49 protein-coding genes (1 of these 49 running past the window's edge) are annotated in these 57,671 nt (G+C 51.6%); 16 read left to right on the forward strand and 33 right to left on the reverse strand.

Annotated elements, in window-relative coordinates; genetic code table 11:
• Positions 1 to 459 precede the first annotated feature (459 nt).
• Positions 460 to 1,260, forward strand: coding sequence for an alpha/beta hydrolase (locus tag SE18_RS10945; protein ID WP_054534500.1), 801 nt, complete (start codon positions 460 to 462; stop codon positions 1,258 to 1,260).
• Between the two features lie 138 nt (positions 1,261 to 1,398).
• On the forward strand, positions 1,399 to 2,181 hold the full coding sequence (locus tag SE18_RS10950; RefSeq protein ID WP_054534501.1) for a GNAT family N-acetyltransferase: 783 nt from the start codon (positions 1,399 to 1,401) through the stop codon (positions 2,179 to 2,181).
• Here the strand turns inward: SE18_RS10950 and SE18_RS10955 are convergent.
• The 7 genes from SE18_RS10955 to SE18_RS10985 form a co-directional block, all read right to left on the reverse strand.
• Complete coding sequence (locus SE18_RS10955) at positions 2,178 to 2,720, reverse strand: redoxin domain-containing protein (protein WP_054534502.1); 543 nt, start codon at positions 2,718 to 2,720, stop codon at positions 2,178 to 2,180. The genes SE18_RS10950 and SE18_RS10955 overlap by 4 nt on opposite strands.
• Positions 2,721 to 2,794: 74 nt before the next feature.
• Positions 2,795 to 3,349, reverse strand: a complete 555-nt coding sequence (locus SE18_RS10960) for an AhpC/TSA family protein (protein WP_054534503.1) — start codon at positions 3,347 to 3,349, stop codon at positions 2,795 to 2,797.
• A gap of 80 nt (positions 3,350 to 3,429) precedes the next feature.
• Positions 3,430 to 3,714, reverse strand: coding sequence for a hypothetical protein (locus SE18_RS10965; protein ID WP_054534504.1), 285 nt, complete (start codon positions 3,712 to 3,714; stop codon positions 3,430 to 3,432).
• Positions 3,715 to 3,728: 14 nt separating this feature from the next.
• A complete protein-coding gene (locus tag SE18_RS10970; protein WP_152976619.1) occupies positions 3,729 to 5,243 on the reverse strand; it encodes a hypothetical protein in 1,515 nt (504 codons plus the stop codon).
• A gap of 155 nt (positions 5,244 to 5,398) precedes the next feature.
• Positions 5,399 to 5,656 carry a hypothetical protein gene (locus SE18_RS10975; RefSeq protein WP_054534506.1) on the reverse strand — a complete coding sequence of 86 codons (258 nt, stop codon included), beginning with the start codon at positions 5,654 to 5,656 and terminating at the stop codon, positions 5,399 to 5,401.
• Positions 5,643 to 7,925, reverse strand: a complete 2,283-nt coding sequence (locus tag SE18_RS28140) for a pseudouridine synthase (RefSeq protein WP_170206274.1) — start codon at positions 7,923 to 7,925, stop codon at positions 5,643 to 5,645. Before SE18_RS28140 ends, SE18_RS10975 begins: the two co-directional genes overlap by 14 nt.
• Positions 7,926 to 8,191: 266 nt before the next feature.
• On the reverse strand, positions 8,192 to 10,129 hold the full coding sequence (locus tag SE18_RS10985) for an LVIVD repeat-containing protein (protein ID WP_054534507.1): 1,938 nt from the start codon (positions 10,127 to 10,129) through the stop codon (positions 8,192 to 8,194).
• A gap of 321 nt (positions 10,130 to 10,450) precedes the next feature.
• Here SE18_RS10985 and SE18_RS10990 point away from each other — a divergent pair, with 321 nt between their 5' ends.
• Together SE18_RS10990 and SE18_RS10995 are read left to right on the forward strand one after the other, a co-directional pair.
• Entirely contained in the window at positions 10,451 to 11,527 is a 1,077-nt protein-coding gene (locus SE18_RS10990) for a GNAT family N-acetyltransferase (protein WP_054534508.1), read from the forward strand.
• A gap of 12 nt (positions 11,528 to 11,539) precedes the next feature.
• Positions 11,540 to 12,562, forward strand: a complete 1,023-nt coding sequence (locus SE18_RS10995; protein ID WP_054534509.1) for a TolB family protein — start codon at positions 11,540 to 11,542, stop codon at positions 12,560 to 12,562.
• A 407-nt stretch (positions 12,563 to 12,969) separates the two neighbouring features.
• Here the strand turns inward: SE18_RS10995 and holB are convergent, their stop codons facing one another.
• Positions 12,970 to 14,040 (reverse strand): DNA polymerase III subunit delta', encoded by a 1,071-nt coding sequence (gene holB / locus SE18_RS11000; RefSeq protein ID WP_054534510.1) that lies wholly within the window; start codon positions 14,038 to 14,040, stop codon positions 12,970 to 12,972.
• Between the two features lie 51 nt (positions 14,041 to 14,091).
• Here holB and SE18_RS11005 point away from each other — a divergent pair, with 51 nt between their 5' ends.
• Positions 14,092 to 14,976 (forward strand): GNAT family N-acetyltransferase, encoded by an 885-nt coding sequence (locus SE18_RS11005; RefSeq protein ID WP_054534511.1) that lies wholly within the window; start codon positions 14,092 to 14,094, stop codon positions 14,974 to 14,976.
• Between the two features lie 261 nt (positions 14,977 to 15,237).
• Positions 15,238 to 15,768: a hypothetical protein gene (locus SE18_RS11010; protein WP_054534512.1), complete on the forward strand. Its 531-nt coding sequence runs from the start codon at positions 15,238 to 15,240 to the stop codon at positions 15,766 to 15,768.
• A 154-nt stretch (positions 15,769 to 15,922) separates the two neighbouring features.
• Here the strand turns inward: SE18_RS11010 and SE18_RS11015 are convergent, their stop codons facing one another.
• The 7 genes from SE18_RS11015 to SE18_RS11045 all read right to left on the reverse strand — a co-directional run bounded on the left by SE18_RS11015 (position 15,923) and on the right by SE18_RS11045 (position 22,096).
• Positions 15,923 to 16,579: a hypothetical protein gene (locus tag SE18_RS11015; RefSeq protein ID WP_054534513.1), complete on the reverse strand. Its 657-nt coding sequence runs from the start codon at positions 16,577 to 16,579 to the stop codon at positions 15,923 to 15,925.
• A 50-nt stretch (positions 16,580 to 16,629) separates the two neighbouring features.
• Entirely contained in the window at positions 16,630 to 17,271 is a 642-nt protein-coding gene (locus SE18_RS11020; RefSeq protein WP_054534514.1) for a GNAT family N-acetyltransferase, read from the reverse strand.
• A 2-nt stretch (positions 17,272 to 17,273) separates the two neighbouring features.
• Complete coding sequence (locus tag SE18_RS11025) at positions 17,274 to 18,533, reverse strand: DUF58 domain-containing protein (RefSeq protein WP_054534515.1); 1,260 nt, start codon at positions 18,531 to 18,533, stop codon at positions 17,274 to 17,276.
• A gap of 9 nt (positions 18,534 to 18,542) precedes the next feature.
• The gene (locus SE18_RS11030; protein WP_054534516.1) at positions 18,543 to 19,526 is read right to left on the reverse strand and encodes an AAA family ATPase; all 984 of its coding nucleotides are present in this window, start codon (positions 19,524 to 19,526) and stop codon (positions 18,543 to 18,545) included.
• A gap of 30 nt (positions 19,527 to 19,556) precedes the next feature.
• Entirely contained in the window at positions 19,557 to 20,441 is an 885-nt protein-coding gene (locus SE18_RS11035; RefSeq protein ID WP_054534517.1) for a GNAT family N-acetyltransferase, read from the reverse strand.
• A 3-nt stretch (positions 20,442 to 20,444) separates the two neighbouring features.
• Positions 20,445 to 21,290 (reverse strand): DegV family protein, encoded by an 846-nt coding sequence (locus SE18_RS11040; RefSeq protein WP_054534518.1) that lies wholly within the window; start codon positions 21,288 to 21,290, stop codon positions 20,445 to 20,447.
• A gap of 173 nt (positions 21,291 to 21,463) precedes the next feature.
• Positions 21,464 to 22,096 (reverse strand): guanylate kinase, encoded by a 633-nt coding sequence (locus SE18_RS11045; protein WP_054534519.1) that lies wholly within the window; start codon positions 22,094 to 22,096, stop codon positions 21,464 to 21,466.
• Between the two features lie 83 nt (positions 22,097 to 22,179).
• Here SE18_RS11045 and SE18_RS11050 point away from each other — a divergent pair, with 83 nt between their 5' ends.
• Positions 22,180 to 23,919, forward strand: a complete 1,740-nt coding sequence (locus SE18_RS11050; RefSeq protein WP_054534520.1) for an Rqc2 family fibronectin-binding protein — start codon at positions 22,180 to 22,182, stop codon at positions 23,917 to 23,919.
• A gap of 275 nt (positions 23,920 to 24,194) precedes the next feature.
• On the opposite strand, the gene cphA is transcribed toward SE18_RS11050, so the two are convergent.
• The 5 genes from cphA to SE18_RS11075 all read right to left on the reverse strand — a co-directional run bounded on the left by cphA (position 24,195) and on the right by SE18_RS11075 (position 30,636).
• Complete coding sequence (cphA, locus tag SE18_RS11055) at positions 24,195 to 26,879, reverse strand: cyanophycin synthetase (RefSeq protein WP_054534521.1); 2,685 nt, start codon at positions 26,877 to 26,879, stop codon at positions 24,195 to 24,197.
• 125 nt (positions 26,880 to 27,004) lie between these two features.
• On the reverse strand, positions 27,005 to 27,889 hold the full coding sequence (locus SE18_RS11060; RefSeq protein WP_054534522.1) for a cyanophycinase: 885 nt from the start codon (positions 27,887 to 27,889) through the stop codon (positions 27,005 to 27,007).
• Between the two features lie 325 nt (positions 27,890 to 28,214).
• A complete protein-coding gene (locus SE18_RS11065) occupies positions 28,215 to 28,931 on the reverse strand; it encodes a carbonic anhydrase (protein WP_054534523.1) in 717 nt (238 codons plus the stop codon).
• Positions 28,932 to 29,113: 182 nt separating this feature from the next.
• Positions 29,114 to 29,452, reverse strand: coding sequence for a VOC family protein (locus tag SE18_RS11070; RefSeq protein WP_054534524.1), 339 nt, complete (start codon positions 29,450 to 29,452; stop codon positions 29,114 to 29,116).
• A 14-nt stretch (positions 29,453 to 29,466) separates the two neighbouring features.
• Positions 29,467 to 30,636 (reverse strand): glycosyltransferase family 4 protein, encoded by a 1,170-nt coding sequence (locus tag SE18_RS11075; RefSeq protein WP_054534525.1) that lies wholly within the window; start codon positions 30,634 to 30,636, stop codon positions 29,467 to 29,469.
• 618 nt (positions 30,637 to 31,254) lie between these two features.
• Here SE18_RS11075 and SE18_RS11080 point away from each other — a divergent pair.
• Positions 31,255 to 31,965 (forward strand): YqjF family protein, encoded by a 711-nt coding sequence (locus SE18_RS11080; protein WP_054534526.1) that lies wholly within the window; start codon positions 31,255 to 31,257, stop codon positions 31,963 to 31,965.
• A 343-nt stretch (positions 31,966 to 32,308) separates the two neighbouring features.
• Here the strand turns inward: SE18_RS11080 and SE18_RS11085 are convergent, their stop codons facing one another.
• The 4 genes from SE18_RS11085 to SE18_RS11100 all read right to left on the reverse strand — a co-directional run bounded on the left by SE18_RS11085 (position 32,309) and on the right by SE18_RS11100 (position 35,265).
• On the reverse strand, positions 32,309 to 33,289 hold the full coding sequence (locus tag SE18_RS11085; RefSeq protein WP_054534527.1) for an NAD(P)H-quinone oxidoreductase: 981 nt from the start codon (positions 33,287 to 33,289) through the stop codon (positions 32,309 to 32,311).
• A gap of 66 nt (positions 33,290 to 33,355) precedes the next feature.
• The gene (locus SE18_RS11090; RefSeq protein ID WP_012190778.1) at positions 33,356 to 33,862 is read right to left on the reverse strand and encodes an acyl-CoA thioesterase; all 507 of its coding nucleotides are present in this window, start codon (positions 33,860 to 33,862) and stop codon (positions 33,356 to 33,358) included.
• A complete protein-coding gene (locus tag SE18_RS11095; RefSeq protein WP_054534528.1) occupies positions 33,859 to 34,323 on the reverse strand; it encodes an ABA4-like family protein in 465 nt (154 codons plus the stop codon). The genes SE18_RS11090 and SE18_RS11095 overlap by 4 nt, the downstream gene beginning before the upstream one ends.
• A gap of 9 nt (positions 34,324 to 34,332) precedes the next feature.
• Positions 34,333 to 35,265, reverse strand: a complete 933-nt coding sequence (locus SE18_RS11100; protein WP_054534529.1) for a decaprenyl-phosphate phosphoribosyltransferase — start codon at positions 35,263 to 35,265, stop codon at positions 34,333 to 34,335.
• Positions 35,266 to 35,797: 532 nt separating this feature from the next.
• Between SE18_RS11100 and SE18_RS27810 the strand changes: the two genes are divergently transcribed.
• The 4 genes from SE18_RS27810 (at position 35,798) to SE18_RS11120 (ending at position 39,886) form a co-directional block, all read left to right on the forward strand.
• The gene (locus SE18_RS27810) at positions 35,798 to 38,065 is read left to right on the forward strand and encodes an NYN domain-containing protein (RefSeq protein WP_054534530.1); all 2,268 of its coding nucleotides are present in this window, start codon (positions 35,798 to 35,800) and stop codon (positions 38,063 to 38,065) included.
• A gap of 2 nt (positions 38,066 to 38,067) precedes the next feature.
• On the forward strand, positions 38,068 to 38,739 hold the full coding sequence (locus SE18_RS11110) for a phosphoribosylanthranilate isomerase (protein WP_054534531.1): 672 nt from the start codon (positions 38,068 to 38,070) through the stop codon (positions 38,737 to 38,739).
• Positions 38,736 to 39,095, forward strand: coding sequence for a Trm112 family protein (locus tag SE18_RS11115; protein WP_054534532.1), 360 nt, complete (start codon positions 38,736 to 38,738; stop codon positions 39,093 to 39,095). The genes SE18_RS11110 and SE18_RS11115 overlap by 4 nt, the downstream gene beginning before the upstream one ends.
• Before the next feature lie 74 nt (positions 39,096 to 39,169).
• Positions 39,170 to 39,886 carry a Nif3-like dinuclear metal center hexameric protein gene (locus SE18_RS11120; protein ID WP_054534533.1) on the forward strand — a complete coding sequence of 239 codons (717 nt, stop codon included), beginning with the start codon at positions 39,170 to 39,172 and terminating at the stop codon, positions 39,884 to 39,886.
• A gap of 578 nt (positions 39,887 to 40,464) precedes the next feature.
• Here SE18_RS11120 and SE18_RS11125 read toward each other — a convergent pair.
• The 4 genes from SE18_RS11125 to SE18_RS11140 all read right to left on the reverse strand — a co-directional run bounded on the left by SE18_RS11125 (position 40,465) and on the right by SE18_RS11140 (position 46,387).
• Positions 40,465 to 41,076: a hypothetical protein gene (locus tag SE18_RS11125; RefSeq protein WP_054534534.1), complete on the reverse strand. Its 612-nt coding sequence runs from the start codon at positions 41,074 to 41,076 to the stop codon at positions 40,465 to 40,467.
• A gap of 10 nt (positions 41,077 to 41,086) precedes the next feature.
• Positions 41,087 to 43,960 (reverse strand): SUMF1/EgtB/PvdO family nonheme iron enzyme, encoded by a 2,874-nt coding sequence (locus tag SE18_RS11130; RefSeq protein WP_054534535.1) that lies wholly within the window; start codon positions 43,958 to 43,960, stop codon positions 41,087 to 41,089.
• A gap of 115 nt (positions 43,961 to 44,075) precedes the next feature.
• Complete coding sequence (gene era / locus SE18_RS26720) at positions 44,076 to 45,539, reverse strand: GTPase Era (protein WP_083469849.1); 1,464 nt, start codon at positions 45,537 to 45,539, stop codon at positions 44,076 to 44,078.
• 29 nt (positions 45,540 to 45,568) lie between these two features.
• Positions 45,569 to 46,387 carry a DUF4230 domain-containing protein gene (locus SE18_RS11140; protein WP_054534536.1) on the reverse strand — a complete coding sequence of 273 codons (819 nt, stop codon included), beginning with the start codon at positions 46,385 to 46,387 and terminating at the stop codon, positions 45,569 to 45,571.
• Between the two features lie 124 nt (positions 46,388 to 46,511).
• Here SE18_RS11140 and SE18_RS11145 point away from each other — a divergent pair, with 124 nt between their 5' ends.
• Complete coding sequence (locus tag SE18_RS11145; RefSeq protein ID WP_054534537.1) at positions 46,512 to 46,730, forward strand: hypothetical protein; 219 nt, start codon at positions 46,512 to 46,514, stop codon at positions 46,728 to 46,730.
• Between the two features lie 46 nt (positions 46,731 to 46,776).
• Here SE18_RS11145 and SE18_RS11150 read toward each other — a convergent pair whose 3' ends face one another.
• The 4 genes from SE18_RS11150 to SE18_RS11165 form a co-directional block, all read right to left on the reverse strand.
• The gene (locus tag SE18_RS11150; protein ID WP_054534538.1) at positions 46,777 to 47,997 is read right to left on the reverse strand and encodes a hypothetical protein; all 1,221 of its coding nucleotides are present in this window, start codon (positions 47,995 to 47,997) and stop codon (positions 46,777 to 46,779) included.
• A 117-nt stretch (positions 47,998 to 48,114) separates the two neighbouring features.
• Positions 48,115 to 49,065, reverse strand: a complete 951-nt coding sequence (locus SE18_RS11155) for a glycosyltransferase (RefSeq protein ID WP_054534539.1) — start codon at positions 49,063 to 49,065, stop codon at positions 48,115 to 48,117.
• Positions 49,066 to 49,071: 6 nt separating this feature from the next.
• The gene (locus tag SE18_RS11160) at positions 49,072 to 50,979 is read right to left on the reverse strand and encodes a GAF domain-containing protein (RefSeq protein WP_054534540.1); all 1,908 of its coding nucleotides are present in this window, start codon (positions 50,977 to 50,979) and stop codon (positions 49,072 to 49,074) included.
• 147 nt (positions 50,980 to 51,126) lie between these two features.
• Positions 51,127 to 51,855, reverse strand: coding sequence for an RNA methyltransferase (locus SE18_RS11165; protein ID WP_054534541.1), 729 nt, complete (start codon positions 51,853 to 51,855; stop codon positions 51,127 to 51,129).
• Between the two features lie 535 nt (positions 51,856 to 52,390).
• Here SE18_RS11165 and SE18_RS11170 point away from each other — a divergent pair.
• A complete protein-coding gene (locus SE18_RS11170) occupies positions 52,391 to 52,981 on the forward strand; it encodes a hypothetical protein (protein WP_054534542.1) in 591 nt (196 codons plus the stop codon).
• Positions 52,982 to 53,638: 657 nt separating this feature from the next.
• Positions 53,639 to 55,468, forward strand: a complete 1,830-nt coding sequence (locus SE18_RS11175; protein ID WP_054534543.1) for a phosphoenolpyruvate carboxykinase (GTP) — start codon at positions 53,639 to 53,641, stop codon at positions 55,466 to 55,468.
• 341 nt (positions 55,469 to 55,809) lie between these two features.
• Here SE18_RS11175 and SE18_RS11185 read toward each other — a convergent pair whose 3' ends face one another.
• Positions 55,810 to 56,862, reverse strand: coding sequence for a ParB/RepB/Spo0J family partition protein (locus SE18_RS11185; RefSeq protein WP_054534545.1), 1,053 nt, complete (start codon positions 56,860 to 56,862; stop codon positions 55,810 to 55,812).
• Between the two features lie 150 nt (positions 56,863 to 57,012).
• On the opposite strand from SE18_RS11185, the gene SE18_RS11190 reads away from it, so the two are divergent.
• Positions 57,013 to 57,671: the 5' portion of a TetR/AcrR family transcriptional regulator gene (locus SE18_RS11190; protein ID WP_054534546.1), read on the forward strand. It continues 40 nt past the right edge of the window; 659 of the gene's 699 nt are visible here — the first part of the coding sequence; its start codon is at positions 57,013 to 57,015; its stop codon lies beyond the right edge, outside the window.

Below are 57,671 nucleotides of genomic sequence, written 5' to 3' on the forward strand. Positions count from 1 at the left end.
CGGATTCCGCAGATGCGGCGGCTGTTTGGGGCATCCACGACGCGACGACCGCACCAAGCATCCGCCGCCGTCGCGTGGTTCGCCGCATGGAATCGTGCATTGGAGGCTTAAGTTACCACCTATGGGGATCAGGGGTTAGGAGCAAGGGGTCGGCGTAAAGGCAGAAGGCAAAAGTCAAAATAGCCGCTGAAACCACGAAGGGCGTGAAGAACGCGAAGTACATTTTAGCCACAGATTGCACAGATTGTTTTGATTATCTTCCCAATAGCTCAAAGCCTAGAGCCAACAACCCTGATCCCTAATCTCCAACAACCGATCCCCATGCCCTATGTTCTATGCTCTCTGTTCTATGTTCTTTAACACATGGCCAAAGGACATTTTGTCCCTTGACGTTGGACTAGAATCCATTCAGCTATCGCGTTGCGACCAATGTCGCTTTGTAGAAATGGATGGATTCACATGGCAAAGCCAACGATTGTATTAATTCACGGTTTATTTGTTACCAAACACTCATGGCAACCCTGGGTCGAACACTACCAAGCTAAAGGCTATACAGTCTTAGCTCCTGCTTGGCCAGGCCGCGATCATAGCGTAGCTGCATTGCAACAACGGGCCAATGACCCCGCCTTGGCACAGCACGATTTGCGCGAAAGTATCGATGTTCATGCGCAATTTGTGCAAAGCCTGCCCGAAAAACCAATTGTCATTGGCCACTCAATGGGCGGCCTGATTACCCAAATTCTGGCGAATCGCCAGTTGATCAGCGCTGGGGTGGCGATCGATTCTGCACCGCCGCAGGGCGTGATTAGCACCAAATGGTCGTTTATCAAATCGGCCTTGCCGATGATCAACCCTTTGCGTTCAGCAAGCAAGCCCTACACGATGCCATTTGAGCATTTTCAATATACGTTTGTTAATGGCATGCCTTTGGCTGAGCAACAGGCAATTTATCAAAGCCAAGTTGTGCCCGAGTCGCTCAAAAACTTGCGCCAATCGTTGACCAGCGTGAGCAAGGTTGATTTCAAGGCCGATCATGCGCCGCTGCTTTTGATTGCTGGCGAAATCGACCAGATTATTCCTGCCTCGCTGAATTACAGCAACTATCGTAAATATCGCCATAGCCGATCGTTGACCGATTTCAAGCAATTTGCTGGGCGCAACCACTACCTTGTGGGCCAGCCAAACTGGCAAGAAGTGGCCGATTATGTACTCAATTGGGTTGAAACTAAGGCTTTGGCGCAGCAAGCAGTTGCGCAATAAAAAGCAGCCAAGCATGGGTTGCTCGCAGCAAGCCCATGCTTGGCATTTAAGCTGATTCTGCTGAAACGGAGTGTGGATCGCAGTCGAAAAGACATAATGGTGGTAAGCTAAGGGTTAATCAATCGAGATGAGGTTGCGATGATTGAACAACGACCCTTAGCCGAACTTGCCAACGATCGTCGTTTTCCGCCTGATCCCCAATTTGGCTTGGTCTACGCCGCGCTGGCTGCTGGCAATTCGCAAGGCAGCTATTGGCATGCCGCAACGTGGAGCAGTTGTTGGGATCAAGCCAATAATGTGCTGTATTTGGCGGGCGATCGCGCGCTTGATCACGCTGAATTTAATCAACACTGGCTGCAAACAGTCGTTCCAGCCATGCCAGCGCGCCATGTGATCAAATTGCGGTTGTTGCGCAATAGCCAGCTTGAATTGAGCGATTTGCTTAGCCCCTACCAAGCCCAACCAAGCAGCAGTTATTTCTTTCGCGATTACCAGCAAACACTTGCTAATAATCAATTGGCGAGCCAATTTGCGCTGCGCCAGCTCGATGCTGAACTCTTGCAACTGCCAAGTGCGCAGCCAATTATCCAAGAAATTAGCTGGATGTGGCCGAGCCTTGAGCGATTTTTAAGCAATGGCTTAGGCTTAGCAATCTGTGGTAAGCAAACCATTGTCGCTTGGTGCACCGCCGAATATCTGAGCGCTGACCGCTGTGGTTTAGGCATTGAAACTGTGGAAGCCTATCAAAAGCAAGGCCTCGGATTTCACTTAGCAACTGCTATGCTTGCTGCTTGTCGTCAGCGTGGGCTGCAAGCTCATTGGGAATGTTCGAGCAAAAATCTTGCTTCGTATCGACTTGCCCAAAAGCTTGGCTTGCAGCAACAGCCTGGCTTAATTAGCTATGGCTTGGTTTGGCTCTAGCCAGCTTTTGGCAAGGCTTGCAACACGCTTGACCACTCTGGGTAGCGATAAATTGGGTTGGCAACATGGTGATAGACGACTTCGCCTGTGCGATTGATCGCGACCGTGCCGCCGAGCCGGCGCATTGAGCCAGAGCCATTCAACAACTCCATGCCGCCAACCAACAGCCGTGCTTGGCGAATCAGCACTTGTGGCGAGAGCACTTCAAACCACGAACCTTCGCCAATATCGAAATAATCGTACACTTGCAAGCTTTGGTCGATATAAATTGGGAAAGGAATTTTATACATCGAACGGAAACGCGACACTAATTCGGCGTTGCCCATCATCAGCACTGCAACCTGCCAACCAGCTTTTGCGAAATCAGCAGCATGATCGCGCAGCTTCAAGAGGGTTTGGCGGCAAATGCCACAGCCAATATTGCGCATAAAAAAGATCAAAACTGGTTTATCGTGCCAGAGTTGTTCAAACTCTACTCGTTCGCCTGTTTCATCTAAGATCCATAAATCAACCATTGATGTTGTTGCTGTTGCTGTCATAATCGTATCCTAGCGCTCCACATATTCACTATCTAACCCTACGTGTAGCAAGCGCTAAAAGGATGTATCCAGAATTAAGCAGCAGGTTGTTGGGGCTGTTCCAACAGCTGCAAAACGTCTTCCCAAGGCGGGTAGCGATGAATTGGGTTGGCAACATGGTGAAAGGCAATTTCTGCTTGGGGATTGAGCAGCACGATTCCGCCAAGGCGGCGAATTGATTCGGCAGCAAGATTGACTGATGAAGGAATGCCTTTGAACGCTAGCAGCAGTTGGCGGGCTAAAACATGCGGTCCGGCGACCGTCCAGAGCGAGCCTTGGCCAATTTCAAAGGCCTCGTAAACCTGTTGCTTGGGGTCGGAATAGACGGCAAATGGCAGTTGGTTGAGCTGGCGAAAGCCCTTGGCCATTGCTGTATCGCCCATCGTAATAATTGCAATTTCGCAATCGGCGTTTGCAAAGCGCTGTTGGTAATCGCGCAATCGAGCGAGCTGTTGGCGGCACAGGCCACAGCCAAGATGGCGCATCAGCATTAACAGCATTGAACGCTGCTGATAGCGTTGTAGCAAATCTACCTGCTGATCGGTTTCATCAATGACCAACAAACTGCGCTCAATCGATTGTCCAAGCATACGCCACCCAATTCTTGCTAAAAAGAAAACTGCATCGACCTCTATTCGTTGAAACCGAGCAAGGTAGATGCAGGTTTGCTTTAGCTATTGGATGTTGATTCGTTGTGCAGCCGTTGTTCGGCGATTTTGCGCAGCCCGCTTGCAGCCCGCCAAATAACCACTACCAAAGCAATTGTAATCAGCAACCAGATGGCCCATATCACCAGACCATAATTACTTTGACCTGCGGTAAAAGCCAATAATGGCAAGACACACATTGTTGGCGAAAAAAGCATGGCTAAAGCGATCGAACGGCGTAATTTGCGCTCTTCGGGGCTTAAGTTGGCACGATTGAGCGAACGTGATTGCTGGTCTGACGGTTGCATGCGCGTTCCTTGTACTAATTGGTTGCAGGACAGCTCACTGGTTGGTTGCTTGCTTGCGCGGCTTGGGCAGTACGCTTGAAAATCAAGCTTTGTTGATCGGCGTAAAGCTCTTGCCACGCAGGATTGGTTTGTACAGCCCGCACCAGATCGTTGCCCAGCTCGCGATCTATTAAGATTGTATCAAGCGAATACTTGGCGAGGAGGCGTTCCCAATCCTTGCCAGCCATAATGCAGCTATATTCATTCCATTGCTCACGAGGGTAGAGCTCAACCCGTGGGTCGATAAAAACTGGCAGTTGCTCGCCTGCTTTCCAAATCAAATAGCTGCCATAGCCCATATCGTTAAAGTAGGCTTGGTTTGGCTGGTTGGCTTGCAGAAATTCGACCGCCTGAATTGGGGTTGAACCACTGGCTAATTCGGCATGGGTCAGATTGCCCGTTGCGCCATTCAAGGCCTCAGGTAGCGGCAGCCAAATCCGAATGATCGGCTGCACGAGCAAGCCAATGACGGCACATGCAATGGCTAATACGGCCACTGCTTTGGGCGCAGCAGGATTGCGCTTGATCAATTTTAAACGGCCTCGTCGCACCAAAGCTTCGGCAATAATTGGCCCAGCGACCATGCCAAACCAAATTTGATAGTGAGCACCAGTTAATGTTAATAGGGCCAGCACGCTGATAATCAACAAATCGGCGCTGCGCATCTTTTGCCAAATTACCAATAAGGTTACTACCGCAACCAGTAGCACTGCTAGCATTAATTGCGAAACAGGATTGCTGAGGGTTGTTAATGGCGATGCTTGCTCGCTCAGTACTGCTGGGCTAAACAGAGCAGTTAGCATGCTCCAGCCTTCAACCCAAACTCCCCAGCCGCGCGGATTGATCAAACTTGTTGCCAACATTACGCCGCTAGCAATCCATAATGCGCGCATCGTTGGGTAAATTGGGGCATCAGGGTGGTCGCGGCGACGATCAAGCATTGCGCCAAGTGCAGCTATGCCAACCAACAGTGGCCCAAGCGTGAACGAACTGTGGAGATTGACCCACAGGATTTCAATCAAGGGCAATGCCGATAAGGCTTTGATTGACCAACGTTCGGTAGCGACTTCGCTGATAATCACAAATGTTGCGGCGAAAAGCAGCCAAGCAAACATCTGTGGGCGTACCTGCCAGCTATCAAATGCCACAATCACGCTGAAGAGAATTCCAAGCAATGCTGCGCGGCTATTGCCCTTGACGCGGCGCAAACAGTGCCAGAGGAGCAAGCCATAGCTGCTGATTAACAAGAGATTGCGCAGTTGTAAGTTTGCTACCAAATCGCCAAGCTGATAAAGCCACGAAAACACGACTTCCGCCAGCCAACTTTGATAGAAAAATGGCGTATTGGCTTGCGTGGCAGAAAAGATCCCATTCTGGGGAATAGTGCCAGTTTGGCGAATCAGATCGCCAATTTTAAGCTGCCACCAGAAATCCTCTGGAGTAACCAACCATAAACTGCCGCCAGCCATCGCGAGGGCGAAAAAGAGCAATGGCCACCAATTGGGCGAAGACCAAGCTATGCGTCGGATAGGTTGCTCCTTTCTCTAAGGATGCTGAATGCTAGCTGGATTTTAGCATAGTTTGTTAAATGCCAAACACTGCTTGAAGCTCAAGCAGTGTTTGGTGCTTTGGAATCAATGATGAATTAAGCTTGGAGACTGGCTGCCAATTGCGCGAAGAGCACATCTTGACGTGCTAATTCAGCACGCAGTTGAATTTCGGCGTGGGCGGTTTGCAATGCACGTTCGCGGGCTTGACGGGCCAAATCTGGCTCATCACAGCGTTTTGCGAGCGCAATTCGTTCAAGCCAACGTTGCGATTCAGCGGCGTAGCGTTGTGCTTGACGCCGAGTGCGATCACGTTCAACTGCCAATTGGAGATAGGCCTGTTTAAGCTTGTTCATCACCGCTTGCCTTTTTTAACCGCCGAACGACGCGCATACGGCGTGCTGGTTGAGCTGATTGTTCAGCGCTTGGCGCTGGCGTAGGTGCTGGGTTATTGCGCGCAGTAATTGGCCCACGATCAGCAATATTTTCGCGGGGGGCTTGATCACGGCGTGGAGCTTGATCGCGGCGCGGCGCTGAGCGATCATCAAAGCCACGGCGGTCGTCACGGCCACGGTTATCAAAACCACGGCGATCATCGCGGCCACGGTTATCAAAACCACGGCGGTCGAACGAGCCTTGATTATTTGAGCGGCGGCCGCCACCAAAGGTATTTTTAGGTCGATCATCACCCCGATGGGCACGATCAAGCGCTAAGCCGCGCTCGCCACGTGGGCGATCATCGAAAAATTCTTCTCGCCGATTGGTGCGATCGAAGCCACTTGCATCACGGCGTGGGCCGCGTTCGCCAAAGCCGCCGCCTTCACGACGAGGGCCGCGTTCGCCAAAGCCGCCACCTTCACGACGAGGGCCGCGCTCGCCAAAGCCGCCGCCTTCACGGCGAGGGCCGCGTTCGCCAAAACCACCACCTTCACGACGAGGGCCGCGCTCGCCAAAGCCGCCGCCTTCGCGACGAGGGCCGCGTTCGCCGAAACCGCCGCCTTCACGACGAGGGCCGCGTTCGCCGAAACCGCCACCTTCACGACGAGGGCCGCGTTCGCCAAAACCACCACCTTCATGGCGTGGGCCGCGTTCGCCGAAACCACCACCTTCACGGCGTGGGCCACGGTCGCCAAAACCGCCGCCTTCACGGCGTGGGCCGCGTTCGCCAAAGCCGCCACCTTCACGACGAGGACCACGGTCGCCGAAATCGCCACCATCACGGCGTGGGCCGCGTTCGCCGAAATCGCCACCTTCGCGGCGAGGACCACGGTCGCCGAAGCCGCCGCCATCACGACGAGGACCACGGTCGCTAAATCCACCTTCACGGCGAGGGCCACGGTCGCCGAAATCGCCACCTTCACGGCGTGGGCCACGGTCGCTAAAGCCGCCGCCATCACGGCGAGGGCCACGGTCACCAAAATCGCCACCATCGCGGCGAGGGCCACGGTCGCTAAAGCCGCCGCCATCACGACGAGGACCACGGTCGCTAAATCCACCTTCGCGGCGGGGGCCACGGTCGCCAAAATCGCCGCCTTCACGGCGCGGGCCACGGTCGCTAAATCCACCTTCACGGCGCGGGCCGCGTTCGCCAAAGCCACCTTCGCGGCGGGGGCCACGGTCGCCAGGGCTGCCACCATCACGGCGGGGGCCACGGTCGCTAAATCCACCTTCGCGGCGAGGTTCTGGGCGACGGCTTGGGCGATCTGAGTTAGCGCGTTCTTCTTCGATTGAGAAATCTTCAAATGACATTGTATTTTCCTGTGAAGTAAAGTGAGGCGCTCGTTGTAAGCGCGGTTCAACATCAGCCCGACGTTCTACCAACTGTCCAGACCGATCAATGCGGCGCACTTGGCGGCGCTGTTTGCCACCCTCGGCGTTCTCTTGTGGGCGGACTGGAGTCCAAGCTTTGCTTTGCTTGCCGTGCATGCGCAAGCGATCGATTTCGGTTGGCGTTAATGCACGCCATTCACCTGGTTTTAATTCACCTAAACTGAGCGGGCCTTCGCGCAAGCGGATCAAGCGGCGTACTTCGAGGCCAAGGGCTTCGGCCACGCGGCGAATTTGGCGGTTGCGGCCTTCGTGAATAACCACCCGAACCCATGTCCCATCGGGCGTTTCATTCAACATTTCGATCCAAGCGGGTGCGGTTTTGCCATCGTCGAGTTCAACCCCATTGCGCCATTCGCGCAACTGCTCGACTGATGGAGTCTGGTTCAACAAGGCCTGATATTCTTTTTCGACTTCAAACGATGGGTGGGTTAAACGAAAGGTCAAATCGCCATCATCGGTCATTAACAATAGCCCTTCGCTATCGTAATCGAGGCGACCTACAGGGAATAAACGATTGTGTGATTTAATCAAATCGGCGACTGTTTGGCGGCCTTCAGGGTCACTGAGCGTGGTCATGACGCTGCTTGGTTTGTTCAATAAGACGTAATGAAGCTCGGTTGGCGGGGTAATTCGTTCGCCATCAACTCGAATGTCATCTTTATCGGGGTCGATCTGGGTTCCTAATTCGCGTTGAACGCGCCCATTAACCGATACGCGTCCAGCCAACATCAAATCTTCGCAAGCCCGACGTGAATCTACGCCGGCCCGCGCCAAAAACTTATGTAAACGTTCCATTATTACTCCACAGGTCGTGGTTCTTACTGTTGGGGTCGTCAGTGCATGCTTGAATGATCGGGAGTACAGCGGACATCCGAACGATAATACGTGCATCAAGCGACGAGGTTCTTCACAGTGGTAGTGCCTCCTAACGGCACCTTTGGGCCATTATAACATAGCTTTGGGCAAAATACGCAAGTTTTTTGTTAAATGCTTAAAAGCAGCAACTGTTGGCCCAATCTCTAGCAGATTGCGCGCCAACAGTTGCTTATCGAGCTAGGAATTTAGTTTTTGCTTACAACAGGCAGAAAGAGTTGATGCTGTTCACGAATCACAAACATGCCACCACCATTGTAGCTCAACACCACAATTGACTCTGCATGCACTGCTGGCAGAATCCCCGAATCGCGGGCTAGCAGCAGATTGGCAACAATTTGTGGGTTGCTTGGCTGGCGAATATCGATTTGTTGAATGCCACCATCTACGCCAATATAGAGCTGATCGTCTGCAACCACCACTCCATCAACCAAGCCACTTTCCACGCGGCTAACTGGGGTTGGCTGGGTCGCGTCGCTAATATCGACAATTTCGAGGCCTGCGGTGGTTGCTACAAAAGCGAGGTCATTCTGAATTGCCACATCCATTGCAAACCAGGTATCGACATATTGGCCGAGCATTTGAATATTATCTGGGTTGCGCACATCAAGAATCCGCAAGCCACCCTCGTTATCGGCCACATACAAGGTTTGATCAACCACTACAAGTTGAGCAACTTTGCTGGTGTAGAACTGGCTGTGTTCAACCGGATTATCCAAGTCAGTCAGATCAAAAATTCGCACGCTGCCACCAAAGCCTTGATCATTGATCGACTCGCCAACATAGACCATTGGGCCGTTGACCGCAATTGCCGCTGGCAAGCCAGCAGTTGCGAAGAAACTAACTTGAGTTGGTTCGGTTGGGTTGCTGACATCGATTACATAAATGCCATGGCTCCAATCGACCATATAGACCAACGAGCCTTGGACGGCAATATCGCTGACTGCATTGCGATCGGTGGTTAGGTCGAAACGTCCGACGACTGTTGGTTGGTTGGGGTTGCGCAAATCGACGATACACAAGCCGCGGCCCCAATCTGCAACGTAGGCATAATCGCCGACGACTTGCAAGGCCACATTTTCTTTACAACCTGGGGTTTCGGTGGTATCGATGCGCGTGGGCGCTTGGCGATTGCTCCAATCAAAGACATTGAGTTGACCAGAACGGGTCAGTACATAGCCACGTTGTTGTTTGGCAATTAAGTTGGTCGGCCAGCCAAGAATCGTTTCGCTGCTGGCGGCGATTTCAGTTGGGGTAATTGGGTTGGTAATATCCCATGTATGCAAGGCATAATCCAGCCCAATCATGGCAAGGGTATTATCGCTTACTGCGAGTTGCAGGCCAGCAACAGCATCAGTTTGGTTGATGATGCTTGGGTTGCTCGCATCGCGAATATCAACCACCCGCAAGCCCAATTGGGTATTGACATAGGCAACATCGCTGGCAATTTCAATATCTAAAATATCGCCCAACGTGATAGAGCCTTTGAGGGTTGGAGTCATTGGCTCGCTCAAATCGAGAATATCGAGGCTATCAAAGCCTGAAAGCCACGATTGAATATTCAAAAATGCCTGATTGCCTTGAATCGTGACGTTGGCAATCCCATGTTTGTTGAGCTGATTGACCAGCTTTGGCTGACGCGGATTCGTGAGGTCAAAAACCTTCAAGCCATCATCAACTTGCACATAGACATAGTTTTGAGCGCTGAAAACCGCCATTGCCGATAGTTCGAGTTGATAAAAGCTAACCAAAGTTGGGGTGAGCGGCGTGGCTAATGAAAAGGTTGCTAAGCCATGCTCGCGGCCATAGCCCAAGGCTGCATACAAATACCCATCGCCAAGCGCTAAATCTTGCACCGTAGCTGGTAAGATGCTGCTTTGATGTTGCAGGCTTGGCTGATCAGGATTGCTAAGATCATAGGTGGCAATTCGGGGGCCGATGCCAATATAGGCTGCGTTGGCGGCAACGACCATGGTGGAGCTATCACCGCCAGTTTGACCAGTAATTGCCAATTGGCTTGGGCTAGGCTGTGGGCTTTGGGCGGCCAGCGGAGTGGCGCGATGACTGGCGATAGCTCCAACGACAAACGTAAGGAGCAGGCTACAACGAAGCAAACGATGAACCACTAGTACCTCCAAAGGCAGTATGTCCCGAATACTGCATCAAGAATCTGGGCCTGGTGTTGGCCATGATCAACCTCCATTCCCCTCGTTGCTCCCAAAACTTGGGCAAATCGCAGGTATATCAATAAAATTGCATATGCCTATACAGGAATAACGTCAATGATTGAAATAAGTTCCCATAGCTGTGATAGCAATGCTGATTTTCTGAAATGGAATGTTTGGCAAAGCCTCGAAATCCTTGCGCTATCGGCTGTAGTGGACAAGCGGCGAGGCCTAGAGTATGATGCGACCAACAGACGAGCTATCGAGCTTGGAGGGTCGCTGATGTACGAAGAAGTTGCGCGGATTGCTCTGGGTGCAGGAACTGAGGCAGTCCTCTCGCGCATCCAACCGCTTGCTTCTGAATTTGCCCAACCGCTTGAGGAGCTTTATCACCGATGGGGTGAAGATCCGGCGGTGGCATGGCGTTGGTCATTTGATATGCACCTGCGCCTGGTTGGGTTGCGCTTTAGCCAAGATGTGTGGTATTTGGCCCAAGTGCAGGGACGGCCTGTGAGCGCTATGCTGCTGTGTCGTTCAAAATTCTGTCCACAATTGGGTTCGATTCATCGGGTTTATACAGCTGAGCCGTATCGTCGCCGGGGCTTGGCTAGTAAGTTGTTGAAGTTGGCGATTAACGATTTTGAGGCAAGTGGCGGTCAAGCGCTGATTATTAGCACTGAACATAATGATAGTGCAATGTCGTTTTATGAGCAGTATCATTTTGTGACGATTAATGAGAGCGAAAGTAGCCGCACAGGCAATCGCATTGCATGGCGCATTAGCGATGGCGATTCGCCCGAAAACTTCCTCAAGCATTTATTTGCGCCCAGTACCGCTGTCTTTATGCGATCATCGGATCGGGCCGATGTGCCATTGTTATTGTCGTTGTTCAATGCGCCAGATAATCGGATTGTGCGTCATTACGGCTTGCAAATGCTTGGCGATGCCAATATTGGAGCCGACGATTTCTTTCCAGCTTTCGAGCAGCAAGAGGGCGATGTGGCGGTATTAACGGGCCTGACTGCAGCCAGCGGGGCGATTGTTGGCTGGGGCAGCATTATGCCACCAGTCTATCCATGGCCAAACCCCTATTACCAGCAACATCAGCTTTTGGTCGATTGCTATTTGGCAGCAGGTCATATCGAGCAAGCGCCAATCTTGTTGAATGAAATGCTGCGCCAATTACCAGCGAACCATTTTGCCAACCAGTTGATCGGGCATGTGCCGCTTGATCATCCGGCGTTGCCTGCAGCCTACGAGCAAGCAGGTTTCGAGCGAGTTGGGTTTATTCCTAAGGCCTATATCGATCCGCGCAATAATCAAGGCACTGATATCGCGCTCTATCTCCGCGAGCGATAATGCATGCGATTCATGATTTGTGTTCTTGTTTGTATTCTCTTGTCGAGTTGTGGGGCTGCTAGCTCGCCGACGGCCACGCCGCCAGCTGCCGCTGCTCCCACACTTGGCACTATTTCGCTGATTATCTCGCGCGGTGGCGATTTGTGGCGCTTCGATTTGCCCGCCAAACAGTGGACGCAATTAACCAGCGAAGCGCCCAACGCCTATTCAACCTTCCCCAGCATTGCCCCCGATGGCAAAAGCGTGGTCTATTCGTATCGGCCTCCTGTGCCAACCCCAAGCGCAGAACAACCATTTGTGGTTCCAGTCAATCATGCCAACCAAATTTCGGTCACTGGTGGAGCTAGCAAAGCGTTGTTTGTGCCCGAGGCTGGCAAACGCGATGGCCAGCAAATTTATGATTCACTCGATACACCGGTTTGGTCGCCAGATGGCAAAACCTTGTATGGCGTGTATCAGACCTTGCGCTTTGATAACGATGGAGTCTTTTTGCAATCTGGTAGCTCAATCGTCGCAATTGATGTTGCTAGCGGCACGCAACAAACCATCGTTATGACCGGAACCTTTCCTTCAATTTCGCCAGATGGCAGGCAAATGGCGTTTGTTCGCACCCGCGATGGCATTTATCCAACGCTCTATCTCTACGATCTCCAAACCAAGCAAGAACGGGTGTTGTTCGACCAACCAGAATTGGTCAGTGCCTTGGAAGCGCCGATTTGGTCGCCAGATGGCAAAACGATTTATCTGGCTGCAAGCCCCTTGACGCTTGGTCAACGCCAGCCGAGTTGGGTCGATTGGTTCGTCAAGCCCGCTGCGGCCCACGGTTTGGGCTGGCAAGTCTGGTCGGTCGATGTCGCATCTGGCCAAGGCAAAGCGGTCAATCGCGAAATCTTCGAAGATCCTCGGATTGTGCTCGATGGTTCGCTGTTGTATGTTTGGACGTTCTCCGGCCTTTGGCAGATGGATTTGGCGGGTAATCCACCAGTCTTAATCGAAGAACCAGGCGACATCGGCGGCATGACGCGGGTTCCGTAAACAGAACATAGAGCATAGAGCATAAAGCATAGGGGTCAGAGAGAGGGATGAAGGTCAAGTCAAAAGGCAGAAGTCAGAAGAGTAGAGAGCATAGAGCAAAGAACATAGAACAGAAAGTCAAAATTAACGCAGAGGCGCAGAGGGACAGATGGCTCTAGGCTATAAGGCTATCGGAACATGCTTCGGGTAATTCGTGGACAAATTTTTAACGCAGAGGCGCAGAGGGACAGATGGCTCTAGGCTATAAGGCTATGGGCTCTTGGGAAATAATCTGTGCCGATCTGTAGCTAAAAATGATGATTCGTGGAATCCGTGCAATTCGTGGCTCAAAAACGAAACCTTCGCGATCTTCGCGTCCTTCGTGGTTTCCGTCCTTCGTGCGCTTCGTGCTCTTCGTGGATCAAACGCTACCCCTTCGCTCCAGCTAAATTGAGCAAAACCCCTTCGAGTGCCAATTGAGGGCTGACATTCTCGCGAATTTGAGTTACTGCATCGTTGATGCCTTTGAGCGTTTTATGAATTGCAGGCAAGGGCAGGCGAGCGAGCGCTTGCAAATCCTCAATCCGATCAATATTAATCAGGCCTTGCTCTGTGCCAGCGGCGGTCAACAGCACGTCGCGCCACCACACTTGCCATAATTCGAGCATCGCAAACAGTTCATCGCGCTCGCGATTGGCTTTGCTCCAGCTTTCGGCCCATTTGAAGCGCTCGACCAACGGCTTACTTGGCAATTCGATCAAGCTCTCAAGTTGTTCGGCGCGGGCTTGCAAGAGGTCTGGCGATTGGGCGACCGTCGCGGCCCAGCCGATGCGGCCTGCGCTCCAAGCAGCCACAATCGCCGCATCGGCGGGCGCAATCTGCCAGCGTTCGATTAATGCTTGGGTCACTTGTTGGCGCGGCACTGGGCGCAATTTCAGCACATGGCAGCGCGAGGTTATTGTTGGCAACAAATCGCCAGCGCTATTGGCAACCAAAATCAAGGTAGCAAATGGTGGTGGTTCTTCAAGGGTTTTGAGCAAGGCATTGGCTGCTTGTTCGGTCATGGTTTCAGCATCGTGCATAATAAAAACTCGCCGGCGCCCTTCGTATGGTCGCAGGGCAATATCGGCCTGCCATTCGCGCACGGTGTCAATGCCCAAGCGAGTTTTGACGCTTTCGCTGGCTTTTTGTTGGGCTGCTTGTTCGGCCAAGCCAACAATCCGTACATCGGGAAAATTACCTTTGGCGATGCGTTTGCAGGCGCGACATTCGCCGCAAACATCGCCATTGTTGTGCTCACAATTGAGCGCCTGGGCGATGTGTAAGGCCAAGGTTGCTTTGCCAATATTGGGCAAACCGGTGAGCAAATAGGCATGGCTGGCCGAATTACGGGCAATTGCCAAGCGCAATAATTCAATTGCCCACTCATTTCCGATGATATTCCATGCTCCCACCGCTGTACGCTCCAATCCATCCAACGAATGATCTCGTTTGGTCATGATACCAACAAAATAGCGTAGTACCAAATTAGCCGAATGTGAGGTAGATAGATGCCAACGATTAGCCGTATGCAACCAGCCCAGATTGACCAAGCAGCAGCGTTTATGGCCCAATTTCAGCACGAACCAAGTACCCACTTGGGGTTTGCTGGCGCGCAAGCCGACCAAATTGCCCAAACATGGCGTGAGCTTGAGTTTCCAATCGAACAACAATTTGCCTTAGCTAGCGCTGACGAACAATTGCAAGGCTTGATGGGCCTCGAACAAATTTCGGATACTGGGCGCGCGTTCTTATGGGGGCCAATTGCCTTGAGCGAGCAGCGCTTTGAGCTTGCAGATAGCTTGCTGGCTGAATTGTTGCCAGAGCTAAAGCCCCATGTCACGATGATTGATATGTTTTGCAATTTGCAAAATCAATTTGTGCGCGATTGGGCCGCGCGTCAGCAATTTTACCAGCGCAATACCCACGCAATTCTTGCTTACAAACGTTCACAATTAACTGACCATGTAACCAAGAGTGATGTTGAAGCGTTGCCAGCAGAACTCCATGCAGCGTTTTGCGAATTGCATGATCAATTATTCCCCCAAACCTACTATAGCGGCAGCCAAATTCTCGAACGAATTAATCACGATCGCCAAGTATTTATTATACGTGAAGCTGGACAATTGTTGGGCTATATTTATACAGAACGCCAACCAGAATTTGCTGAAGCAGGGATTGAATTTGTTGGCGTTGCACCAATTGCTCGTGGCCGTGGCATTGCTACCAAGATTATGCAGCATTGTTTGACATGGATTTTTAGTGCGCCTGAGATTCAGGAACTTGAATTAGTTGTTGACCAGGATAACCCAACTGCGCGCGGTTTATATGAGAAAGTTGGCTTTGGTTTATCTCATGAAATGATTAGTTTACGTCGCGATGTCGTAGCACAATAATTAAATAATCAAATATTAATAAGCAAAATAACGTGGTTTACCACGTTATTTTTATTTTAAGCGCCACTTCTTGCTATTGAGCAGTTAAAGCTATATCAAACTGAGGATGTTAACACCACGGATGAATGTTAACGGAGCGAGCTATATACATAACGATCTATCAATTATTTTTATAACATGGGTTATAATACAGCACGCATTGCGAGAAACATCCAAAATAACCTTGATTCTCCTTTCTCAACGATGCGTAGAGGAGTCTTTATGGAACGCCGGATGTTGTTACATCATCCAACCAGCGACCAATGGTTGGTGATTGCGGCGACCGATTCGCAGGTTTGTACCGCCATATCAGAACCGCTCCACCCCGATCAGCTTGGTTTTCCCTTGGCTACGTTTCCATTGCACCCAGTTGCAGCACATGGTGAGCCTGTCGATTTAGCCGAATATGTGTGTATTCGCACCAATCGCGAGGAAAGTAGCGCCCACGAAATTGCTGATATGCTGAATAGCGCAATAATGCTGGAGCTTGATCACAAGGCGGCGCGCCTGGGGTTGGGCGAAGGCGATGCGCTTTTTGCCCAGCAGCCTCAACGCTATATTCAAGAGATTGAGCAATGGCTCAACAATCCGCATTCAAATTTAAACCTCGAATTTTTGTTGATCGATCAAACCGAAACCCAAGCTCTTTTTCAAATTACCGATCCCACGACTCGCCAAGTTTGGCGCTTGACTCGCACCATGCCTAGTGCCGATGCCAAGCCCGATGGCGTTGGTTGGGGCTGGTCAGCCTAATCTAAATCCCCCGTGGATCAGCGCTTGATCCACGGGGATAATTTTTTAACCACGAAGAACGCGAAGTGCACGAAGGTTAAATTTTTTAGCCACAGATTGCACAGATTTGTGTGATTTCAATCGTAATTTAGCCTCTGAGCCGCTGATGGCTAGGTTATGGCTTTTGTCCATGATTATGAATTGGTTGAATCAGAAAAAGCCCCAAGCCGTTGAGCACGCTGGCGCAACCCATGACTAGCGCGGTTGTTCCAGAGAGAGCTCCAGCGTACAAAGTATTAAACGAGGCGATGGTTAGCGAAGCAACGAGCCAACTAACCAGCATTGTTGGAATCCAATGCAGCGTGCGATAGCCAAATTTGCGTAAAACCACGGCTTGAACGCTGCTTATTGCCAAACATGTGATGGCCACTGAGATTAATTGCGGCTCTATCCAGTGCACGAAGGGGTTACTCGTATTAGACTTACGAAACATCGAAAAGAGTAGATAATCGATGCTCAACATATATTTCACAATAATCACTAAACAATATGCTCCAAGCGTTGCCCTAAACCAGTGTTTGAACAAATTCGGATCAATTGTTCGTTTTAAGATCCAAGCCTGCCCATAGCTCATGCTTCCAATAGCGATTAATGTGAGGGCAATCATCAAACCCAACAGAAATAATTCGCCACCATCAGGATGATCTTGGTAAAAGTAGGGTATTACTAAAGCATACAGTGCTAGTGCTGGAATATGCACGCCAATCCAATACAGCCATGTGACGACTGGAATTCGCAGCCGTTGTGATCGGGCATGGGCAACTTCATACATGCTCGGCCTCTTTTCTTTCTCGAAGATTATTGGTTAATCTGCCAGCAATCTTAATTGGTTGGCAACGGTTTTTGCATCAAAATATTCGGAATTGTCACGCGATCGAGCCATTTTGGTGAGCGATAGACCGTGCGATAGCCTAAACGCTCGTATAGTTTCGCCGCTTGTTGGTTATCGACAATTACTTGTAATTGGGCACCAGCGACCTTGCGCGCGGCTAATTGCTGCTCAACCGCTTGCATAATCGCCGCGCCATAGCCTTGGCCGCGCTGCTGGGCACGCACCACAATCCCATGAATGTAGGCATAGTCGGGGTTGAATTTCGGCGGTGGCATCAGCATCGAGGCTGCAACCGTGCTCAATAGATGCAGCGTATGCTTCAGGCCAATCAATTGCACCGCCATGTTTAGCGTGCCGCGTGGTACTCGGTCAGGGGCTGGCTCGTTGGGAAATTGAATGCCTGCCATGCCGACAATTTCGCCTGCTTGATTGCGCACGACATAGCGCCCGCGCACCCCAGCAAAATTATTTGCATGCAAGGTGTAGCGCAACAAGGCTTGGCGTTGGCTATCGGCTCCACGCAACGAATCGGGCAATTCTGCATCATATAAATCGAGCAATAGTTCGCCCAAAATCGCCAAATCGTTGGCGTTGGCTGGGCGTAATTCGACGGTTGGTCGATTGTGTGTCATTGCTAACTCCGCCCCATGGCGCGAATCGCTGGCTCGGCCAAGGCGCGATCTAAGCCATCGCCAGCGTGAATTCGATACACTGGCACCCGTAGTTCGGCCAAGCGGGCAAAGGTTGGCTCAGGGTCGCGCCAGCCGCCAAACGATTTGCCATCGAGAAACATAATTGAAGCTCGTGCGCCCCGATAGACCAAGCGTTGTACCGCCGCCACCCAACGCTCATCAAGCGCCGCTGTGATGATCAACAATGAGGAATTGCGGCCAAAGCGTTGGCTTTCAGCGGCCAATAATTCGGCTAACGAGGTGTTGCTGGTGGCATGGAGCATCGCCAATGGCTCCAAAATTTTATACAGCTGGCGTGCTTCGCGTTCAGGCAGAATAATTTCTCGTTGTGCCCCGTAGGTCAATAAGCCGACGCTGCGATTGAGCCGCAACAAATGGCGGGCCAACGAAGCCGCCAAGGTAATGCTATATTCCTCGGTCGTGTTGGGAATCGCAATTTTGCCTTGCAAGCTTTTGATAATCGCCGGAATCGCTGCATCGGGCTGGCCATGGTGAAAACGCTCTTCCATATCCAAGATGATCCAAACATCTGCTGAGGGATCAAGCTCGAACTCTTTAACCATGAGCGCACCAGTGCGCGCGGTCGAACGCCAGTGAATGCGGTTGAAGCTATCGCCTGGCACATATTGGCGCACGGTCGAAACATTCGGCGTAACGTGAAACGTGCGCGAACGCACATCTTGGCCGCCAATTAGCTCAGCGGTTGGCAGCTCGAATTTGGGCAAATCAACGGTTGCCGGATAGACCAACAGATCGTGGGTCAGATCGACCATTTTGTGCAGTTGGAAGATCCCAAATGGATCGCCGCTGCGCACCGAGACTGGCCCCAAGCGCCATTTGCCGCGCAAGGTACAGGGCGTGCGCACCATCCAACGCCGTTTCTCGCGGCCTGGAATATAGCTCACAAAGCCCGAGCCATGCGACGGCAAATCGGAGTGATCGCGCACTTCGACCCACAGCTTGGGCAAGGGCCAGGTATTGTAAATGGTAATTCGTTCGCGCACCGTTTCGCCAACTTGGGCGCGGGTGGTGCTTGATTCGCGCTCGATCTCCAGGCCTTCGAGGTTGCTCCACGCCCAAGCATAGGCAATCACCAACAACCCAAGCAGAGTGTAGGTCAAGTAATAAAAGAAGGGAATATTACTCGAAAGCCCAGTCAGAAACAGGACGACGGCCAAGCTAAGGATGCCTAATGCCCGCATATGCTGCCCCTATTGTGCAACCGCTGGCTGCTGCCGCTCATATCGTCGCCCAGCGCGTGCGCCTGGTACTGGCACTTGGCTCAAAATTTGTTGAATTAATTCGTCTGCATGAATGTTGCGAATCCGTGCTGCTGGGCTGATGATCATGCGATGCGCTAGCACAGGTTTGACCAAAACTTTAATATCATCGGGAATGACATAATCGCGGCCTTGCAAAGCCGCTAGAGCTTGGGCAGTGCGATAGAGCGCCAACGAACCACGCGGGCTAGCGCCGAGATACACATCGCTATTATTACGGGTGGCGGTAGTAATTGCCACAATATATTCTTTGATCTGCTCATCGACATAGACATCGCGAATTTCAGCTTGTAGCTGTTGCAATTCTTCAATCGTCACGACTTGCTCTAAAGCATCGATTGGGTGCGCTTTGCGTTGGCTCTCCAAGATCGCCAATTCATCGGCCTTGGCGGGATAGCCCAAGGTAATGCGCAGCAAAAAGCGGTCGAGTTGGGCCTCGGGCAAGGGAAACGTGCCTTCGTATTCGATTGGGTTTTGGGTGGCAAGCACAATGAAGGGCTGGGGCAATGGGCGGGTGATGCCATCAACGGTCAATTGGCCTTCTTCCATGCTTTCGAGCAAGGCCGATTGGGTTTTGGGCGTAGCACGATTAATTTCATCGGCTAGGACTAAGTTGGCGATAATTGGCCCAGGCCGAAACTCAAACTCACCCGATTTTTGATTGAAAATTGAAACCCCGCTGACATCGGTTGGCAAGAGATCGGGGGTGAACTGAATGCGCTTGAAGCTACAGCCAATGCTGCGGGCAATTGCCTTGGCAAGGGTGGTCTTGCCCACGCCTGGCACATCTTCCAAGAGCACATGGCCGCGACACAACAAGGCAATCAAGGTTAAATCCACCGCAGCACGTTTGCCGATGATCACCTTTTCGACGTTGGCCGCCAGCCGTTGCGCTATATCTTGCACATGTTTCATTTCAAAATCCTCCCGAAAACAGAGCCAAGTTTATATCTCTTTGACTAAAACAGTTTGGCGTTCGCCGTTGCGCATAAACCCAAACCACTCGTAGAGCCGCTGGGCATGTTGGTTGGTATTTTGGGTATTGAGCGAAAGCAACTGCACGCCATTTAAACTACACCAATCGACCAATTCGGCCAACAGCCGCACCCCAATGCCTTTGCCTTGCAGTGCTGGATCGACCGCAATCCGCACGAGATGGGCCATAATGCCGCCATGATGCACAGTGGCAAAGGCATAGCCAACAATTGTATGGTTAAGTTCGGCCACGATGTAAAATGGCGCAACCGGAAAAACTCCAGCCAGAATTGTGCTACTTTTGACCCACTCGGCAGCAAAGGCCGCAGCGTCGATTTTGGCGATCATGGGCACGTCGGCAGGCGTTGCTGGGCGAATCCAGGCCCCAGTATTGCCCCAAGCAGGAATCTGCATTGCGCGTTTTTCGTAGCCCACCACATCAAGTTGTTGCTGATAGCCTTCGTGCAAGACCCATGGCAAGAGCCAACTCGCATCGCGTTCGTCGCTCATCAGCAGCACGCGCTCAACGCCTCGGGCCTTGGCATAGCGTTCGGCAGCCTGCAAAAATGTTGTTACTGCTTCGGCGGGGCGCAACGAATGATGCACGATCAGCGCCCGAATCCAGGCAATGGGGCCAACTGCGTAGCCCATCAGCACGCAGCCCCACAATTTGCCGTTGTATTCCAAAACAATGCTAAGCTGATCGCTGAGGGTTAGGCCAAACTCATCGTGGGGAATCGAAAGCGAAGCCCATGGCGTTTGCTCAAGCAAACCCATGAGCGGTGCGAGATCGCTCTCAACTAGTGGCCGCATCGCCAAATCGTGAATGCTGGGAACGCGCCGAAACAAATGCATAATTTAGGCTTCTTCTCGCAAGACCGAAATGCCCAACGCGCCCGGCCCGCCGTGCACAGCCAAAACTGGGCCAGCATCGGAGATCAACAAGGGAATGCCTGGGAAATGCTCGGCAACCTGTTTGGCAAAGGTTTCTGCTTCTGCTTGGACGTTGGTGTGCAAAATGCCCATGCGCCGAATTTTGGCCTTGCCCACAAAGTCTTTTGCTTGCTGAATCATCATGGTTAGCGAATCGGCGCGTGAGCGAGCGCGGCCAACCATTTCAGCTTGGCCTTTGCGGTCAAGCCCCAAAATCGGGTAGATGCCCAAGAGCGAAGCTGCCATGGCGCCGATGCGGCCCAAACGACCGCTCAGCCGCAAATAGCGCACAGTTTCGAGCGAGGCCACGGTCATGATATTCGGAATTTGATGTTCGATTTGTGAAACGACCGCTGCCGCGCTGGCGCCGTTGGCCATGGCTTCGGCGGCTTCGAGCACCAATAAACCGGTGCCAAGCGCAAATTGGCGCGAATCGATGTTATAAATCATGCGGCCTTGAACCCGCGAAGCTGCTTGCATGGCGTTGGCATAGCTTTGGCTAAGCATCGAACCAACATGAATCACGATGATGTCATCGGCTGGGTGTTGACGAAAATAGTTAATAAACTGGCCTGCCGACGAAGGCGCAGTTGTCGGAATCACATCTTCATGAACTAAACGGCGATAAAACTCATCGAGTGAAACATCTTCGCTTTCGCGCAGATTGCCATCGACAAATTGAATGGTGAATGGAATTAATTCAATGCCATAGCGCTGAATAAGCTCCATTGGCAAGCTCGATGTAGAGGCGGTAACCAATGCAGTGGTCATGTTGTTCAATCCTCGGAGCCACACAGACACTCCAATGCAACCCTGCGGTGGAGCATAGATTAATAAGTATTATAGAGGTTTTTTGGTTTGCCCGAAAGTGCTACTTTGATGAAGAGATGCTGAGGAAATGGGCTTAACCAGCCACGTTTGGCCGATTAAGCCCAATCGGGGTTTTAGAGTTTAATTCGGCGCGGACGAATGCGCGATTTTTCAGCCCGAATAATGGCTTGAATCATACTTGCTGCTTCGTCGGGCCGTGATTCGGGGTTCATCACCACATAATCAAATTCATCGACGCGGCCCATTTCTTCTTCGGCCAAGGCCATGCGGCGCTCTAAGCCTTCTGCCGATTCGGTGCGGCGCAGGCGCAGGCGGTTGGCCAATTCGGCGCTCGATGGTGGCACAATGAAGATCAACACAGCATCGGGCACTAATTTGCGCATGGTTGCAGCGCCCTGCACGTCGATCCGCAAAATTACATCTTTGCCACTGGCAAGCGCATCGCGTACCTGCGATTTGGGAATGCCCTTGTATTCGCCATAAACCACGGCATGCTCCAACAAATCGTTGTTGGCAATCATAGTTTCAAATTCATCTTTGGAGATAAAATTATAATCAAAGCCCTCTACTTCGCCTGGGCGTTGGCCACGGCTGGTGGTGGTGACCACAAAATGAAAGGGCATGCCAAATTCGCGCATCCGCATCAACACCGTATCTTTGCCAACCCCTGATGGGCCTGAAATAATCACGAGTAGCGGCACAGGAGCTTGGTTGTGCAAAATCGGGTTGAGTTCTGGGTGTGACACAATACCTCCTAAACTAAGGGTTGCTAAATTATTGACGATCCGCCAATGCTTGAGTACGATTGAGCCATGAAGGAGAATCGTCTATGCACATTGATGCGCTTGTTGTAGCAGCGATTGTCGCTGAATTACAGATCTTGGTTGGCGGCAAAATTCAACAGGTGGTTTTGCCGAATCCCGATAGCGTGGGCTTTGAGGTCTATGCCGATGGGCAGCGCCATCAGCTGTTGCTTTCGGCCAATGCCAAATTTGCCCGCCTGCATACCGTGCCGACCAAACTAACCCGTGACCCCAATGCCGATTCACCTTTGTTATTGTTGTTACGCAAATATGTTCGCGGCGGACGAATCACAAAGATCGAATCTGCGCCATTGGAACGGGTTATTTCGCTCAGTATAGCCAAGATGCCAATTCCTCGCAAGGAACTAGAGCCTGATGAGGATGACGACGATGAGGTGATGCTTACGCCGCGTTATAGTGAGTTGGTACTGGAAATTATCGGCCATTCATCAAATCTTATTTTGGTTGATGATAATGGCTTGGTTTTGGAAAGCATTCGCCACTATAACCCGCAGCGTTCGCAACGCCCAATTATGCCACGCAGTATCTATGAAGCGCCGCCAAGCCAAGGCAAAAACGATCCACGCACGGCAACCGCCGCCGCGATTGCGGTTTTAGGCGGCGATTTAGCCAAAGCCTTGGTAACTGAATATAGTGGGGTTTCGCCACAAACCGGGCGCGAAATCGCTTGGCGAGCGGCTGGCGCAACCAACGTCGAAATTACGCCCGAGCTTGATTTTGAGCAGATCGCTAAGCAGTTACGCGAATTGACCAGCCTCGCGACGATTGAGCCAACCTTGGCCCGCAACGCCGAAGGCACGCCAATTGGCATCGCCGCGTTTGCATTGCAGCACCAAGCCCATACCGAAGTCTACCCAAGCATGAACGAGGCTTTGGCAACCGCCTTTGCCGAGCTTGATCAAGTGACGGCGCACGCTCAACGCCGTGATGCCTTGCTCGAACGGGTGGCCGAAGCGCAGCGCCGCACTAAAACCAAGGCCGATCAATTGCGCACCCAATTGGCTCGCGTCGAACAACTTGAACAATTGCGTTGGGAAGGCGAGATGATTTTTGGCTATATTTACGCAATTAAGCCAGGCCAAAGCGAATTATTACTTGACCAAGGCGTAATCACGCTTGACCCAAAATTGTCTGCCGTAGAGAACGCTCAAGCCCGTTTTCGCGAGTACGACAAAGCCAAAGGTGCCTTGGAAGACGTGCCGCAGTTGTTGGAGCAAACCGAGGCCCAAGCAGAATATCTGCAACAAACCAGCGATTTACTGAGTTTGGCCGAGAGTTTTGCTGAAATCGAGCAATTTGAGCGCGAGTTGATTGCTGGTGGTTGGTTGCGCCAAACCATTGGCAAAGCCAAGAGCAAGCTCAATTCGAGCGTTGGCCGTGGCCCGTTGCGGGTGATTTCGCCCGATGGCTGGACGATTTTCGTGGGCCGTAGCGCCGATCAAAACGATGAAGTAACCTTCAAGCTTGGTCAGCCAGAGGATTATTGGTTGCATGCTCGCGAACGCACCGGCGGCCATGTGATTATCCGCATGCAAGCGGCGACTGTGCCGCCACGCACGCTCGAACAGGCGGCCCAACTGGCGGCCTACTATTCATCGGCCCGCAACGATGGCGCAGTTGAGGTTGATATTTCGCTGCGCAAACATGTGCGCAAAATCAAAGGCGGCCCGCCAGGCTTGGTGCGCTACACCGCCGAACGCACGTTGCGGGTTGAGCCTAAGAAGAACCCAGAGCGTAGAACATAAGTAAAAGTATGAAGGATGAGGGATGAATTCAAAAGGCAGAAGGCAAAAATCAAAAATCAGAATCGGAATCGGAATCGGACTTTAACGCAGAGGCGCAAAGCAAGGGATGAGGGAGGAAATTTAACCGCGAAGGACACGAAGAACACGAATGGTTGAGTGTTGTGATATTTGAACGACGAACCCATCTCAGTAAACCACTCAATCAACCTTCGCGATCTTCGCGGTTTCATTCTTCGTGCGCTTCGTGTCCTTCGTGGATCAAACGTGGCGAGGTGCTAAATTACTCCACCAACTTTGTTTTGAGCATCGCGCGGCTTGCGCCAATAGATAATTTGCTTCCAAGCATCGGTTGGCTCATCGGCAAAAATCATCAGCAAATCGCCACGCTGTGCTGAATCTAAGGCCAAGGCAATGGCCTCACGCTCTTGGCGGTGGTATTGAATATTGCTCTCAGCAAAGCCAACCTCAAGCAAGCCCTCGCGAATGTAGCCAGGCATTTCGCCCTCTTTGCGTCCGCGCAAGCTGGTATCTTCTTTGATAATGATCTGATCGAACACCCCTGAGCCGAGCAAACGCCCAATCTCGCGCGCATCAACTTCGCGCCGATCGCCAGGCACCGAAATGACGCAAATTGCTTTGCCTTCGCGGGGCAATTGACGCACCACATCAACCAAATTGCCAACCGCCGCCGGATTATGCCCATAATCCAAAATCACGCGGAATGGATGCTCATCAAAAACGTTCAAACGGCCTGGGGTTTGGTAGAACGAAGTCGTGAAGGTGCGCAGGCCTTGGCGAATGTTTTCGATGCTAATGCCCAAGCTATAGGCCATCGCCGCTGCTGCCATCGCATTGGCCACATTAAATTTGGCTCGGCCTTCCAAAGTCGCCGGAATGAGGTGTGTCCACAAAAGCGGAATATGCCGACCTTTGTCGTAGAGCGTCACCATATCGCCGTTGACCCCTTTTTCGACCACAATCGCCCGTCCGCCGTTTTGCACTTGTTCGCGCACCAAGGGATTGGCGGGGTCAAAGCTGAAGTAGAAAGGTTTAGCACGGGTGCGTTTAATCATTTTGACTACCAACGGATCATCTGCATTCAAAACGGCCCAGCCATCACGCTTGATTACTTCGATGATCAGCGATTTAACCTTGGCCATCTCTTCAAGCGTATCAATCCCACGCAGGCCAAGGTGATCGGCGCTGATATTGAGAATTGCCCCAACATCAACCTCGTCGTAGCCCAAGCCTTCGCGCAAAATGCCGCCGCGGGCTGTTTCGAGCACTGCCGCATCAACAGTTGGGTCGCGCAGCACCATACGCGCCGATTTTGGTCCGGTCATATCGCCGCGCAACACGCGCTCGCCGTCGATATAAATCCCATCGGTGCTGGTCATGCCAACGTGGTAGCCCGCCATTTTGAGAATATGGGCGGTCATACGGGCGGTGGTAGTTTTGCCGTTGGTGCCAGTTAATGCAGCCAAGGGAATGCGGCTCGGCGTGCCTGCTGGAAACAGCATATCGATCACTGGGCCAGCAGCATCGCGCGGCGTGCCTTCAGATGGCGCAACGTGCATGCGAAAGCCTGGCGCTGCATTCACTTCAACAATCCCGCCGCCAACTTCGCTCACCGGACGGCTAATGTCGGGAATAATAAAATCGATCCCTGCCACATCTAAGCCCACAATTTTAGCAGCGCGAATCGCAATTTGGGCATTTTCATAATGAATCATATCGGTGCGATCGATCGCTGTGCCGCCAGTTGAAAGGTTGCCTGTTGAGCGCAAATAGAGCAATTGGCCTGTTTCAAGCACCGTTTCTAAGGTTACGCCAGCTTTTTCCATGCAGCGTTCTGCTTGATGATCAATTTCAAGCCGCGTCAACACATTTTCGTGGCCAACCCCGCGTCGTGGATCGCTATTGACGATCTCGACTAATTCCGCGACCGTGTGTTGACCATCGCCAACCACATGGCCCGGCACGCGCTCTGAAACTGCGACAACCTCGCCATTAATCACCAATACTCGATGATCGCTGCCTGGCACTAATTCTTCAACAATCACATATGAACGATGCTCTTGGGCTTGGGCAAACGCGACTTCGACCTCGGCCTCAGTCGTTAGGCCAATCGATATTCCACGCCCATGTGAGGCATCCAAGGGCTTGACCACCAAGGGATAGCGCAAACGTCGCGCTGCTTCGATCGCACCCTCAGCTGAACGCACCACGCGTTGGCGGGGCACAGGCAAGCCAGCATCCTCAAGCAATTTATTGGTCAATTGCTTATCTTGGGCAACTTCGACCCCAATATGGCTGGTTTGCGAGGTGATGGTTGCTTGAATCCGTTTTTGATATTTGCCATGGCCAAATTGCACCAACGAGTGTTGATTGAGCCGCAACCATGGAATGCCGCGCTCCTCGGCGGCCTTGACCAACGAGGCTGTAGATGGGCCAAAGGCTAAGCGTACCGCCATGCGGGCCAGATCTTCCTTTTCGCGCACCAGATCGAAGTTGGCACGTTCAGCGGCGGGCATCGCTGAGGGCAATTCTGCTGGCAGCAAAAATTGAATTAAGCGCAGCGCCAAATTGGCGGCCTCGATCCCAACATCCTCTTGGCCATATTGAAAAATAACAAAATACTGCCCCTCTTGGCCAGTGCCACGGGTTTTGCCTTGGGTGACATAGGTTCCAGCCAAGCACTGTAATTCGAGCGCCAAATGCTCCATCACATGACCAAGCCATGTGCCATTGCGCAACCGCTCCACAAAGCCACCTGGGCGTCCCAACGAACAATGATGATCATCGAGACTTGGCACGAGCGCCAACAACCGATCAACAAAATCACCCAATACATCGGTTGGATAAGCCTCAAGTTCTTCCAAATCAACCGTCATGTTGATGGCGGGCTTATACAACCAATAATTCGGCCCACGATAGACGCGCGTGTCGAGAATTTTCATCGGGAAACCTCCACAGAATAGTGGCAATGGGTAGGCTAGAATTTTGGGGAAATAGGGAAAGTGGGTGGCGCAGCGTTGAACCACGTTGCGCCGTATTGTACCACGAGCGGCTACCGCACCAAGGTTTAGACAATATCGCTATCGGCAGCTGGTTGCTCAAGCCGTGGAGCCACAGGCAAGGGTGGCATGACCACAGGCGGAATAACCTCACGTTTGATCAGATCATACGACCAGCCACGGGTCAGCACATGCAATTTCACCCCAACGATGGCCTCTTTTTGGCCAACTTTCAGCTGGTGAATGTTGCTATAGGTAATGCCAGAGCCATCGACTACTGTCACTGAGCCTTCGCCAATCACCTGCATCAGATGATCGTCATCGATCTCGGCAGCAGTGTTTTCGTCGAGGCCCAACCCAATGAGATAAGGATTAAAGCTGACTGCTGCAATTAATCGCCCAAGCCGATGGCGTGCGCCAAAGTGTTGATCAAGTACGACACGATTGGTTAGCCCAAGGCCTGGGCCAAATTGGACCATGCCATAGCGTGGCACTAGCCCTTTAGCTCCATAGGCAATCATATGGGCGCTCATCGCCGACGCACCAGCACTGGTGCCCGCCACCGGAACCCCCCGCGCGTTAGCTCGCCGAATAGCAGTGGCAACTGGTGTGCCACCAAGCACCGCTGTAAGCTTCAATTGATTGCCGCCGGTCATGAAAATGCCCGTTGCTTGGGAAATAATTTCAAGCGCCTTGGGATCATTGGCGTTGATCCGTTCGCGCACTGGCAGCAGATCGACGCTGGCAACGCCTAAGTTGCCAAAGACCTCAAGGTATTCGCGGCCACCATCAGGCAGTTCCGAAGCGGTGGGAATAACCACGATGCGGGCATTGGTTCCACCTGCGAGGTCGAAGAAGCGGAATAAAATTAACCGTCTGCGCTGCAAATCCATTGCACCGCCAATTGGCAGCAACGCGCCGCGAACGTGTCCATCTGGCACTGGCGAAGGCATATCCGAGGTGTCCTTCCATGACTGGAGTAGCTTTAGGCTGCATTATTACGGATAGCACTCCATTGTGCAAATGAAGGGGCTGGAGAGCAAAGAACAAAGAACATAGAGCATAGATAGGGATTATGGCTACAGGCTCTTGGCTAGCCGAACGTTTTGCAGCCACGAAGGAGCGATGGCTATAGGCATCAGGCTTTTGGCTCTTAGGCATTTGTTTAAAATACCAAGACGTGTTCCAATAGCCCATAGCCCAATCCCTGATCCTCAGCCCCCAACACCTGACCCTTATGTTCTATGTTCTTTGCTCTATGTTCTTTTCCCCTCGTTGCTAATCAAACGCTAGTTCATCGGGGGTGACGAAGAAATCAACAGCACCGCTGCCAATCTCATAGTAGGCTCCAATCACGGCAATTGTGCTAGCTGCTTCGTAGGCGGCCACCACCGGATTTTGGCGTAAAAGCGCTACTTGGGCGCGTACATGCTGGGTTACGGCCTCGCGCATGCGGGCTTTTTCGTCGCGAATTACTGGCAACCGCTGGCACACAGGCCGAATTTGGTCAATCAGGTAACGAATATTGGCCGATTCTTTGGCAATTTGCTCGTCGCTGGCAAGCGCTGCTTTCACTGCGCCACAGCCTTCATGGCCCATCACCACAATCAACTTGCACTTAAGATGCGAGATCGCATATTCAATGCTGCCTTGGGTTGCTTGATCGACAATTTGGCCAGCTACCCGCACCACAAACAAATCGCCTAAATTACAGTCGAAAATCATCTGCGGTGGTACGCGGCTATCCGAGCAGCCAAGAATCACCGAAAATGGGGTTTGGCTAATAATTTGCGAGCGGCGTTGATTGACGCTGACCACTGTGCGTTGGGTTTCGCCACTAAAAAAGCGTTCGTTGCCCAGTTTCAGTGCCTCGATTGCTGCCGCAGGTGTGTTGACCTCAGGGCTGCGTAGGTTGGCAATATCTTCCATTGAGGCCCGACCACGAATCGCATCAAGCAGTTGGCGATCCTTGTTTTCATCAGCAAAATCAGTCATCATGCTCCTTGTAAATTTGATTCATGAAGTTCTACGAAGCACCACGAAGGCTTGAAACCGCGAAGGTTCAGTTTTAGCCATAGATTGCCCGAATGATTATTTTTCGCCACAGATTGCACAGATTAGCTTGATTGGGTTTGCCATAGCCAATAGCCAACAGCCTAACTCCTAAACCCTGACCCCTAGCCCCCAGTGTAAACCGTTTCTGTTGGTGGATAGCAAATAACTTCGAGCACATTATCATTGGGATCGCGCAAATAAAAGCCTTTGGTTCCATCGCGATGGCGATCGATCGGCTGCTTGTGCTGGGCTGCAAGGGCATTCAGCTGGGTTTCATCAACGCGCACTGCTACATGCGGCGGGTGTTGATAAGCCATGACCAAGGCTAATTTGCCTTGACCAATGCGCAAAAAAGCCCATGTGTCGTCAGCATATAAGACCTGTGCTCCACATTGCTCAACATACCACGCAGTTGATTCAGCAATATTGTTGACAACAACCGCGACATGATCCATTTCCATGCGCAAGCTCCTAGTTAAAGTAAGGCCTGATAGTGTTGTTGTAGTTGCAGGCCAATTGCGCGCCAATCATAGCGATCGGCAATTAACTGGCGGCCTGCGTCACCAAGTTGTGCACCCAACTCTGGGTTTTGCAAGATGCGGACAAGCGCTGCGGCAAAATCTGCTGGGCGCTCGGCAAATAGGGCATGTTCTTCAGGTTTAAGTGGCAAGCCTTCCGCAGCAAGCGCAGTTGTTACCAACGGCAAGCCAGCCGCCAAGCCTTCGAGAATTTTAATCCGCACGCCGCTGCCCCAGAAAATTGGCGCGGCCACCACCCGACTTTGGCGATAAACTGCGCGCAAATCATCGATTGTGCCTGGCACTGCAATTGTAGCACTCGCCATTTGTTGAATTTCCGGCGTTGGGCTGCGGCCTGCCAGCATTAAGCGGGCTTCAGGCATTTGGGCTTGAACCAATGGCCAAACCTCGCGCGCCAGCCACAAAGCACCTTCAACATTCGGTGGATGAAAATAATTGCCGACAAAGAGCACTTGTTGCGGCGCTTGCTGCTGCCGACACAATGGCCATTCAGCAAAATCAACCCCAGAAGGCACGGTCACGATGTTTAATTTGGGCTGCCAACGAGCCAAGGTTTGTTGATCGGTTTCGCTCAAGGTTACGAGCAAATCGCAATGGCGCAAGGCGCGCTGCTCATACAACCACAAACTGAGCAAACCTGCTAAGCGGCGGGCACGCAACGGCCAGCTTTTTTCGCGTTGCAAACGTCGCCATTGGGCCACAAACCCAACTTGGTGCACGGTACAAATAGTTGCCTGCACGCCCAAACGGCGCGCAAATGGCGCATATTGGGCCATTGTCGTGCCCTCAAGTTGCAGCAACTTTGGGGCTGCTTGCTGCCAGCGTTGCTGCAAATAATCCAGCATCGGCTGCGAAAACTCCAAATCAACCGCTGGCGGGTCGAGGTTGCGCCGCGTTGGCTTAGTTGGCGCAAACGCCCGCAGATCGCGGCACCATTGCGGCAATGGCCCCCAATCGATGGCTTCAGGTTGCTTGGTTAAACAATAACTATCAACGGTATAATACTGACTTAGTTGACGTAAGGCATTTAAACTATGGGTTTTCGCGCCAGCATGGGCTGGATACAGCGGGGTTGGGGTCAAAATACTGAGGCTTGCAGGTTGCATCAATCGGCCTACCGAAGCTAAAGAACCATTAGCCTCAGTATAGCAGACGAACAGAGAACAAAGAGCAAAGAGCATAGAACATAGGGGGCAAGTCAAAAGTCAGAAGTCAGAAGTCAAAATAGGGATAAGGGGTCAGGATTCAGGGGTCAGGGTTTAACACACAGAGATTTGGCTCTAGGCTATGGGCTGGCACAAGCATAATCCTAAGAATCTGTGCCAATCTGTGGCTAAAAACCTTCGCGGTTCCGATACTTTGTGTCCTTCGTGGAGCATGCTTAACGCAGAGGCGCAGAGGAACGATGGCTTTTGGCTATGGGCTAGCGGAACAATTTTCTCATACTATATTCAATCCTAATGCCAAAAGCCTATCGCCTATAGCCAATAGCCCAATTCTCAACAATCTGTGGCAAAATAGGGATTAGGGTTTGGATGATTGGCGACGAGCTATTAGCCAGCACAAGCTACCGATCTCTAGCCCCTGAATCCCGATCCCTTTCTCAACATCTGTGGCAAAATTATGGGCTAGTACGCGCGAGTGAAACCCAACCCCTGAACTCGGTCGCCTCGCTCTGAACCCTAACCCCTGATGCCTGAATCCTAATCAAAAAAGGAGTGAGCATGACGATTGCATTTTTAACGGCCCAATGGGCCAATCTTGGCTTGATCTCGTATGCCGTGCCAGATCAACTTTTGCTGCCCTATTTGCCACATGGCTTAGATATTGATCGGCGTTATGGCTCGGCGTTTGTTAGTTTGGTGGTGTTTGATTTTCTGCAAACCAAGGTTTTAGGCGTGGCTTGGCCCGGCTTTCGCAATTTTGCCGAAATGAATTTGCGCTTTTATGTGCGCCGTGGCCAGCAACGCGGCGTAGTGTTTGTGCGCGAAATCGTGCCTCAATGGCTGGTTGCCAGTTTAGCCAATGTGCTCTACAACGAGCCGTATGTGGCCGCACCTTTGCAAAGCCAAACCCAACACAGCGCAGGCCAAATCACGGTTGAGCATACTTTATATTGGCAAGGCCAAACCAATTTGGTCAAACTGACCGCCAGCAATCAGCTCTATCACCCTGATGCCGCAAGTACTGAACATTTTTTCAAAGAGCACGAATGGGGCTTTGGGCGCAGGCGCAATCGTAAGCCGATTGTCTATCGGGTTGAGCACCCTGAGTGGGATGTGTATCCCGTGGAGCGTTACCAACTGCACTTCAATTGGGGCGCGATCTACGGCCCGCAGTGGGCATGGCTCGCCAACGAAACGCCCTATTCAGTTGTTTTGGCCAAAGGCTCTGCGGTTAAGGTATTTCCCCATCAAAAGTTGCCCAACCCATAGAACATAGAGCAAAGAGCTACGAAATTATGAAGGATGAAGGATGAGGGATGAAGCACGATTATTCGGGCAATTTTTGTCTAAATAATGATCATTTGTGCTAATTTGTGGCGAACACAGCCTTCGCGGTCTTCGTGGTTTCAGTCCTTTGTGCACTTCGTGTCCTTCATGGATAAGCATTTAACGCAGAGGCGCAGAGCCACGAAAGGATGTAAGGATGAGGGATGAAGTTAAAAGCCTCATCCTACGAATCTGTGCCAATCTGTGGCTAAAAACCTTCACGGTCTTCGCAGTTCCGATCCTTCGTGGATCAAAATATGTTCTAGGCTCTATGTTCTATGCTCTTCTAGCCTACTCGCAGCACAATTTTGCCTACATGCTGGCTCGATTCTAGCAAACGATGGGCGGCGCTGGCTTCGGCCAAATCAAAGACCGCTTCAATCACTGGGGTAAATGTGCCATCTGCAAAACGGGGCAATACATCCTGAAGCATTTGCTGGGTCAGCGCAGCTTTGGCGGCAATTGGGCGTGCGCGCAAGGTCGTGCCACACACCGTCAAGCGTTTGAGCATTAGCGTGCGTAGATCAAGCTCGGTTTGCGCCCCGCCCATGGTTGCAATAATCACCAAGCGCCCGCCAACTCGCAAGCTCGCTAAGTTAGCGTTGAAATAGCTGCCTCCCAGCATATCCAGCACCACGTCAACGCCTTGGTGATCGGTCAGTTCTTGCAGGCGTTCAGGCCAATTTTCAGTGCGATAATTGATACCGGCAACTGCACCCAACTCGCGGCAACGCTCAATTTTTTGCTCCGAGCCAGCAGTGATGATCACTTCAGCGCCACGCCAACCTGCCAGTTGAATCGCTGCCGTGCCAATGCCTGAGCTACCGCCATGAACCAACAAGCGTTCGCCAGCGCTTAACCGACCCCAGTTAAACAAGTTGTCATAAGCAGTCATCCAGACTTCGGGAATAGCAGCAGCTTGTTCGTAGCTCAAGCTATCGGGAATTGGCATTGCCAACGCTGCTGGAATCACGACTTGTTGGGCATAGCCGCCGCCTGGCAATAAGGCGCAAATCCGCGTACCTAGTGCTGGCGCGGTAACTCCTGCGCCATGGTCAATCACTTCGCCAGCAATTTCTAGCCCCAAAATCTCCGAAGCTCCCGCTGGTGCTGGGTACATCCCACGGCGTTGCAAAATATCGGCGCGGTTGACGGCAGTTGCATGCACCCGAATCAACAATTCGCCAGCTTGCGGTTGCAAATCGGCAACTTCGGCCAATTGCAAAACTTCAGCATCGCCCGGGTGGTCAAATATAATTGCTTGCATAATGCACCTCATCAAATCAAAAAACGTGTTGAGCACCTAGCCCAACACGTTAGCAACAATCCCAATTTAGAACGTCAGCGGATCAGCGGGAATCGGCGCATCGTTGGCTTTGAGCCGTTCGCTAATCAAGGCTTTGATCTTCGCGCCATGCTCCCAATCGGCCTGTTCGGTTGGGGTTTCGACCAACAAACGCGGAATCGCGGTCGGTCGGCCATCAATCCCGACCGAAACCATCGAATAAAAGCCAGTTGTGCACCAGCGGCGTTCGCCAGAAATTGGGTCTTCGGCCCAGGCATCGATCCGCACAATCAGCGAGGTTGTACCGGTGTAAATCACCTTAGCCAGCATATCAACCAAATCGCCATGATGAATTGGCGTGCGAAAATCGATTCGTTCGGTCGAAGCGGTGACGACTTGTTGGCGGCAAAAGCGAATCGCGGCAATTGCCGCCGCACGGTCCATCATCGCCAAGACTTCACCACCAAACATCGTGCCATGGTTATTGGTCTGGCCGGGCAGCACAATATCCGACATGCGAATCAGCGGCGTGCGCCGAATTGGGCGTTCGTTCACGCTGCACCCCGCACGCGCAACAGCACTTGATAATAGGCCAAGCCCAAAGGCCCGCTCATTAATGTGCAAATTAGGGCTGGCACAATCAGCCAATGTGGAATATTTTTCTCTTGAGCATCGCGCAAAATTGCCCGCCCAACGAAGAAATCAAAGATTAAATAATGCGTCCAGCCAGCAAATGTGCCCTTGGGACCGCCCTCTTGAAACAATTTGCCAATTGAATCGAGGGTTGGATTGAGCATGGTGCTAAAACTAAAGCCTTTGCCATCGTTTTCAGCCAGTGCGCCACCCAACATGGCTGCGTAGAGACCGCCCATCCCGATAAAAAAGCGATCGTCGTTGATCACCCGTTGTGTCCAGCGTGAACGTGGTGCGCCGATCATCAACAGCCAACCTGGGATAACCGCGAGGTTTGCGAGGCTAAACAGGCGATCCAACCACGGTGAACGAGGTGTTTGCATAACCAACTCCTATTGGCGAAAGATATACATAATTGTCACAACCGTTATGCCCCAAAGCACAATATCGGCTAACATGGGCAAATCTTTAAGCAACAATTCTTCAGGGCTACCACCTTCGTCTTTTTTATAGACCAAATAGAGGTAGCGGAAAATGCCATAAATCACAAATGGCACGGTGATCAACATCAATGGAAAAGGACTGGTCGGTACGTGGGGATTGGTTGGGTTAAGCGTATACAAAATATAGGCAATCAAGGTGCTGGCGGTAATCAGCGAAATCATTTCTTGCAGCAGCTCGGTTGAATATTCTTCGAGCACACGGCGATGGCTGCCAGCGCCACTTTCGAGCAAAACCAACTCGTGACGGCGTTTGGCCAGCGCCAGAAACAACGACAATAGCCCAGTACAAATCAACAACCAGGGCGAAATATCAATGCGCAACACTACCGCGCCCGAAACTGTGCGAAAGACAAAGCCTGCGGCAATGATAAACACATCGAGAATCACCACATGCTTGAGCCGAAACGAATAGGCTAATTGCATCACGACATAGACGGCCAGAATAATTGACACCCCACGGCTGAGCATATAGGCCAAAGGCAAGCCAATGCCCAAAAAGATCAGCGTCGCAATAATCGCGCTGCTTGGGGCAAGATGGCCACTCGCCAGCGGGCGATAGCGCTTTTTTGGATGATCGCGATCTTTTTCAATATCAACCAGATCGTTGATGAGATAAACTGAGCTAGCGATTAAACACCACAAGCCAAAGGTTGCGAGCACTCGTAATAGGCTTTGGGGGTTGGTCAAGAGCATATCGTTGGCAAAGATTAAGCCTGCAAACACAAAAATATTCTTGACCCACTGTTTGGGCCGCATTGTTAAAAGCAGATATTTGGGCATTTTTGCGAGTTGCGGTTGGGCTATTTTATAGGGCTGTTGCATACAAATTACTCTACTCCTTGAGCTTGACGAATCGCTTTCGCCTAGCGTTGATCATTCTACCTACCCATTGCATGGGCGTCAAACGTTACTATGAGGGATCGGGGGCTGGTTGTTGGGGGTCGGGAGCTAATTTGTGAATGCATTGATTAGCGCATTAATCCAATGACCGATCCCCGAGCCCCAGCTACCAATCCCCCGCTAGCAAATTCTGAATGGGTTGATTGGCGCATTAATCCAATGATTAATTCAATGACCGATCCCCAATCCCCAACTACCAACAACCAGTTCACAAATTCAGGGCTATACAGACAGCCATGATATGGTATACTAGCCGCGTTGAGTATCCCATGAGAGGCGATGCCGCCCACGCAATACATCATTCCAACTGGTTTGATGTCGTCACATATCAAATTGTATTTGTCTAATTGTTGGTAGTTTTAAGCGGTAATGGGTGACCGTACTCGATCACTCGCCAGAAATTTAATGGCATGCCAAGAAACAAAGAACTACCCAGGAGCACATTGGAATCCCTATGAACAAACCCAAGCAGGATGTTGCGGTTTTTATCGACTTCGAGAACATTTATGTTTCAGTTCGAGAGAAGTTCGACGCTACCCCCAATTTCGAAGCCTTGATGGAACGCTGCGAAGACTATGGCCGTGTTGTTGTAGCCCGCGCTTACGCCGATTGGTATCGTTACCCACGCATTACCAGCGCCTTATTTGCCAATAATATTGAGCCGATGTATGTGCCAACCTACTATTACGATAAGGACGAAGGCCGCATGGGCCGTCCTATCAAAAATAGTGTTGATATGCACATGTGTATCGATGCCATGCGCACGCTCTACACTCGCACCAACATCGGAGCCTATATTTTTATCACTGGCGACCGCGATTTTATCGCTTTGGTCAACTGTGTGCGCCAAGAAGGCAAAGATGTGATTATCGTTGGGATTGGCGGGGCTGCTTCGAGCCACCTTGCTCAAAGCGCCGATGAATTTTTGTTCTACGAGCAAATCGTCGATATTCGCCCAATGGGTGGCCGCCGCAACGAACGCCACGATCGCAGCGAAAAAACCTTCGAGCGCGTTGAGCGCCCAGAACGGGTTGAGCGCAACGACCGAGCAGAACGCAGCAATGAGCGCAACGACCGTAGTAGCGAGCGTAGCGAACGCAATGGCCGCGATGACCGCCGTCGCGATCGGAGCGAACGCCCAGAGAAACAAAGCGAGCCACATTTCGAACGGCTTGATTCGCGATCTGAAAAATCAGAGCCACGCAGCGAAAAGCCAGTTGAAAAACCAGCAGAAATTGTCGTGCGCCCAGCTCCTAGCGCTGTGCCAGTCGTGGCAACAACCCCAAGCAATCCCGATGCAGCGATCTACGATAAGTTGGTTGAGGCCTTGCACTTAGCCCGCAAACGCGGCTATGTTACCTCGTTTGGCTCGCTCAAAGTTCTGATGAAAGAGTTGATGCCCAACTTCAAGGAAAGCCGCTATCGCGATGTTCAGGGCAAACCATTCACCAAATTTACCGATTTTGTGCGCGAAGCCGAACGCCTTGGCAAGATTCAAATCTTCACCAGTGGCACGGTCAACGAAGTCTTCTTGCCCGATGAAGATCCCTACAAGCTCTCACAATTTGCCGAAGACCTCCCATCGGTTGAAGCAGAACGCGAGCTGGAACAAGAGCTTGAATTGCAAGCAGAAGCGATTGCGCCAATTACAATCGAAACGATTGGGATTGCCGACGAGCCAATGGAATTGGGTGAAGGCGAAGAAGCAGTTGCCAGCAGCGATCGTGGCGATCGTAATGGCCGCCGCCGTCGCCGCCGTGGCAGCAGCCGCAGCGAGCAACCAAGCACCGATATTGTGCCCGATGAGTTGAGCGAAACAGTCTTGGTGCCAGCTCAAACCGAAGGCTTTAGCTTTGGCGAGCGCGAATGGCAGTTGTTCTATCAAGTGATGGGTGTCTACAGCGAGCCAGTGCCGTTCGCCGATATCTTCAACGATTTGCGCGAAATGCGCAACACCGCAGAACTTGAACTGACCAATAATGCCTTGAAGGAATTGATCAAGCAAGCGATTAATGAAGGCAAAGTGCAACGCTCAAATCGCGGAGCCAAAGCCCACTATCGACTTGTGCTCAATCCAGAACAGCATGATCCTGCTGGCACAAGCTTTGAGCCAAGCGATATTGCCGAATTTGATGATGGCCCAAGTTTGCCCGATTTGGTTGACGAAGAACCACGTTTGTTGCCAGCCATGATCGGTGGTCAGGCGATTGCGATTGACGACGATTACACTGCGCCAGTCGACGAAGTGGCTTTGCCCGAAAGCTTTGAAGAGCAGCCATTGCCCGATAACGATGCAGATTATTCGTTTGCTGAGCCAATCAATTATGAAGCTCCCGTGGGCGCTGCGCCCAATGCGGCAATCAAACCACGTAAGCCAAGCCGCCGCCGCAAGTCGATTGTGCCGCTGAGCGTGGCCGAAGCGATTGCTGCCAATAACCAGGCTGAGCCAGTTGCCGAGCCAGTGGTTGAAGCTGTGGCCGAGCCAGTGGTTGAAGTAATCAGCGAGCCTGTGGCTGAGCCAGTTGCCGAGCCTGTGGCTGAAAAGCCCAAGAAACGTGGTGGCAAGCGCAAAGCCGCTGAGCCAGCAGAAGTTGTCGAAGAAAAACCCAAGAAAACCACCCGCCGCAAAAAAGCTGAGCCAGTCGCTGAAGCGCCAGCTCCTGCTGAGCCAGCCAAGCCCCGCCGTCGCAAAAAAGTCACGCCTAGCGAAAGCGGAGAGTAACCGTGAGTTGGCCGCATCAGGCAATTAAAATCTGTGGTGTGCGTAGTGTTGAGGCCGCTGTTACAGCGGCTTCGGCAGGCGCAGACCTCATTGGCATGATCTTCGCGCCAAGCAAACGCCAAATTGAGCTACGCTTGGCGCAAGAAATTGCTCAAGCAGTACGCGCCACTGAAACTGATTGTCAGTTGGTCGGCGTATTTGCCAATGCGCCTGCAAGCGAGATTCATGCAGTTGCCCAAGCAGTTGGCCTTGATGTGGTGCAGCTAAGCGGCGATGAACCAATTGCCCTCAGCGAGCACATTGAGCTGCCATTGCTGAAAGCTGTGCGTTTAACCAATCAAAATAACGAGCAAGCATGGTATGATATAGCCCAAGGCCAGCAGCGAATTCGCTTGGTGGTCGATGCCCATGTGCCAGGCTCCTACGGTGGGTCTGGTGTATTAGCCGATTGGGAAGCAGCGCGGCGATTGGCCCAAACAACGCCATTATTGCTCGCTGGTGGGCTTGAACCAACCAATGTCGCCCAAGCGATTCAAGCAGTTGAACCATGGGGCGTTGATGTAAGCAGCGGCATCGAAACCGCTGGCATTAAAGATCTCACCAAAATACTTCAATTTGTGAAAACCGCGCAGCAAGCCTTGAATGCGCTGCGTGTTGCTAGGAGGAATTCATGAAATTTGGTAAATTGTTGCGCTTCGGTATCATCGCTGGTGCAGGGGCCTTGGTTTATCGGGTTTATAAACAATATAAGGCTGATCAAGCATTTGAGTTGGCTCCGGTCAGCAATTTGGCTTCAAACACCACTGCTGTCAGCGCTGGCAACAGCAAACGGTCAATTAGCCCAGAGTTGCTCGAAATTTTGGCTTGCCCAGTCGATAAAAAGCCAGTTGAATTGTACAGCGATGCCAATGGCAAAGAATGGTTGCTCAATCCACGGAATGGCTACCGCTACCCAATTGAAGATGGGATTCCAATTATGTTGATCGATGAAGGCGAAAAGCATAAAGATACCAGCCTGATTCGGGCCTAATTTTCCAGCGTGGAACCCTATTACGGAAGGGAAGCCCTCCGGGCTTCCTTTTGTTGTTACTTGGAGTCTGCATCATGCCAAACCTCGCTGAACTTTCTACCTTCTTGCAAACCATTCTAGAGACCGAGTACTTTCCAAGTGAAGAACGGGGTACGATCTATATTTCGTCAGTGCGGCCAATTCGCCGCATGGGCTTTGCGCTCGATCCATGGCCAACCTTGCCATCATGGCTCGAACACGAGGATCTTGATGCGATCTTTTTGCATCGTCCGCAACAACTCGATCGTGATACAGTGCCACCAACCCGTGGGGTGTTATATGCAGGTGCACCCTTTGACGAACGCTTGACGATTGGCTTTGTGCCACGTTTGGCCGAGGTCTTGGGGTTGCGCGGGCGCTCGCCCATGGCCGATAAAAGTGGCCGCCCTTTGGGCATGGTCGGCGATTTGCCCAAGCCGGTAACGCCTGCCGAATGGCGACGCTTGGTGATGGATATGTACGGCGGGGTTGATGAGGTTTGGGAAAATAACGTGCAGTCGATCCGTAAGGTAGCGATTGTTAATCAAATTACCCCAACTCTCGTGCAAGAGGCTGCCAATCGCGGCGCGCAAGCCTTCCTCACGCCAATTTTGCGCGAATCGTCCCAAGCGAGCTGCCGCGCTAATAACATCGCTGCATTTAGCACCGGCATCAAACGCGCTGAACACTGGGGTTTGCGCACCCTCGCAGGTATGATCCGCGAACGTTGGGCTGGTGTGCGCACCGCCATCTTCGAAGATCGTGGTCAGTAGTAATTGGGGATCGGTTGTTGGGGATCGGGATCGGTAACCGCGAAGGTATAGTTTAACGCAGAGGCGCAGAGAAAATAAGGCTTTTGGCTGGGGATCAGTTATGTACCCGATCCCCAGCCACTCACATCTGCTACCTTACTGAATCAACCACGAAGATCGCGTAGCACAATTTTTTAGCCACGAATTGTACGAATTATTATTTTAGCCACAGATTGGCACAGATTAGCCAGATTATGCTTCTATGCCTCGCGGCTTTTTTGATTTTTGATTTCTGCCTTTTGATTTCATCCTTCATCCCTCATCCTTCATCCTTCATCCTTTCGTGGCTCTACGCCTCTGCGTTAAATTACTCCACGAATTCCACGGATAGCGATTTTTCGCCACAGATTGGCACAGATTGTTGTGATTATTTGTTCCGCTAGCCAAAAGCCAACAGCCCATAATCCTATTTCTTCGTGCTCTTCGTGGTTAAAACAGCTTTTGCCTTCTGCCTTTTGATTTCATCCCTCATCCTTCATCCTTTCGTAGCTCTGCGCCACTGGGTTAAACTCCTGACCCCTAGTCCCTGACCTCAACTCCTACCGCAACAACCCCAATACTTGCTGAATTTCTGGATACTCGCTAAACGCTTGTAAATCGGCGCGGGCCTGTTGCATCAATGGCTGGGGATCGTTGCCGTTACGTTGCGCACTCAGTGCATCGCTAATCGTTAATTCTGCATCGCTGAGGGCATGGCGGAACGGGCTGCGTTGGCTGCGCGCCATTGGCAACAAATGTTGGATCATCTGGGCTGCTTGTTGCAGGCTTGAAGATGTTTGGCCTGTGTGCTGATTGACCGTAATCGTGCCTGTATTAACTCCGGTTACCACGCCGTAAACCGAACTGTTATTGAGATTCACCGTGCCTGTATTTTGCACAGGCGCTTGCTGGCGATAATGTTCAAGCACAGTTTGTAACGAGGCTCCGCGAGCTGGATCGCTTTGGTTGCTATGCCCTCGTTGGCCCAGCACCAAATTAATTTGTTCGAGCATGGCTTGGGTTTGGCTAATTTGGGCTTGGGTTTCCGGCGGAACGCTACCAGCGCCCCATTGGCCAGCCTGCTGAGCTAAAATGCTCAAATTTTTGCGATGCTGCGCGCGTAAATCGTATAAGCTTTGGGTGCTCATTTGCTCTAACATCGAAAGTTGCATATGAAGCTCCTTATTCTGCGTGGCCAATAATTAAGCGCACACCAATGTTGGGGCCATGGCTAAACGGGCGATGATGCAGCCGCGAACGGCAACGGGCAAAATAGCGATTATGAAACCACGAGCCACCGCGCACCGCCACCACCACATCACGATGTTGCAAGCGCCGATTGCGAGTTATTTGCGGGTCAAGCTCAGGGTCGCGATTGACGCTATTTGTCCATTCGCAGACATTGCCCGCCAAATCCATCGGCCCATCGCTCCACGTGCCATAGGGAAACATGCCAACTGGCGTTGGTTGCTCAAGCTCGCTTTCGCTGGTGTTGGCATGATCATTGCGCCATTCATCGCCCCATGGATATTCGCGGTTCGTATGTTGGCTGGCTGCTAGTTGCCATTCGGCCTCGCTGGGCAAGCGTACCACCAAATTGTGGCCAAGCGCATCAAGCTGAGGGCGCAGTTGTTGGGTTAGCCACGTACAAAAGGCATTCGCTTCATACCAATTGATGCCGACGATTGGCTGGTTTGGGTGATTAAAGCGTTCGTTATGCCATAAATCGGGCAAGCGGCGCGGCGCGGCCCATGGCGGCAATCCATGCAACCACGAAGGGTCGCCGCGTCGCCAGTGACGGGCATCGTCGTGTTGCCACCATTGATCATCCAAGTAGCCACGGGCCGCAATAAATTGGCTATATTCAAGGTTGGTCAACAAATAGCGGCTCATCCAAAAGCGCTCAACGCTATAAGTTTGGGGCCGCGCATGGGGATCTTCAATCTCAACGCTGCCTGGATTAATGCACACAACTCGCTCGGTGAGCGCGATCAAGGCTCCATCTTCGCCAATAAAACGCGTGTCGCCAATTGCGCCCAACACTAAGGCCGCGCGCATGCGGGTTGGAAAGGCAATGCGTGGTGGTGCCCAACGCCGCACGCCGCGACTGCTGCCGCTCAGGCCGCCAATATTTTTGAGATGATTAATTGCTTGTTGCCAGAGATTGCGCCGTCCAGCGCTTGCGACTTTGGCCTTGCCAATTGCCAAGAGCAAATGCGAGCCTTGCACCTGTTCATCGGGCATGCCACCAAGCAAATCTTGAATGACCCCAAAAATGAAGCTTTGTTTTTGAATGTAGGGCGCAAAATTGGCCATGTAATGCAAGCAAACCCGCCAATGCTCGCTGCCAGAGCGTTCGATACATTCATCGTGGCGCTCTTGATTGAGCAAATACATGCCAGCCAAAAATTGCTGAAACAAGCGATGAGCAAAATCATAATGCGGATTATCTTGTTGATTGTTGCTGGCCTCTTGCAACAAGCCATTGCTATTGATCAGGCGCAAGGTTGCATTGCCCACTGCCTGCGAGAGCATATGAATTTGATTGGGATGCGGATACCGATCGCTGTAATAGCGCTGCACGACGGTGTTAATTTGCTGCAAGCTGAGCAGCGCTTTGCCCTGAATTTCCTCTTGGCTATGGGCATAATAGCCCAACAACGCCACCAAATCGTAAAGATCTTCGAGCGAAACCGCGATTGCTTCGGGCGCACGGCGTTTGAGCAATTCGTCGATACAAATATGCAATAACTTGCCTTCGCTCTCAGGTAAATCGGTATGCACCATATTGACATGCACCGTCAGCGCCAGCAGCAACGGCGTGCGCGTTAGTTCATGCAACATTCCCGATTTCATCAGCTCGGCGTGCAGTTTGGCGTGTTTTTTGCGAATGCTCACAATATCGGCGTGCGAGGCATGCAAGCGGCCCAATTCGCTATAGTAATTGGTGATATAGACGTGTTGAGCCGTTAGATCAAACGGCATCAATTGAATTGTTGGCCAATCGTAGAGCTGGCGCGAGGGAAACGGCGGCGGCAGCGGATGCTCATAATCAAAAACCCGACAGGTAACGATAATCCGACTTTTGTGAAACATGCGCTGAGCATGCTCAATACAGCGCTTGACTGCGGCCAGATGTTCGGGCTGCACTTCATCGAGGCCATCGAGTAGCAACAAGCCATTGCCGTTGATCAACAATTCCTCGATGGCATCTTGCAGGCGTTGTTGGCGCTCGACCTCGACCCGCTGAAAGCCAACATCACTGTTGATGGAGCGTTGGCCGAAGCGTCCAGCCAATTGCAGCTCGGTCACGACTTCCCAAAATGCGTCGGCGGTTTGTTGCTCTGGGTTAGCTGGCGGTTGAACATGTTTGAGCCGCACGCGCACTGGCACAAGTTTGGTATGCATCCAACCTTGGCTATGCAAAAACTCAGCTTTGCCAGGGTCGAGCAGGGCCGCCGCTTGGGCCGAGGCCAAATACGAAACCACGGTAGTTTTGCCGCCGCCTGGCACGCCCAAAATCACAGCTTTTTGGTGTTGAATTTGGTTGAGCGCCTTGAGAATTGAATCTTGCAGCTGAGGGCGCGGCTGCGGGCTACCCAACAGCAACGATTGCAACAAGGCATCGCCAGCAATCGGCCCATAAAAATCTGCTTGCAGCATGGTAAAAACCCGTTGCAGCGACATGCGCTCTTGATCGCTATCCTGCACATCGGTGCCAAGCACCAAGCGATCGGCGTTGCCTTGAATTTGAGCCAAATAGTGCAAAATTAATTGATCGGTGCGTTCGCCAGTGCTCAGCGGCGCATTAAACACCTGATTGATCCAAACGTGACCAAGGTTGGTCATAACGCTGGAACCATACACTTGGCCTTGGCTAGCAGCAGGGGCTGGCGGTTCGGCAACGATTGCAGCTTGTTGGGCGATTTGGCTCAGTTGCTGTTGATGTTGGCCAATCATTTGATCGAGCGCTTCGATCAGATCTTGGTCGTTCTCTTGGGCGCGGCGAGCTTGGAGGTTGATAATTTTCTGACGGATTCGCTCAACATCGTGCATAGGCCGCCTCAATGGATTACAAAAAAATACCACACACTGTAGTATGGCATAAAATCACTAAAACGGGGGATGGATATCCCCCGCCATTTGTCCATAAAGAGTTAGCCTATTGGGGTTAATCCCTGTAATATTTGACGTCGTAGCCAAGCCAGCGCAGCTCATTGGGCTTTTGGCGCCAATTTTCGCGCACCTTGATCCAAAGGTCGAGATAAATTTGGCGACCAATTGAGCGCTCGATTTCAAAGCGTGAGGTTGCGCCGATTTTGCGCAGCATCGAGCCACCAGCTCCAATGATAATGCCTTTTTGCGAATCTTTTTCGACCGAGATGTTGGCCCGAATGTAAATCACTTTGCCGCGATCTTCCCATTCTTCAACTTCAACCGCAACCGAGTGCGGAATTTCTTCCTCGGTGTTGAGCATAACCTTTTCGCGAATCATTTCGGCGACCAAGGTGCGCTCGGAAACATCGGAAAGTTGATCTTCTGGGTACAGACGATGGCCGACTGGCAGTCGCTTGACGATTTCTGCGAGCAAGGTTTCCATGCCAAGTTTATCGCGGGCTGAAACGGCAACTTCCATTTCCCATGGCGCGAGGTCGCGATATTCTTGCAAATGTTTATCGGCTTCGTCGGTGGCATCGACTTTGTTGAGCACCAAAATATGTGGCTTGCGTGAGAGCAAGACCATTTGGGCAATTTCGCGATCCATGCGGTTGGGTGGCACAGTAATATCGACCATAAAGCAGATCACATCGGCGTTTGGCACTGCTTTTTTGGCCACATCGACCATAAAATTGCCAAGCTTATGACGTGGCTTGTGAATCCCCGGCGTATCAACGAAAATAATCTGGGCATCGGGGCCGTTGAGAATGCCACGCACTGGCACGCGCGTGGTTTGGGGTTTCGGCGAAACAATCGAGACTTTTTGGCCAAGATAGGCATTCAACAAGGTCGATTTGCCGACGTTCGGTTTGCCGACCAAGGCCACGAAGCCACTGTGAACTTCCTGATCGGTTGGCAGCAAGGGCTTGGGCAAGTTGGGTTTGACTGGCAGATGATGCACAACCGGCCCATCTTCGTCGTCGTCAACCTCGGCAGCGGCCTGCGGCGCAGCCTTGACTTCTGGTTGCTCGTCGTCAGATTCATCGTCCTCGTCGAACTCAGCGTCGCCATCTTCGTCGAAAGCTACCAACCATGGGTTGAGCGCTTCAAGCCGATCGTTTAGGCCAAACTCAATCATAGCTTGGATTTCGATGCCCAAAGCGCGGCCTTTGCGATCGAGGTCAACAATCGCCTCGTAAGGCAGTTCCTCGCTGGTGGCGACTTCGTGCTGGCCAAAGCTCAAGGTTAATTGATGATTCTCTTCGTTGTAGTGCAGCTCTTCGAAGCCTTGGGCATATTGCAAAAAGCTTTTTTTCGGTGCTGAAGCCAATTGCAACTGCACGCCAACGATCTGCCTAGCAGCATCTAATAAAAAGACCCCTGGAATTTCCAGCTGGCTCGCATCATCGCCTTCGTTAATATCGGTAAAGTAGGCATATAAAGCCCGTGCATCAGCATCAAAAGTAAGTTCTAACATAGCTCCATCAAATTCTAGTGTTAATCACTTTAAGGGTTAATTGGAACCGCAGTTCCGGAAAGACTACCGCCGCTGCTGGTTGGCGTTGGCGCAAGGTTTGGTTGAGGCACAACGCTTGGTTGGGCGGTGTTATTGGTCGGGACACTGGCTGGCGCGGTTGGCTCAAGCGCGTTTGGCTGTTGGGGCGCCGTTTGATTGGCGCTGCCAGCACAATCGCCAACTTTGCTCACATTCACTGTCACATTGGTATAGTCGAGCGAATACAATAAATCGCTGACATTTTTTTGCGCTTCGATTGCAGCGCGATCAAGCACGCCATTTTCACAAGCACTCTGAATAATCGATTGTTCAGCAAAACTGCGGGCATTACTTTCTAAATTAACATCACCCCGACTTAGCCAACCACGCTCACGATCATAGACTCGCGTGGCTTCATTATCTAAGCGCGAGTAGATGATGCGGGTTGGTGGCAAGGTAATTTTAATCGATTTGCCGTCGATCACAATTTGATCATCGCGCAACTCGCTCATATCAATCCCAAGCCCAACCTCGCCGCGTGCTTGCAGCAAAATCCGATCGCCATAGAGCAACTCTTGGAAGAAGTTGCCTTCATTGCGCGACTCAATCACTTGATCAGCCTGATAGGAAAAGGTGATCCACTCGTTACGAGCACGTAATTGCTGCACAATCGCTGGGCCTTGGGCATTGTTGACAGTTTGTGGCTTGTTAAACCACATGCCAATTGGGTCAAAAAGGCCAGTTATCGAAAGCACAACCATAATTCCAAGTGCTCCGATGAGCAGAAAAAACAAACTACTTATACAACCAGAATTCCGTTGACGGTACATTTGGAGCCTCCTTTGGCGAAGCTCAATCATAGGTACTTGGTAGTATAGCCGAAAAATGCTGGCGTGGTGCATTTTCTGCTATAGCCTAGGGCGTAGGGCGATGCTATTTGTGTTAGGAGTTTGTATGAGCGACCAATTATTTAAAGATGCTGATGACTTTGAGCGTACCTATGTTGGCGATCAAGCATCCGACGCTACGGTTGTGCCGCCGGTTGCACCAAACCCAGCCTTTGAAAATGGGGTGATGCCAACGCCGCCGCTATATATTGATCGCGATGGTTTGCAGGCTGCACCGCTGCCCCTCGATGAGCCGAATCCAAACGAACGACGTGAGGATGATTAAATGCAATTGCCACGCTCAACACTTGAGCGTGGCAGTATTTTTGGATTTATTGATCAAGCGCGATGGCCCATTGCATATTGGCGCCGCTTAGTGCCAAATCGGCTATCGGGCTGCCATTGCTGGGAATCCATTGCAATTGCGTTTCGGCCATCATTGAAGGCACGATCACTGCGCCACTGCCGTCAGGCGCCCACAAGACGCTGCCAACCGTTTGGCTATCTTGACGCAGTGGCATGATGCTCCCATCCACGCCAATTTGGCTGAGGGTCAGCGGAGCCGAGATTTCCATTGGATCGTTGCTATCGATTGTGCCAACAAAGCCTAGATGGCTGCCATCTGGCTGCATGAAAACACTTGAAACTGGCTGGAATGGCGCAACATTATCGCCATCGATCAACGCCTTAGATTCGCCTGTGCTGGGGTTGATATGCCACCAACCAGTTGGGAATATGCCAAATGTTTCGTTCGTGACGTTAATTGCACTACCATCTGGCTCCCAGCTCACATGGCAACATGGATAATTGCCATTGATCGTAATCGTTAATGGCGCAGAGCTGGCCAAATCAAACAAGACTAAATTGCCACCCTCTGGCACAAATCCCGCTGTCGCCAAGATTTTGCTGCCATCGGGCGACCAACTATTAGGGCCATATAACACCGAATAAGCGTAAATATCGGCTAGGGCTGCATCTGCGTTGCTGGTGTGGGGCTGAAGCATGGTTTGCTTACGGTCGATCAGGCTGAGCACTTGCAAACCGCCCCAGCTAAAGGCAATCGAGCTGCCATCGGGCGACCAACGCGGCGTATTGAGTTGATCACGATGAAACACATTGGTATCTGCCTGGGGATCGATAGTTGGCCCATCGACTAAAATCTCGCGATTTTGGCCCAAGGCATCAACCAAAATCAAATCGTTGTTGGCGATGTAGGCAATTTGGCCAAGGCTGCTGATCTGATAATCGAAGACCCCATTTTGTTCGTTGGTAATTGGCGTAAGCGTCTTGCCATCAGTTTCGAGGCGCACAATCTGCACGCCATTTGGTTGTGACGAGAGCGCATACAAGGGCTGAGGCAATACTTGGCTGCTCACTGCTGGGCTTGGTTGCAGCGTGGCTGCAAGCGTTGGAACACTGGTTGCAGCAGGCAGTGCGCTTGGCTCGGCTGCAATCACATTGGCGCTTGGTTGTGGTTGGCTGGTGGGGCTGGTGGCACTGCTACAGCCAACCAAGCCCAATACTAACCAAGCTAACCCTCGACGATAACGCATCACATCACTCCTATATCTTCTAAAATTCAGCGAATCTGATGCTATCAAAGGTGCTTAAGGCTTGTCAATCAGCCTTTAAGTGCTGGCAACCTTCGAGGTAGGCCGCAAAAGACGTGATTATTTGAATTTACGCAGCCGCACCAGCCAACCAACTGGGTAGCCAAGCATTTTAGCCAGATCGCCAACTAGGCGAATAATTGGCGGTAAACTGAGGGTTTTGAGCCGACGGTCGAATGTCCAGCCTTTGGTTGCCAGCCACAAGCGGCGATAGGGTTTGCGAGTGTAGCCAGCAAGGCCGAGGCCCAACAAAGCGCCAAGCCACGGGCGTTGGGGCAGGTTGCGGAGCAAAACTAACAAACCAAGGTAAGTTGCATAACGAATCGCATGGCGCAAGGGCCAGAGGTTGGCAACGCCATCGCCACGGGCATAGAAGAAATATTGGCGAAAGAGCGCGCGTAAACTTGAGCGCGGCTGAAAATGCACAACTGCATCAAGCACCGCTGTGCTGCGAAAACCCGCCGCAATGGCAGCTTGATCAAACACCAAATCTTCGCAGTGGTCGAGCCATTCAGGATAGCCGCCGACAGTCTCCCACACAACTTTGCGAAACGCCACCGATTGGCCAGCAGCCAAAAATCGATTGGGATCAACTTCTGCGGCCAGCGGATAGTTGGTTGCACCAATTGCGGTTTCGAGGTCGCTGCGCGGCGCTGCTTGATAAAAGCCCGCCACTAAATCTGCTTGATCTGCTTCGAGCGGCGCGATAATCCGTTCGAGCCATTCGCGATCGAGCGCTAAGCCTGCATCGGTCGAGGCGATTAAGTGGCCTTGGGCATGCCTAATTGCATTATTACGGCCAGAAGAGATATTAAACCCGCCATGGACGAGCCGTATTGGTGCGCCGCGATCGATATAGGTTTGCACAATGGCAGCGGTGGCATCGGTCGAGCCACAATCATTGACCACAATCTCATCTGGCTGGCGGCTTTGGGCCAACATCGAATCGAGCAAAGCGGCAATGGTATCGGCTTCGTTTTTGACGGTGCAAATGAGCGATAGTTGGGTCATGCTGGCTCAATCATCTAATTCATCAGGGCTAAATTTAATCAGTGCGCGAGTCCATTCGGTTTCGCGTTTGAACTCAAAGCTGCCGCCAAGGTCGGTGTTAACCAAGGTTTCGATAATGCCAAGCCCCAGCCCAGTGCTGACGCGGCGCTTAACTGGTTCCGGTCTGGTCGGGCCATCGTCGCGCACTTGTACCCAAGCGTGTTCTGCTTCCAGCCAGCCATCGATGCCAATAATGCCGCCCTCGGCGCTAAGGCCGTGATCAAGCGCATTATGTACCAATTCGTTGATTACGATCGCGAGAACTGTCGCAGCTCGCGCATTGACCAACACCGAATCGCCAGTGATCAAGAATTCAACCGGCGTTTCGGTGGGTAGGCTCATCTGAATATTTTCGGCAATTTGCTTGGCAATATCTTGGACGGTGGTTTGGCCTTCGCCGTCGTGGCTCAGCAAATTGTGCACAGCTGCAATCGCATGGATGCGGCGCACACTATCATCAAGCGCCTGCCGACCCTCAGTTTCATTGTTCAAACGGCGAGCCTGCATTTGTAGCAAGGCCGAGATCGTTTGCAAATTGTTGCGCACGCGGTGATGAATTTCTTGCAGCAAAGTCGATTTGATCGTCAGATTGCGCTGGGTTTCTTCATACAAGCGGGCATTTTCGATCGCAATTGCGCCTTCATCGGCAAACGTGGTGAGCAACTGCACCTGTTCATATTCGATGTGGCGCGGCGCATAACTATAAAAACACAAGGCCCCGATAATTCGATTGCCCGTGCGCATCGGCAGCGCAAACAACGAATGAAAGCCCTCGCGATAGGCAATCGCCTGCACGCCCGACCAACGCTCGTCGGTGTAGGCATTGGGCACTGCGATCGCCCGATGCTCACGAATCACTTGCACGATCATATCTTCGACGCCGGAGGTGCGGCCAGGCCCATACGAAGCCAACATTTTAACTTTGTTATTTGGGCGCACCTGGAAAATATCGGTGCGATCAACATCGGCAATTTTGACAGCTTGCTCCACAATTAAATGCAGCAAATTATCAACATCTAAGGTTGAAGCCAAGGCCGCCGTTACTCGCTGCAAGGTGGTTAATTCACGAATTTTTTGGTGCAAACGAGCATCGGTTTGTTGATACATTTGGGCATTGGCAATCGAAAGCGCAATTTCGCCAGCCACTACTTCGAGATATGAGGTTTGCTCTTGCGAAAACTCATGCGGATCACGATTTTGCACCGTAATCACGCCTTGCAGGGTTTCGATATGGTGGCGCTCGCTGGCAAATAAAATCACAGGAACCGCCAGCAGTGAGCGGAATTGCCATTCTTCGAGCAGCGGCTCAAGCTGGTAGCGCGGCTCGTTGCGCACATCGAAAATCGCCACTGGCTTGCCCAATTCGCCAGCCCAACCAGTTACCCCAACCCCAATTTCAACCTCGACCGTACCAATCGCCTTGGGATTCAGCCCACGGGTCGCGACCAAACGTAGCATGCGCCGATGCTGATCGAAAAGATAAATCGAACAAACATCGACCCGCATCACATCGCTAACCGTATCGACCACGGTTTGCAGCGAGGCATCAATATCGAGGGTTGAGTTGGCGGCGCTAATAATTCGATGCAAGCCATCGAGCTGTTGCACGCGGCGCATCAAGTGGTTTTGCCAATGGCGGGTGCGCTGTTCCTCGCGGGCGGCAGCATAGCCAAGCAACAAATCAGTTACCACCGCGCTAGGATCAAGCCGGGCTTGGGTAGCGGCCTCGATGCCAAGTTTGGTCAACATTTGAGGATCAGCGTTTTGGCTTTGCCACGTTGCGCCAAACGCCCGCAACTCTTGGGCTTGAGCCACAGCATTATCATTTTGCAAAATCGCGAGAATTGCCGCATTTGGAGCGTCTGTATCGATCATAACCAGCGTGCCTCATTGCAGTCGTTGTGCCGAATGAGTGTAGAGCAATTGTCGGCTTTTTGCAAGAAAACACCGGATTGCAGCAGAATCAAAAGCCCCTCGCCCGCGTTCAATTGGAGAGCGATTGGGGTTAGGGAACCCAGCTAATCATTCCTTATTCTGCAAGGCTGCCAGCATTTTGCGGCACATCGCGGTAACTAGGGCAATTTCACTAGGGCTTGGGGTTGCGCGCGCCAGCAAATCGCGCACGGTGCGCACGGCACTTGCTTGTTGGCCAGCAGTTCGCGAGAATTTCAGCTGGCTCAACAATTGATCAAGCAAGTTGAGCAATAGTTCGTGGGCTGCTTGGTCGGCTAATTCAACCTTGGGCAAGGCTTCTGCTGAAGTTGCCAAGCCGCGCAGCGTATACAACGCCAACAGCACAGCATCGGCCAAATTCAACGATGGATAGCTAGGATCGACCGGAATACTGATTAATTGGCTGCATTGCTCAAGCGCTGCGTTATCGAGGCCGCGATCTTCACGGCCAAACACCAACGCCACTGGTGCGCTCGCCGCCAAGGCGGCTAAAGTTGGGGCGAATTCGGGCAAACTAACGGCGCGTCGTTCGCCACGAGTGCGGCCACTAAACCCCACCACATATGGAATATTGGCTAATGCCGCGCCAAGGCTGGCATAGGTTTCAATTTGCTCAACCAATTGGCTACTGCGATGCGCCATGTCATCGAGCCGTTCGATTGAGTAGGCGACTGGCTGAACTAAGCGCAAGCGTTGAAACCCAGTGTTGAGCAAGGCCCGCACTGTTGAGCCAATATTGACCTCGCGCTGAGGTTCGTGCAAAACTGTTATCACGTTGGAAAAAATCGTTGAACTCACGGCAAATCCTCTGAAACAAAGCCGCTTGCTATCATAGCACCGATATAGAAGGATGAAGGATGAAAGTCAGAAGGCAAAAATCAAAAGTCAAAAAGAGAAGGGATGAGGGATGAAGGATGAAGAACATAGAGCATAAAGTGCGAGAGGATGTGGCTATTGGCTCTTGGCTATGGGAACAAGAATTAAACAAATCTGTGGAATCTGTGGCGAAAAACTTAATTTATAGAGTGCACTTTTAACGCAGAGGCGCAGAGCATGTGAGGTTATTGGCTTGTATATCTTAGCTATTGGAATAATAATCTGTGGAATCTGTGGCGAAAATAATCATTCGTGCAATTCGTGGAATTCGTGGCCAAAAAATCGTGCTTCGCGATCTTCGCGATCTTCGCGGTTTCAACCCTTCGTGTCCTTCGTGTCCTTCGTAGATCAACATCGATAACCTCAGACAACTTTCAGTTTCTTATCATTGAGATAATTCAGTCGCCTGTGCAATGATGGCGAGCAAAGCCTTTTCAGAGAGTGTGTGGAGATTTTGATGCGTAGCCTTCAGCGAACGATCAACCTGAGTGTTGGATTGTTGCTCATCCTTGCCGCCTGTGGCCGAACCAGCAATCAGCCAGCTGCATCGCCAGTGCAGCGTGGCCAAGTAGTTGTCGTCCATACAGCTACCGCTATTGTACCCAGCCCGACCGTGGCGAAAAAATTTGTGTTTGATACTCAACTAGCGATAAGCATTGCGACTGAGCTTGCGCTATCACCAACATCCCAGCCGCCAATCCTGACATTTCCGCCATCGCCAACATCACCACCTGTACAATCAGAGAAAATCACTGGAGATTGTGAACCTTGGCGCAATTTTATACCAAGCAATTGTTGGTTTAGTGACCGTAGAAAGATAATTGTTCAAGCCGGATCGAGTTTTGATCGGCAGCAAGGCAGAATTCAGGTTTTATATGCTGGACGTGCTAATTATGATACACCTGAGCGATTTGGTTCAATCAAAATTTATGCAGTTGATTATCCAATTGTTGATCTGTATACAAATACAACCCACCTATTATTCAACCTCGAAACGCGCCAGTGGCTTGATGTGGATGGCACGCCACTGCCAACCGCAACCCCCTAAGCAAGGATGAGGGATGAAGAACAAATCAAAAGTCAGAAGTCAAAAATCAAAAGGAATGAAGGTTAGGCTTTGGGCTAGCAAAAACAGAATCAAAACAATCTGTGGAATCTGTGGCTAAAAATGGTCTTCGCGATCTTCGCGATCTTCGTGGTTTCGATCCTTCGTGCTGTTCGTGGGTCATTTATTAACGCAGAGGCGCAGAGGAAATATGGCTATAGGCTATTAGGAACAAGAATCAAACAAATCTGGGTAATCTGTGGCGAAAAAAGCTTCGTGTAATTCGTGGCTAAAAACGTTGTTCTCGATCTTCGTGGGCCATTTCTTAACGCAGAGGCGCAGAGGGATGAGGCTATCGGCTGTAGGCTATGGGCTGTGGGAAGCATAATTAGGGAAATCTGTGGGAATCTGTGGCTAAAAATTCGTGCTTCGCGATCTTCGTGATCTTCGCGGTTAAAACATGTTGTGTCCTTCGTGGATATTTCATCCTTCATCCCTCATCCTTCATAATTTCATCGTTTGTTGTCATCCCTCTGTCTTAGGTTGTGAAGTTTTTCCTTAAGTTTGAAGGTGGGCTGGTATTCTATAGACAGGTTCGCGATGGCGTGCAGGGGGTTCAATGAAAACCCGACATCGCGAAGCATTGGAGGAATCAGTATTATGAACGCACCAGCCTATGTACGCAATCAAGAACTTAAACGTTGGGTCGAAGAAATGGTTGCCTTGTGCAAGCCCGACGATGTGTATTGGTGTGATGGTTCTGACGAAGAATATGCAGTGATGTGTGGGCGCTTGGTTGAGTCTGGAACCTTTATTCCATTGAATCCCGAAAAACGCCCTAATAGCTTTTTGGCTCGCTCTAATCCTTCCGACGTGGCTCGCGTCGAAGATCGCACCTTTATTTGTAGCTTGAGCAAAGGTGATGCAGGCCCAACCAATAACTGGATGCATCCCAAGGAAATGAAGGAAAAACTGACCGGTTTGTTCGATGGCTCAATGCGCGGCCGCACCATGTACGTTGTGCCATTCAGCATGGGGCCACTTGGCTCGCCCATCGCCCACATTGGGGTTGAATTGACCGACTCGCCCTATGTCGTGGTCAATATGAAAATTATGACCCGCATGAGTAGCGATGTTTATGCTGTACTGGGCGAAACTGGCCAGTTTATTCCTTGTTTGCACTCGGTTGGTGCACCACTCCAACCTGGCCAAGCCGATGTTTCGTGGCCGTGTAACGAAAAAGAAAAATATATCGTGCACTTCCCAGAAGAACGCTCGATTTGGTCGTATGGTAGTGGTTATGGTGGCAATGCTTTGCTTGGCAAGAAATGTTTCGCTCTGCGGATTGCCTCGAACATGGCTCGCGACGAAGGTTGGTTGGCTGAACATATGTTGGTACTTGGGGTTGAATCGCCAGTTGGTGAAAAAACCTATGTGGCTGCTGCCTTCCCCAGCGCTTGTGGCAAAACCAACTTTGCAATGTTGATTCCGCCAACCGCAATGGATGGCTGGAAGGTGACCACGGTTGGCGATGATATTGCTTGGATCAAGCCTGGCAAAGATGGCAAACTGTATGCAATCAATCCAGAAAGCGGTTATTTTGGTGTAGCACCTGGCACATCTGAGGCAACGAATCCCAATGCGATGGCTGCCTTGAGCAAAAATACAATCTTTACCAACGTGGCGCTCACGCCAGATGGCGATATTTGGTGGGAAGGCATGACCAAAACCCCACCAGCCAAGGCTATCGACTGGACTGGCCAAGAATGGACACCAGATTGTGGCCGCAAAGCAGCTCACGCCAATGCGCGCTTTACTGCTCCAGCCAGCCAGTGCCCAAGTATCGACCCAGCGTGGGAAGACCCCCAAGGTGTGCCGATTGAAGCCTTTATCTTTGGTGGTCGCCGTAGCACCTTGATGCCATTGGTTTATCAAGCCTTCAACTGGACGTATGGCGTATATCAAGCAGCAACGATGGGCTCGGAAACCACGGCTGCAGCAATGTCGGCAGTTGGCGAAGTTCGTCGCGACCCAATGGCAATGCTTCCATTCGTGGGCTACCATATGGCCGATTACTTCAACCACTGGTTGCAGTTTGGGCGCACCATTCCAAACCCACCACGGATCTTCAGTGTCAACTGGTTCCGTAAGGATAAAAATGGCAAGTTCCTGTGGCCTGGCTTTGGCGAAAATATGCGGGTGCTCAAGTGGGTGGTCGAGCGTGCTCATGGCCACGCAGTTGCCATCGAAAGTCCAATTGGCTGGATGCCACGCTACCAAGATTTGGATTGGAGTGGTTTAGATTTCAACGAAGACCAATTCCACGAGTTGATGTCGGTTGATCGCGACGACTGGAATAAGGAAATTCTTTCACACGAAGAATTGTTCATCAAACTTTACGACCGCTTGCCCAAAGAATTTCTCTCGATTCGCGAGCTGATTCTTTCGAGCTTGTGGCGGTCACCTGAACACTGGGAAGCGTTCGAGTAGCGTTGGCTTGATCAGCCATAATCCTTAATCGTCAAAGGCGGTTGCAAGGTTACTTGCAGCCGCCCTTGTTTTTGTTGAGGGGTCAGTTGTCGGGAGCTAGGGGCCAGACAACCGCGAAATTTGATCCACGAAGGAGTGGAACCGCGAAGCACGCGAAGATCGCGAAGGCTAAGTTTTTCGCTACAGATTAGCACAGATTTTTTGGATTCAGGTTCTGCTGCTCGATAGCCTTCATAATTCATCCCTCATCCTTCGGTTCTCTGCGCCTCTGCGTTAAACCTCGCCCCTGAATCCTGACCCCTCGCTCATCATCCTTCCTCCCTCATAATTCATCCTTCGGCTTACTCCTCGTCTGTCCAGCCTTGGTTTTGCAGGGTGCTGCGCAGGGCTTTGGTCAGAGTTTCGATTTGCTTGAGCACCAGCCGCACTTTGAATGGTGCGTTTTCATCGCTTTCGAGCCATTTGCTAAAATCGCCCTCGTGAACTGCGCGCGAAATACGGTCGGTTTCATCGACCATTTGGTCGAGCGAACGAATGCGGAAGACGCGCGATTTATTTTTCTTGGCTTCTGCTTCCTCAACCACAGCGAAGAATTGATCGTGCTCTTGTTGAATGCGATCGTCTTCATCATCCCAAATATCTGAATCGTTGTCGTCGAGGCCAACGCTTTCGGTTGAGCCACGGCTCAAGCGCCCACCGCTTTGCTCAACTTCGCCAATTCGTTCGGTGCGTAGCTCCAAACCGCCTTCCAAGGCATCGAGTGCTGCTTCTACCGAAAGCTCTGGGTTGGCGGTCAAATAGGCGGCCAAGCCACTGATTTGGGCTGCCGACATACCTTCATCGGCGGCATAACGGGCTAGCTCAACTTGGCGGCGTTCGTTGGGCAAGCGCCGAATATGCTGCGCTTGAGTTACATTCAAATCGCCATTGCGCAGCAACGCTTGCACTTCTTCGGGCAAATCGAGCAGGCTCAAATAGCGGCGCACCGAGCGCCCAACCAAGCCCACCCGCTTGCCAACTTCCTCATCGAGGTCGCCGTTGACGCCAACTTCGCTCAGTTGGTCGCGCAACCGTTTGAAGGCCACAGCTTTTTCTAAATCGTTCAGATCCAAGCGCGCGACGTTTTCAGCCAATTGCTGGGTTAAGCGGTCGGATTCTTGTAGATCGAGCTTGATGCAGGGCACGCGTTCGTAGCCCAACGAGGTAATTGCCGCCAAGCGCCGCCCGCCATAGACCACCCGATAGCGATCGCCGCCAATGCCAATTACGCCCAAGGGTTGCAACAGACCTTGTTCGCTAATCGTGGCTGCCAGCGCGGCAATATCGCCCTGATCTTGGCGAATCCCGCTCGGATCGGCTTCTAGTTGATCTAAGCTTAAATAGAGTAATTGCATAAATTTGGAGCCTCGTGTTGATTTGGCAAAACACCGTGATTATAGCACACCTATTCTGTTTGAACAGTCAGCAATTGCATGCTGATTTGGCATGTGCTAGAATAAATAACAAATTATCAAATATTGTTAGTTTGTTAGTAGAGGCAATGTATGCCAATCAATGAAGATTCAAATCTGCGTGAGCAGCAGATTTTAGCTGCCGCTGGGGCGTTATTAATCCGTCAGGGCTACGATAAAACCACCATGAGCGATGTTGCAACCGAAGCGGGCATTAGTCGCGGCATGGTTTATTTGGCCTTTGCGACCAAAGAGCAATTATTTGATCAAGTTTTGGCCCAAGCGATTCAAGCCTATATCGCTACTTGGCAACAGTTAATTGCGGAAAATCGCTATGGCGGCACGATTGGCGGAGTTTATCGAGCTGTCTTACACGCGCTCAAATCGCAGCCGATTATGGCGGCCTTGATGAAACGTGATCGGCGGGTGTTGGGCCGTTATGTGCAACAAGCAGCTAGCGGCATGCCTGCGTTGGCGGGGCAATCGTTGTGGTTGCGAGCCTTGGGAGAATTGCAGGCAGCAGGGGCAATCCGAGCCGAGCTTGATCTGCAAGTAATTGCCCATATTCTCGATTTGCTGGCATTTGGCTTAATGCATGGCGATAGTTTGGCTGACTCAGCTGCCAGCCCGCCATTTGAGCACGTGTTGCCAACCATTGCACTTATGCTTGATCGCTTATTATTGCCAGACGATGGTGGCAATTTAGCGGCTGGAGCGGCGATTATTCAAGCTTTGGCGGCTAACCTCCAAGC

Origin of the sequence: Herpetosiphon geysericola, from assembly GCF_001306135.1 — a bacterium.
Taxonomy (GTDB): domain Bacteria; phylum Chloroflexota; class Chloroflexia; order Chloroflexales; family Herpetosiphonaceae; genus Herpetosiphon; species Herpetosiphon geysericola.

What these genes read in the sequence shown, in the direction of transcription:
- SE18_RS10945 (WP_054534500.1), top strand. Translation starts at nt 460, where the DNA reads ATGGCAAAGCCAACGATTGTATTAATTCACGGTTTATTTGTTACCAAA.
- SE18_RS10950 (WP_054534501.1), top strand. Translation starts at nt 1,399, where the DNA reads ATGATTGAACAACGACCCTTAGCCGAACTTGCCAACGATCGTCGTTTT.
- SE18_RS10955 (WP_054534502.1), bottom strand. Translation starts at nt 2,720, where the DNA reads ATGACAGCAACAGCAACAACATCAATGGTTGATTTATGGATCTTAGAT.
- SE18_RS10960 (WP_054534503.1), bottom strand. Translation starts at nt 3,349, where the DNA reads ATGCTTGGACAATCGATTGAGCGCAGTTTGTTGGTCATTGATGAAACC.
- SE18_RS10965 (WP_054534504.1), bottom strand. Translation starts at nt 3,714, where the DNA reads ATGCAACCGTCAGACCAGCAATCACGTTCGCTCAATCGTGCCAACTTA.
- SE18_RS10975 (WP_054534506.1), bottom strand. Translation starts at nt 5,656, where the DNA reads ATGAACAAGCTTAAACAGGCCTATCTCCAATTGGCAGTTGAACGTGAT.
- SE18_RS28140 (WP_170206274.1), bottom strand. Translation starts at nt 7,925, where the DNA reads ATGGAACGTTTACATAAGTTTTTGGCGCGGGCCGGCGTAGATTCACGT.
- SE18_RS10990 (WP_054534508.1), top strand. Translation starts at nt 10,451, where the DNA reads ATGTACGAAGAAGTTGCGCGGATTGCTCTGGGTGCAGGAACTGAGGCA.
- SE18_RS10995 (WP_054534509.1), top strand. Translation starts at nt 11,540, where the DNA reads ATGATTTGTGTTCTTGTTTGTATTCTCTTGTCGAGTTGTGGGGCTGCT.
- holB (WP_054534510.1), bottom strand. Translation starts at nt 14,040, where the DNA reads ATGACCAAACGAGATCATTCGTTGGATGGATTGGAGCGTACAGCGGTG.
- SE18_RS11005 (WP_054534511.1), top strand. Translation starts at nt 14,092, where the DNA reads ATGCCAACGATTAGCCGTATGCAACCAGCCCAGATTGACCAAGCAGCA.
- SE18_RS11010 (WP_054534512.1), top strand. Translation starts at nt 15,238, where the DNA reads ATGGAACGCCGGATGTTGTTACATCATCCAACCAGCGACCAATGGTTG.
- SE18_RS11015 (WP_054534513.1), bottom strand. Translation starts at nt 16,579, where the DNA reads ATGTATGAAGTTGCCCATGCCCGATCACAACGGCTGCGAATTCCAGTC.
- SE18_RS11020 (WP_054534514.1), bottom strand. Translation starts at nt 17,271, where the DNA reads ATGACACACAATCGACCAACCGTCGAATTACGCCCAGCCAACGCCAAC.
- SE18_RS11025 (WP_054534515.1), bottom strand. Translation starts at nt 18,533, where the DNA reads ATGCGGGCATTAGGCATCCTTAGCTTGGCCGTCGTCCTGTTTCTGACT.
- SE18_RS11030 (WP_054534516.1), bottom strand. Translation starts at nt 19,526, where the DNA reads ATGAAACATGTGCAAGATATAGCGCAACGGCTGGCGGCCAACGTCGAA.
- SE18_RS11035 (WP_054534517.1), bottom strand. Translation starts at nt 20,441, where the DNA reads ATGCATTTGTTTCGGCGCGTTCCCAGCATTCACGATTTGGCGATGCGG.
- SE18_RS11040 (WP_054534518.1), bottom strand. Translation starts at nt 21,290, where the DNA reads ATGACCACTGCATTGGTTACCGCCTCTACATCGAGCTTGCCAATGGAG.
- SE18_RS11050 (WP_054534520.1), top strand. Translation starts at nt 22,180, where the DNA reads ATGCACATTGATGCGCTTGTTGTAGCAGCGATTGTCGCTGAATTACAG.
- cphA (WP_054534521.1), bottom strand. Translation starts at nt 26,879, where the DNA reads ATGAAAATTCTCGACACGCGCGTCTATCGTGGGCCGAATTATTGGTTG.
- SE18_RS11060 (WP_054534522.1), bottom strand. Translation starts at nt 27,889, where the DNA reads ATGCCTTCGCCAGTGCCAGATGGACACGTTCGCGGCGCGTTGCTGCCA.
- SE18_RS11065 (WP_054534523.1), bottom strand. Translation starts at nt 28,931, where the DNA reads ATGACTGATTTTGCTGATGAAAACAAGGATCGCCAACTGCTTGATGCG.
- SE18_RS11070 (WP_054534524.1), bottom strand. Translation starts at nt 29,452, where the DNA reads ATGGAAATGGATCATGTCGCGGTTGTTGTCAACAATATTGCTGAATCA.
- SE18_RS11075 (WP_054534525.1), bottom strand. Translation starts at nt 30,636, where the DNA reads ATGCAACCTGCAAGCCTCAGTATTTTGACCCCAACCCCGCTGTATCCA.
- SE18_RS11080 (WP_054534526.1), top strand. Translation starts at nt 31,255, where the DNA reads ATGACGATTGCATTTTTAACGGCCCAATGGGCCAATCTTGGCTTGATC.
- SE18_RS11085 (WP_054534527.1), bottom strand. Translation starts at nt 33,289, where the DNA reads ATGCAAGCAATTATATTTGACCACCCGGGCGATGCTGAAGTTTTGCAA.
- SE18_RS11095 (WP_054534528.1), bottom strand. Translation starts at nt 34,323, where the DNA reads ATGCAAACACCTCGTTCACCGTGGTTGGATCGCCTGTTTAGCCTCGCA.
- SE18_RS11100 (WP_054534529.1), bottom strand. Translation starts at nt 35,265, where the DNA reads ATGCAACAGCCCTATAAAATAGCCCAACCGCAACTCGCAAAAATGCCC.
- SE18_RS27810 (WP_054534530.1), top strand. Translation starts at nt 35,798, where the DNA reads ATGAACAAACCCAAGCAGGATGTTGCGGTTTTTATCGACTTCGAGAAC.
- SE18_RS11115 (WP_054534532.1), top strand. Translation starts at nt 38,736, where the DNA reads ATGAAATTTGGTAAATTGTTGCGCTTCGGTATCATCGCTGGTGCAGGG.
- SE18_RS11120 (WP_054534533.1), top strand. Translation starts at nt 39,170, where the DNA reads ATGCCAAACCTCGCTGAACTTTCTACCTTCTTGCAAACCATTCTAGAG.
- SE18_RS11125 (WP_054534534.1), bottom strand. Translation starts at nt 41,076, where the DNA reads ATGCAACTTTCGATGTTAGAGCAAATGAGCACCCAAAGCTTATACGAT.
- SE18_RS11130 (WP_054534535.1), bottom strand. Translation starts at nt 43,960, where the DNA reads ATGCACGATGTTGAGCGAATCCGTCAGAAAATTATCAACCTCCAAGCT.
- era (WP_083469849.1), bottom strand. Translation starts at nt 45,539, where the DNA reads ATGTTAGAACTTACTTTTGATGCTGATGCACGGGCTTTATATGCCTAC.
- SE18_RS11140 (WP_054534536.1), bottom strand. Translation starts at nt 46,387, where the DNA reads ATGTACCGTCAACGGAATTCTGGTTGTATAAGTAGTTTGTTTTTTCTG.
- SE18_RS11145 (WP_054534537.1), top strand. Translation starts at nt 46,512, where the DNA reads ATGAGCGACCAATTATTTAAAGATGCTGATGACTTTGAGCGTACCTAT.
- SE18_RS11150 (WP_054534538.1), bottom strand. Translation starts at nt 47,997, where the DNA reads ATGCGTTATCGTCGAGGGTTAGCTTGGTTAGTATTGGGCTTGGTTGGC.
- SE18_RS11155 (WP_054534539.1), bottom strand. Translation starts at nt 49,065, where the DNA reads ATGACCCAACTATCGCTCATTTGCACCGTCAAAAACGAAGCCGATACC.
- SE18_RS11160 (WP_054534540.1), bottom strand. Translation starts at nt 50,979, where the DNA reads ATGATCGATACAGACGCTCCAAATGCGGCAATTCTCGCGATTTTGCAA.
- SE18_RS11170 (WP_054534542.1), top strand. Translation starts at nt 52,391, where the DNA reads ATGCGTAGCCTTCAGCGAACGATCAACCTGAGTGTTGGATTGTTGCTC.
- SE18_RS11175 (WP_054534543.1), top strand. Translation starts at nt 53,639, where the DNA reads ATGAACGCACCAGCCTATGTACGCAATCAAGAACTTAAACGTTGGGTC.
- SE18_RS11185 (WP_054534545.1), bottom strand. Translation starts at nt 56,862, where the DNA reads ATGCAATTACTCTATTTAAGCTTAGATCAACTAGAAGCCGATCCGAGC.